The sequence below is a fragment of the Microbacterium sp. KRD172 genome, from assembly GCF_017168295.1.
Taxonomy (GTDB): Bacteria; Actinomycetota; Actinomycetes; order Actinomycetales; family Microbacteriaceae; genus Microbacterium; species Microbacterium profundi.
In genome coordinates, this window is record NZ_JABFAS010000002.1 from 751,683 (window position 1) to 808,421 (window position 56,739).

Sequence of the window (56,739 nt, forward strand, 5' to 3'; positions counted from 1 at the left end):
CATGCGCCGCCACGTCACCGGGCTCGTCCCGGCCGAGTGACCGCAGTGCGGGCGCGGGCGCTACCAGATCCCCGCGCCCGCACTACCGGTTCGACCCACACCCGCTACCGAACAGCTCGGCTAAACAACATTTGTTCGTGTGGTGCGGATACCCACGGTAGGTCGACCTCTCGCAGGCTCGAGCATGGGTAATCCGAAGTCCCGGACCTTGCGGCGTCCGGACTGCGGATCCGCCATGGGTGTGTGATCGGGTTCAGGCTTGTGCGATCTCGTCGAGCCAGCTGGCGAGCTGTCCGACCGCGTCGGTGAGTGTAAGGTCCACCGCGGCGGATTCGGCAGCCCTCGCGAAGCTGGTTCCCCAGTGCGGGTGAGCGGTGACTGTCGCCGGCCAGGCCCGTGGCTGGACCCCAGCGATCGTCGCCTCGGCGGCGCGCGCGGCGAAGACATCCTCGATGGCGCGGCGAATCTCCGCAGGCGACGGAGTGCCCGCGGCGCGGACGAGGTCGCGTAGCAACAGCAGGTCGACGACATCGCGGGCGCGATCGTTGATGTAGACGGGAGGACGGTGCGGGTCGGTGCACGCATGGATCTTCTGCGCGATCTGATAACTCATCGACAGACTTGCGATCCGGTCCGGCGTAGGCAGACCGAACCCCGCCAGGGACGGCGCTGCGAAGGTGTCGGGTGCGGATCCGGCGCCGCCCTCGTCCGGCGCGATCTCGATCTGCACGCGCCGCCAGGTCACCCCACGCAATTGCACAGTGATATGGAACCGGCGAGGCTTCACGACCAGGTAGGGGACGTCGATGATCTCGACGTCGTCACGGACGAGTGTGAGCGGCCCCCACGGCTCGCTGAGTGCACCATCAAGCTCGGCGAGGAACACGTCGATGTCGCCACGGGTGAGGCCGTCGATGTCCTGGGTCGTGCGAGACATTCCGGGGAGTCGGTACTGCAGCATGGTGCCGCCCTTGAGCAGGAACAGCGGCGCCCCGGAATCGTCCACGGCGCGCTGCAGCGCCGCGGAGACGACGGTGGCTGCGACCAGCCACCCCAGTCGCGGGCCGGCCGATCCGAGCTGGCCCTGTGCCTGAGTGATCCATGCGTTGAGTATTCGAGCCGAGGCGGGAGCCCTGTCCTTCGGGTCGAGGTCGCTCATCGCCTGAGCGAGGTTCGCCCGGTCAGGCTCGGCCATCGCGATCCTCCAGTCGCTGGGCCAGCCGTTCTCGCTCCGCCGTGGGAAGCAGGCTGGTGCGCCCGGCCCGTTCGATGGCTTGTCGCAACAGGTATGTCGGCACCCCCGAGGCGATGCCCTGATCGATCGCGGTCGTGACCGTCACGATCGGAATACCTTCCCACCACGTGACCTGGGACGGATCGAGGTCCTCGTAGTGGATGACGTACGTCTCCCCACCTGCTCTACGGAGGCGGCGGTGGCGGCCGACGGTCAGGTGGATGCGGTTCGGGTTGATGTCGCTGATGTCCCAGGCGGCGAGGGCCGTGTCGTGGCTCAGGCAGGCCTCCGGCGCCCCCGTCCACAGCACGGCGAGGTGGTACTGGTCGAACTCGGTCGCCGCGACTTGCGGCACCCGGTAGACACCGTGCGCCACGTGCTCCAGTCGGCCTCGGGCGACCATCGTCGACAACTCCGGATGCGAGGCGCCTTCGGTGAGGGCCTGCGCAGTCGTCACAAAGCCGTGCTGATCCAACGCGATCTCGCGGAGCATCTCCAACTTGGTAACGACAGGCATGTCAATACCTTAGCAAAATACGAAGGTATTGACATCCGAGTCCCTGATGTGTGAGCGATGCGGTGAGCCGATCGCTCGTGACATTCTCGAGGTATGGCGCGAACATGGTTGTCGGTGACGGTTGAGCTGCTCGGTGGTCGGGGCACTGAATTGTGGCCGTGGCCCGGCCGGGTGTTCGCCGTTGGCCCCTCCCACACCTTCCTCCAGTTCGCGAATGCGATCAATGATGCGTTCGCCCGGTGGGATCGGTCGCATGTGTCTATGTTCACCCTCGCCGACGGGCGGATGGTCACCGACGACGAGACCGGCGCGGAGCTGGCGGCGTCGATCGGGGGCCCGCTCACGGTGCCCATCGACATGGCCAGAGTGAAGGTCGCTCGGCTCGTGGAGCCGGGCGCTGAGTTCCAGTTCACCTTCGACCTCGGCGACGGCTGGACGCACCGCTGTGTGGTGGAGGCGGAGAAGGTCGATCCGCTAGAGGTGTTGGGTATCCGCCCCGCCGCTCCGCTGTCGTACTGGGGTTGGGGGAGCATCCCGGATCAGTATGGTCGGCGATGGTCGGTGTGTTTTGTCAAGTGGAAGTCGGCCGTTTGAGCGCGGATTTTCCGGCCACGTGTGCATGGTTTCCGGCCGTGTGAGCGCGGCTGGAATCTGTGGCGTGGGCATGATCAGAACGGGTGCGCGTCGTCCGCGTCGGGTGTCGACTCGCACGTGACGCTGCGTGGCCGGATTCTCGCGCTCAAACAGCAGGAAACCAGCCACTACTCTGGCCGGAAAACCCTGCTCAACCGGCCTGTAAACAGTCGATCACACACAACGCTCCAACACAATCACGAACATGCGGAGCCGCTCGCGTTGTCGGTCATCAACCGCCTCACGTGGCGCGGCGGACCGGGCGATCGAATCCTGGCCGAGGACCTGCTGGCCACTCTGCGCGCCGAGCCCCTGCCGGGGCGGGTGCTGCCGGTCGATCTTGAGATGCTCAGCATCTTGTTGGAAGGGGATCCTGAGCTGTCGACCGGCGCGTACCTCGACCTTCGCACAGGCGAGGTGTGCGGCGGCAACGAGACAGATCCGATGATGGTCGGGGAGGATGCCGCGATCGACGTGGAGGAGGAACCCGACCGTTGGATCTACCTCGCCGGGGTAGGTTCACGAGAAGGCTGGCGAGACATGGCGGCCTTCGCCGAGCGACAGCACGACCAGTCTCTGCGAGAACGACTGGAGCAAGCGATCGAGGGCAAGGGTGCCTTCCGCCGCTTCCGCGACCTCGCCCACGACGAAGGCATCGCCGAGCAGTGGGACCTCTTCTCCTCCGATCGGCAACTGGGTCGTGCCCGTGAGGTGCTCGCCGCCGAGGGCATCCGCGGGCCTCGCAGCATGGCCACCTCCGATGAATGAACTCGAGGAACCGTGCTGGGCTGCGCAGGCCGTCCGCGACTGGGAGGCGGCAGGCGGGCCAGTGGCACTCCCGGCATCCGTGCCTACGAAATGCCCACAATCGAACACGATCGAGCCCGATTGAACGGGATCGAGAGCAGATTCCAGAGGGCTCGAAACGGCGGAATTCCGCGGGAGTCCGACCGAGACGGATCGGGAAGGATCGAACCTCTTTGGGTTCAAATCCCACCGTCACCGCCAAATCGAAGGCCCCGACTTCCCTAGCGAACACGAGGAAGTCGGGGCTTTCGTCATGCGGCGGGAGAGGCAATTGCCGGCATTTTGCCCACGGCCGACCGTCGGGCGAGGTTGCCGTTCGGGAGGGAAGCAGTATTAGGTTATGCTTACCTTGTTTTGCCCCGAGCGTTGCTGCGAGGCACTACACCGAAGCTCTACTCCCGATGGCACTGCTCACCCGCCCGAAAGCATCAACAGCCATGCTCCCGAAGCCGCTCGCTCGTGGTTTTTCCCTTCTCGGTGGTCAACCCGACGCAACCGCGCTCATCGTCGACGGCGCACGCCTGAGTTACGCCGAGCTCTCCGACCGGGTTGCCGAACGCAGAGACCGGCTCGGCGAGACGCGTCGCCTCGTGATGATGTCGGCGGCCAACGCGCTCGAGCCGATCGTCACCTACCTCGCCGCACTCGAGGGAGGGCACCCGGTGCTGCTCGTGGCGAGCGGCGACGATGAGGCGAGCATCGGTCATCGGGAGTCCCTCGCTGCGCGCTTCGATCCGGATGTCATAGCGCACGACTCGACCCGCGACCGGGCGCTCGAGGAGATTCGGCCAGGCAGCCGCCACAGGTTCCACCCCGATCTCGCCTTGCTCGCCAGCACCTCGGGGTCTACGGGGTCGCCGAAGCTCGTCCGCCTGTCGAGCGAGAATCTGCGCAGCAACGCCGCCGCTATCGCTGAGTACCTGCGCCTCGGGCCGGCCGATCGCGCGGCCACGACCCTCCCCCTGCAATACTGCTACGGGCTCTCCGTCGTGAACAGCCACCTGCTCGCCGGCGCGAGCCTGCTGCTCACCGAGCGCTCGGTCTCCGACGAGGCGTTCTGGTCGGAGGCTGCCGCGCACCGGATCACCTCGTTCGCCGGCGTGCCCTACACTTTCGAGCTCCTCGAAGCAGGCGGATTCTCGGAGCGATCCCTGCCCAGCCTCCGCTACCTCACGCAGGCAGGCGGCCGGCTCGCGCCCGAGGCTGTTCGACGCCTCGCCCGCCTCGGCGAGGAGCGCGGGTTCGACTTCTTCGTCATGTACGGCCAGACCGAGGCGACCGCCCGCATGGCCTATCTCCCGCCACAGCTCGCCGAGTCCTCGGCAGGTGCGATCGGCATCCCCATCCCGGGCGGCTCCTTCCGCATCGACTCCGGCGACGGAGCGGATGCCGAGCCCGGAAGCACGGGAGAGCTGGTCTACGAGGGGCCGAACGTGATGCTCGGCTACGCCGAGGCACCGGAGGAATTCGTACTCGGACGCACGGTGCATGAGCTGCGCACGGGCGACGTCGCCCGTCTTCGCGACGATGGACTCTACGAGATCGTCGGCCGGATGAACCGCTTCGTGAAACTCTTCGGCCTCCGTCTCGATCTGGATCGCGTCGAGCACCTCCTCGCCGAGGAGGGGATCGTCGCGCGCGCCGCGAGCGCCGGCGAACGACTGCTGCTGTTCTCGACATCGGAGCGCACGGCTGAGAGCGCGCGAGAGCGCGCCGCCGCCCTTCTCGGCATCCCCGCCCACGTGATCGGTGCGTACGCCGTGAGTGAGTTCCCTCGAACGTCGAGCGGGAAGCCGGACAGTGCAGCGCTCGTGGCATTCGCCGAGCTGCAGGATCGCTCGGTGGCCGAGTCGGCCGCGGCATCCGGACCGCGGCCCCGGAGCAGGCCGACGCCTGACGGAGTGCGTGAGCTGTTCGCGGCGCTGCTTGCTCGACCCGATGTCGGACTCGACGACTCCTTCTCCGGGCTCGGCGGCGACTCGCTCAGCTACATCGAGGTGTCGCTGCGGCTCGAATCGCTGCTCGGCGTGCTCCCGCGCGACTGGCCGGCGCTCACGGTGCGCGAGCTAGCTGCTCTGGCGGCGCCGTCCGGCGATGCTCCCACACCGTCCGGGAACCCGACCACAGGGAAGCCGACCAGGCAGGCGCGGTTCACGCGGCGCCTGGTGCGAATGGAGACGCCGGCCGTGCTCCGGGCGCTCGCGATCGTGCTGATCGTCGGCACGCATGCCGACCTGTTCATGCTGAAGGGCGGTGCCCACCTGCTGCTCGCGGTGGCCGGGTACAACCTGGCGCGTTTTCAGCTGGCACCTGTGCCGGGGTCGACGCGGGTTCACCGGCTGTGCCGCAGCGCCCTGCAGATCGCGGTGCCGGCGGTGCTCTGGATCGCCGCCGTGGCGCTCGTCTCGGGGCAGTACCGTCCGACGACCGCCCTTCTCGTGAACAACCTCGTCCCCGGCGACGGACGGTGGAACGAGCAGTGGCAGTTCTGGTTCCTCGAGGCGGCGATCTGGAGCCTGGTCGGGCTCGCAGCACTGTTCGCCGTGCGGTTCATCGACCGACTCGAGCGACGTGCGCCGTTCGGGTTCGCGATCACGGGCCTGGCGATCGCTCTCGCCGTCCGCTTCGCGATCGCCGGGCTGCACGCCGAGCACGTGGAGCGCTACGCCGCGCCCGTGGTGGTCTGGCTCATCGCTCTGGGCTGGCTGGTCGCTCGCGCAGATACCGTGGGACGCCGCTGGCTGGTGTCCGCTATCGCCGTCGCGAGCACCTTCGGGTTCTTCGGCGACCCCCTGCGCGAGGGTATCGTCGCGATCGGGATCCTGATCCTCGTCTGGCTGCCGACGATCCGGATGCCGCGTCTGCTCGTGTCTGCGGTCGCCACGCTCGCCGGGGCCTCGATGTTCATCTATCTCACGCACTGGCAGGTGTACCCGCCGTTCGAGCAGAGCGCGCCGTGGCTCGGCACGCTCCTCTCGCTCGCCGTCGGCATCGCCGCGTGGCGCGCGTATGCGTTCGCGAGCAGCCGGATCACGCGGATGCGTGTGGCCTGATCGACCGGTCGATCTGATGCCGGAGCCGCGCTAGCCCTCCCGCGGAGAGCCCACGGGATACAGCACGGCGCCACCGTCGACGACCACGTGCGCCCGGCTGCCGACCGTGAATCGTGCGGCTGCCCGTCCGGGCACCCGATGGGTCACCTCGACGGCGCCCAGTCTCAGCGTCAGCTCCGCCACCGCTCCGGTCGTGCGGATATCGAGCACACGGGCATCGCCGTCCGTCGCCGGATCGACGCGCAACTGATCCGGACGCAGCATGGCGACGAACCGGTCAGCGCCGTGGCTGAGGTCGTGCCGCACAGGGAGGCGTCCGAAGGCGCAGTCGACGGCATCTCCCGCGCGCTCCGCCGCCACCACGACGACCTCGCCGAGGAACGCCGCCACGGCCGTGTCGATCGGTGCATCGAAGACTGCGGAGGGCTCGCCCGCCTGCACCAGGGTCCCGCCGGCGAGCACGCCGACCTGTTGGCCGAAGGAGAGCGCCTCCTCCTGGTCGTGCGTGACGAGCACCGCCGTCACGCCGCTACGCTCGAGCACGTCGATCACGGCGCTGCGGGTGTGGGCCCGAAGGCCTGTGTCCAGCGCGCTGAACGGCTCGTCCAGCAGGATCACACCGGGTCGCTGAGCGAGGGCCCGCGCCAGCGCGACCCGCTGCTGCTGCCCGCCGGAGAGCTCATGCGGCATGCGGGCGGTGAGAGCCGGATCCAGCGAGGCGAGCTCCATCAGCTCTTGCACCCGAGCGCCGGTCCGATCGGAGCGAGGCAGGCCGAACGCGATGTTGCGCGCCACTGAGAGATGCGGGAACAGGGCGCCGTCCTGCGCGACATAGCCGATGCCTCTGCGGTGCGCCGGCACCGCCGAACGAGGTCCTGAGAGTTCGCGGCCGTCCAGCGAGATCGTGCCGGCGTCCGGCCGCTCGAACCCGGCGATCAGGCGCAGCAGCGTGCTCTTGCCGCTTCCGGAGGAGCCGACCAGCGCCAGCCGCGTGGAGTCGGCCACGTCGAGCGCGACGTCGCGCAGTACGTCGGTGCCGTCGAATGCCTTGGATATCCCGCTGAGGTGAAGCGTCATCGGAGACTCCGTCCGGTTGCGTGGGCGAACATCAGGGCGACGGCGGGAATCGAGAGCAGCACCAGCACCAGCGCGTAGGGCGCGGCGGCGGGGTAGTCGAGCGAGGATGCCGCAGACCAGAAGCTCGTCGCGACCGTGCGAGTGCCGGTGGGCGCGAGCAGCAGCGTGGCGGTCAGTTCGTTCGCTGCGCCGAGGGCGACGAGGGCGGCACCGGCGCCGATCGAGGGGAGCAGAAGCGGGAGCGTCACGCGAAGTCGTGCCGGCAGCGGCGCGATGCCGAGAGACCGGGCGGCCTCCTCGAGCGACTCGGGAACCTGAGCCAGGCCGGCTCGCAGAGGCACGAGCGCGCGCGGAAGGAAGATCACGACGTAGGCCGCGATCACCGTGAAGACCGTCTGATACAGGGCGGGCGCGATCGCGAGGGTCGTGCCGACGAGGGCGAGGGCGACGATGATCGCCGGCAGGCTGCTCGCCAGGTACGCCGCGCCCTCGAGTGCGCGGGAGAGCCGGCCGGCGTGGCGCACGGACAGCCATGCGATCGGGAGCGCGACGAGAACCGCGCACAGCGCCCCGGCGACGGCGAGGCCGGATGTCTGCGCCGTGGCCGAGGCGAGAGCGCCGAACTCGGCGGCATCGGCTCGGAGCAGCCAGCGCACGACGCTCGCGAGCGGAACGAGGATCGCCGCCGCGAGCAGAGCGATCGAAGCCGTGATCGCGACCCATGCCGCTCTGCCCAGAGGCAGCAAGGCCGGCGGATGTGGCGCGCCGCCGCCCACTCGCGCATAGCGGGAGCGACCGCGGGCGAGGGACTCGGCGCCGAGCAGCACGAGGCACAACACGACCAGCACGATCCCGAGTGCGGCGGCGTTCGGGCCCGCGAAGGTCGCCTGATAGGCCACGACGATGGCGGTGGTGAAGGTGTCGAACCGGAGGAAGGCGAAGGCGCCGTACTCGGAGAGAAGGTGCAGCGCGACGATGAGCGCGCCGCCGAGAATCGCGAGGCGCAGCTGCGGCAGCACGACGCGGATGAAGACCATCCAGGAACCGAGGCCGAGAGCGCGCGCAGACTCTTCGAGCGCCGGATCGAGGCCGCGGATAGCCGCCATCGCCGGAAGGTAGACGAGGGGGAAGTACGCGAGCACGGCGACGAGCAGACCACCCCAGAGCCCGTTGATCGACGGGATGGCGCTGGCCCACCCGTAGCTCGCCACGAAAGCGGGGATCGCGAGCGGTGCAGCGAACGCGACCGCGAACACCCGGCGCGCGGGCAGCGCGGTGCGCTCGACGAGCCACGCGGCACCCACACCGAGCACGACGGCGGCCGGCACGCCGATCACGGCGAGGAGCGCCGTGTTGACGAGTAGCTCTCCGACCTTGGGGCGGATGACGAGGGTCGCGAGTTCTGTCCATCCCATCGCGATCGCGGCGTGCACGACGTAGCCCACCGGGACGAGTGCGCCGGCCGTCAGCACGGCGACGAGCGCGACGAGACCGCCGGGAGCGCGACGCCGAGGGGGTGTGGCGACCGGTGGCAGGGTCGCGCGTGCGCTCAGAGGAGTCCGGCTTCCGTCATGAGATCGATGACCCGGGGGCCGTTGAGCGTCGACGGATCGATCACGGGCGCGTTCAGGCTCTCGAGCGGCGGCAGCTCGGCTTTCGCCGGGATGCCGGACGCGACGGGGTACTCGAAGCTGTAGCCCTCGCCGAGGATCTTCTGGCCCTGTTCACCGGCGATGAAGGCGAGGAACTGCTGTGCTTCCGCGGGGTGCTGGGCATTGTTGAGGACGCCGCCGCCCGACACGCTGACGAAGGCGCCTGGGTCCTGGTTGCCGAAATAGTGCAGCTTGGTGTTGCCGCTGTCCTCCGCCGCGGCATCCTGATCGCGGTACCAGTAATAGTGGTAGATGATGCCGACCGGGACTTCGCCCGCGTTGACCGCCTTCATCGTGACGATGTTGTTGCGGTACTCGGTCGCGTTCTGGGCCATGCCCTCGAGCCAGGCGCTCGCGCCCTCCTCGCCCTGCGTCTCGAGCACCGCCGAGACGATGGCCTGGAAGTCGGCCTTTGCGGGGGCGGCCCCCCAGCGTCCTTCCCACTCGGGTTCTGCGAGGTCGAGGAGAGAAGCGGGCAGCTCGGCTTCGGAGATGAGATCGGGGTTATAGACCAGCACGGTCGATCGGGCGGCGATCCCTGTCCAGTCTCCTGATGCCGGGCGATAGGCCTCCGGCACGAGTGCCAGAGTCTTCTCGTCGACGGGGGCGAACAGGCCCGCTTCCTCGACGAGCGACATCGCGGGCGAGTTCTCGGTGAGGAAGACGTCGGCCTTGGACGCGGCACCCTCCTGCACGAGCTGGTTGCCCAGCTCACTGTCGTCGCCGTTTCGGAGGACGACCTCGATGCCGGTTTCCTCCGTGAACGCCTCCGCCCACTCCTGGGTGAGCTCTTCGTGCTGGGCGTTGTACACCACGAGCGCGTCACCACCGCCCCCTTCCTCCGACGCATCGCCGGCGCATCCGGAGAGGAGCAGAGCCGACCCGGCGAGGACAGCCAGAGAGGCGTGGCGGACAGGCACAGGCATAGGGACAGTCCTTCGATCAGGAATAGAGGTGAGGCAATCCTAAGGCAGACGCAGCCCGCCGCTGAGTTCGGAGTCGTCACGTAGTCGCACAAACCCACCCCGGCGTGGCATCCACACTCAGCACACCGGCGAGTGCGAGCCATTGCGAGCGGACGTCAGGCGTGAGCGGAGGCGCCCTCGGCGGCGGATTCGGGCAGGTTCCCCCGGCGAAGAACGGCGCCCGTCTCGAGGGCTTCGACCCAGGCGTCGGTGGGCGCGACGGCAGCCCAGCTCGAGTTCAGCAGTGCCATCAGCGTCGTGTGCACCGTCTCCGCGCTGGCCGATCCCGCTTCGTTGGCGATGTCGATGGCTCCGGTCGCATCGGAGATGACCTCGACCGTGAGTTCGCGGGTCTCGGCGTCGGCAGCCGTGGCGAGTACGCAGTTGTTCGTCATGTATCCGACGAGGGTGATCGTGTCGACCTGATTCTCGACGAGCCACTCGCGCAGGCCGGTGCCGGGAAAGACTGAGCTGTACTGCTTGACGATCATCTTCCACCCGGTCGAGTCGCGGCCTTCGAGCGACGAGTGCAGACGGAACTCCGGCTTCGTCGGATTGAACACCGGTGCGTCGTCTCCTGCCGTGTGCTGCACCATGACCACCGGGATCCCGACGCGTTCCGCGGCGTCGATCGTGTCGGCGATGCGCTGGATCGACTCCTCGCGCGGCGGATGCTGGATGCGCAGGAGTCCGGTGAAGTACTCCTGCTGGGGGTCGATGACGATGAGGGCGCGGCGTGGAGCGGGCATGATGATCTCCTGGGGTGTGAGCGGGTCTTGTCATCCAGATTCCCTCACTCGAACCCGTGGCACAATTGGCACGTATGCATACTGACGATGAATTCACGCCAAAGCCTGAGTTGCGGATCGCGGTCTACGCCTTCGACGGTGCGACGATGTTCCATCTCTCCGTCCCGCCGATGGTGTTCGGCGAAGTGACCCGCCAGCACCTGGCGGTGTGGGACACGATCCTGTTCAACGAACTGGGTGCGGACATCACCACCGACGAGGGATATCGGATCGGCGGGATCCATGGCCTCGAGGATGCGCTCGGCGCGGACGTGATCGTCATCGCCTCCTGGCACAGCGACCTGAGGGCTCCGAGTGCACAGCTCGCCGAACTGCTGCAGCATGCGCACGGCAATGGCGCATCGGTCGCGGGGCTCTGTCTCGGTGCGTTCCCTGTCGCGGACAGTGGTCTGCTCGATTCCCGGCCGGCCGTGACCCACTGGCGTTCGCTGAACCAGTTCAGTTCCCGGCACCCTGGGACCGATGTCGATCGCACCGTGCTGTACATCGATCACGGTGATGTCATGACGTCTGCCGGCACGGCCGCGGCCATCGACGCATGCCTGCATCTCGTCCGTTCGCGTCTCGGATCGGATGCCGCGAATCAGGTGGCGCGCAACCTCGTCGTCGCGCCCCACCGCAGTGGCGGCCAGGCGCAGTACATCGACCGGCCGGTTCCGCAGGTGAACTCGCTGAGCCCGATATCCGAGGCCCTCGACTGGGCCACGCAGCATCTCGACGAGCGGATCGATGTCGTGGACATGGCGCGTGCTGCCCGGATGAGTCTGCGCAGCTTCATCCGGGCTTTCAAGGAGAACACCGGCAACACACCTGCGGCCTGGTTGCGAGAGCGTCGACTGGACGAGGCGCGACGGCTGCTGGAGCTCACCGATCTCGGCATCGATGCCATCGCATCAAGGTGCGGCTTCGCCAGTCCGGTGACTCTGCGGCAGAACTTCCATGCCGCGTACGCCACGACGCCGTCCGAGTACCGACGCCGCTTCGATGCCCGGCGCAGGGTCGGCTCCGCAGTCTGATCGCCACGAGGATTCTCGTGGCGATCGGGTGGAACCGGAGGGCTTAACGCGCCAGCGCCAGCGCGGTCAGTTCGGCCCGCGTGCTGGCCCCGATCTTGCGCAGCAGATTCGACACGTGGAACTTGACCGTGTTGGCGCTGATCCCGAGTTGGCTGGCGATCGCCTGGTTGCGCTCTCCGGCGGTGACGAGGCGCAGCACGTCGTGCTCGCGCACGGTCAGCAGGGCTCCGGCTGCGAGCGGTTTGGTGTCGGAACGGGGATCCAGAGGGAGGCGGACATCCACCGATGAGCCCCACCCCGGCGTCGCATCGACGCTCAACACGCCGTCGAGTGAGGTGACGCGCTCGGCGATCGGACGCAGCGATTCATCGTGCACGCTCAGGTTGCCGCTCCCGTCGTCCCGGATGCTGACGAGCAGATTCAGTCCGTCGCAGTCCCACTGCACGCGGACGCGGTTCACCTCACCCCCGTCGACCAGCCCGAGGATCGTGTTGCGCACGATCGCCCGCGCGGCATGGGCCACCTCGCTGGGCAGCGCCCTTCCGGTGGCCGGCGGTTCGACGAACTGGATCTCGAGTGAACCGAACCGCTCCAACGGGCGCAGGTCGCTGCGCAACCGCGCGAACGCCCCGACGACCGGTTCGAGTATCGAACTGCGCTGTTCGTCTGCTTCGGTCCTCAGCCGCACCAGCGCCGACGCCGCTGTGTCGATCGCTGACGATCTCGCCGAGCGGTCATCGAGCCGCGGCGACCTGAGGATCGCCAGCAGAGATTCGAGCTCCAGCGCGTGGCGATCGGCCTGGTCCGCGACCGTGCGGTCAAGATCGACCAGGAGTCTGCGTGTTCCGGGGGAAGCATCTTCGCTGTCCATGACGCCAACCTACCCGAGAGCTCCCCACCCGTCTGGGCGGGGAGCTCTCGCAAATGCTCAGAGCGCTGCCACTCCTGCTTCGGCGACCGAGTGGTCCTGCTCACCCGAGCCGCCGCTGACGCCGACGGCGCCGACGACCACGCCATCGCGCACGAGTGGGATGCCGCCGGCGAAGATCGCGACCTTGCCGCCGTTCGTGTTCTGGATGCCGAAGAACTGCTGCGTGGGCTGCGAGTTGTCGCCCAGGTCCTTCGTCGAGATGTCGAAGGCCTTCGAGGTCCAGGCCTTGTTGATCGAGATGTTGACGCTGCCGATCCAGGCGCCGTCCTGCCGCACGTGTGCGACGAGATTGCCGCCGGAATCGACGACGGCGATGTTCATGGGCTGGCCGATCTCGGTGGCCTTCTTCTCGGCGGCGGCGATGACGCGACGTGCGTCTTCGAGGTTGACGGTGGTCATGATTGCTCCTTGATGTATCCGTTGGGGTTCAGGACGTACTTCGTGGCGGCGCCCGCATCGAACTCGGCGTAGCCCTGCGGCGCCTCGTCCAGCGTGATCGCCTTGGCGTTGACCGCGGCGGCGATATGAGCCTTGTCGTGCAGGATCGCCATCATGAGCTGCCGGTTGTACTTCATGACCGGGCACTGTCCGGTGGTGAAGGACAGCGACTTCGCCCAGCCGGTGCCGAGACTGATCGAGAGCGATCCGACTTTGGCTGCCTCGTCGACCGCGCCGGGATCTCCCGTTACGTAAAGACCGGGGATGCCGATGGCGCCGCCCGCTCCCGTCACATCCATGAGCGAGTTGAGCACGGTCGCCGGGGCCTCCTTGGCCTTCGCCCCGTGGCCCTCGCTGCGCGCCTCGAAGCCGACGGCGTCGACCGCAGCATCCACCTCGGGCACACCCAGAAGCTGATCGAGCTGGTCGGGCACCGAACCCTCGCCGACATTGATGGTCTCGCAACCGAAGCTGCGAGCCTGGGCGAGGCGATCCTCGTTCATGTCACCGACGACCACGACGGCAGCACCCAGCAGCTGCGCGCCGACCGCCGCCGCGAGACCGACAGGCCCTGCGCCGGCGATGTAGACGGTCGAGCCCACGCCGACTCCGGCAGTGACAGCGCCGTGGAAGCCGGTGGGAAAGATGTCGGACAGCATCGTCAGATCGAGGATCTTCTCGAGCGCCTGGTCGCGGTCGGGGAAGACCAGCAGGTTCCAGTCCGCATAGGGCACGAGCACGTACTCGGCCTGGCCGCCGACCCACCCGCCCATGTCGACGTAGCCGTATGCGCTGCCCGGTCGATCGGGGTTCACATTCAGGCAGATGCCGGTCTTGCCCTCCTTGCAGTTGCGACAGCGTCCGCACGAGATGTTGAACGGCACCGAGACGATATCGCCGACCTTCACGAACTCCACGTCGGGACCGACCTCGACCACCTCTCCGGTGATCTCATGGCCGAGCACGAGTCCCTCAGGAGCTGTCGTGCGCCCTCGGACCATGTGCTGATCCGACCCGCAGATATTGGTCGCGACTGTGCGGAGGATGACGCCGTGCGGGATCTTGCGACCGACGTTCGCCGGATTCACACCGGGCCCGTCGTGAAGCTCGAAGTCGGGGTAATCCGTGTCGATCACCTTCACGACGCCGGGGCCCTGGTAGGCGACCGCTCTGTTTCCAGACATCTTCGTCCTTCCTCGTGGGCGGAGGATCTCCGCACCTCCAGACTGTCTCAGTCGCGCCGAGGAAGATACCTACTCTCGAACCGTTTACCCCTACCCGATCAGGTAGGTTGAGACCCTCCTGCCTTCCACTCGTCGATCGTCGCGCGGGTGCGTGCGACGGCATCCTCGACCGTCATTCCCTGCGCGACGGCGAGACCGACGAGATACGTCGTCAACGGACCGGCCGGGCGCACGACCCCGTGCGCGGCATCACGGGTGAGGTCGAGCAGCAGACCGACCGGATGCTGGTCGGCAGGGAGCCCGAGCGACTCGGCGAGCGCCGTGACCCAGGCATCGAGATCTTCGGGGGCATCAGACATGGTCGTCCTTTCGCGTGCTTCGATAGTCCTCGATGGCCGCCCAGGTATCAAGGTCGACAGCGGTGCCGTCATCGTCGACCGGGTGCAGGCGCAGACCTTCGAAGAGCGTCCGCATCGACATTCCGACGGTTTCCGGATGCTGCGCGACGGCGCCCCTCAACGCGGAGACGCGGTAGCGGCCGGCGAGCCACTGCATCCGACCATCGGCATCCACGGCGACGACGGCGTCGGAACCGTCGGGGATCGGCACCTTCGCGAGCCGAGCGACGAGCTCTGCCGCACGGGGGAGATCGCAGGCGAGCAGCCACGCCTCGACGGCATCCGAATCATCGAGCGCGATGACACCCGCCGCGACCGCCGCTGCCGGTCCACCGAACGGAGGGTCCTCGCGCACGACGCGGATGCCGGGGCGACTGATCCCGTCGGGCCCGACCGCGATGATCGGCATGCACCCCCGGACCGCGGAATAGACGTGATCGATCAGAGGGATGCCGTCGACCTCGACCGTTGCCTTGTCCACGCCGCCCAGCCGGGCCGACCGACCGCCGCCCAGCACGATCGCTGCCGGGGCAGGACCGTTCATGACAGGACCAGCACCGTCACGGCGTCGCCCTCTTGCACGCGTGCGGTCTCTGCGGGGACGATGGCGAACGCGGTGGCGGCGGCGAGCGAGGTCACCATGTGAGAGCCGCTCCCACCTCGCGTCGCCGGCCGGACGGTCTCGTCGTCGAACACTGCGGGCAGGATCTGGACTCGCCCCTTGGGACTGGCCCACGCAGACCCGGCCGCGCGAACAACGCGAGGCCGGTCGACGGCGGCGAACCCGGCCATCTGCCGCAGCGCGGGGCGGACGAACATCTCGAACGATGCTGCGACACTCACCGGATTCCCGGGAAGGCAGAAGGCGATCAGCCCCGAATCGAGCACGCCGAAGCCCTGAGGCCTGCCCGGCTGCATCGCGACCTGATCGAAGCGCACGGCGTGCTCAGCACCGAGTACCGCCTTGACGACATCGAAGGCCCCGACGCTCGCTCCGCCGGAGAGGATGACGAGGTCGGCATCCACATCGTCGAGCGCACGCCGAAGGGCGGCGTGATCGTCGGACACGATGCGGATGCCCGTGACGACGGCGCCCGCATCCCGCACCGCCGCACTCAGCAGTACCGAGTTCGACTCCGGGATCTGCCCGCGCCGTGGCGTACCGGCCGGGGCGACGAGCTCACTTCCCGTCGAGATGATCGCCACGCGCGGCGCGGGGTGCACAGCGACCTGCTCGAACCCTGACGACGCGATGGCGGAGAGCTGCCACGGGCCCAGCGGCGTTCCGGCGACGACGGCCAGTGATCCGGCAGGCGCATCTTCTCCCAGGCGCCGGATGTGCGCGCCGGGTTCCGGCGCGACGAGCACCGTGATCTGCTCGGGCGCCACGGCACGGATCGCGGTGCCCAGATCCGTGTGCTCCAGTGGCACGACCGCATCCGCGTCGGAAGGGATCGCGGCCCCCGTCATGATGCGCGCTGCGTCGCCCTCCCCGAGCATGGGATCCTCGTCCGACCCGGCAGCCACGTCGGCGACGATCCGCAACGTTGCGCCGGCCACGGCATCCGCCGCGCGGACGGCGTAGCCGTCCATCGCCGAGTTGTCGAAGAGCGGTGTGGGCCAGCGGCTGACCACGTCGGCTGCGAGCACCAGGCCCCGCGCATCTGTGAGGGCGCTCTCCACTGCGGGCAGGCGGCCGGCGGCGTGGAGGATGCGCGCGCGGTGCTCGTCGATCGTGATCATCGAGACCCACGCTAGCGCTCGGATGCACGGGCGGGGGTACGCTCGGAAGCATGGGCCGGATCACGACACGGCGGTCGGTGATGAGGATCGCACTGGACGACGGTACGAGTCGTCGCATCGACACGCTCGCAGTAGAGGAACCGCTCGAGATCCGCGTCGGCGGCACCCCGCTGGCCGTCACGATGCGCACCCCCGGCGCTGATGTCGAACTCGCCGCCGGCTTCCTCGTCTCGGAGGGCGTGATCGGCTCCGGCGCGGAGTTCCACTCCGCGATCCACTGCGGAGGTCCTGGTACCGGCGGGGTCGAGAACACGTACAACGTGCTCGATGTCACGCTCGCTCCCGGCGTGCCGCCGCCCGCGCCCGACGTCGCTCGGGCGTTCTACACGACCAGTGCCTGCGGTGTGTGCGGAAAGGCCAGCATCGACGCGGTGGAGACCGTCTCCCGCTACGACGTCGCAGGCGACGACGTGGTCGTCGATGCCGCGGATCTCGTCACGTACCCGGTACGGCTGCGTGAGAAGCAGGACGTCTTCGAGAAGACCGGCGGACTGCACGCGGCTGCGCTGTTCGATGCGGCGACCGGCGAACTCCTCGTGCTGCGTGAAGACGTCGGCCGGCACAATGCCGTCGACAAGGTGGTCGGCTGGGCGCTGCTGAATGACCGGCTGCCTCTGCGCGGAGCCGCGCTGCAGGTGTCGGGCCGGGCCAGCTTCGAGCTCGTGCAGAAGGCCGTGATGGCGGGCATCCCTGTTCTCGCCGCTGTTTCCGCACCTTCGTCGCTCGCCGCCGAGCTCGCCGAGAAGTCGGGTCTGACACTGGTGGGATTCCTCCGGGGCCGGAGCATGAACGTGTATTCGCATCCGCATCGCGTGCGGGTGGAGCAGGCGGCATCCGAAGATGCGCTCGTGACGGAAGGAGCAGCTCATGACCACTCTCGATAGCGGCGTCGCTTTCGGGCTGATGTCGTCCGAGCCGAGGCAGGGCGGATACGGTCCGGTGACGACGAAGCCGTGGTCGCAGGAGGACTACGAGCACGCCGCGGCCGGTTGGGGAGCGGCGCTGTCGGTCGGCGAGGTGCTGCTGGAATCGAAGCGGCCGGTGAGCGGCGCGTTGGCGATGTTCACGATGAACCACCCGATCAAGGGCTTCGACTGCCCCGGATGCGCGTGGCCAGACGACCAGAAGGGTCTGAAGCTCGACATCTGCGAGAACGGTATGAAGCACGTCACGTGGGAGATGACGCACAAGCGCGTGGGCAGTGGTTTCTTCTCGAAGCACACCGTGAGCGAGCTTTCCACCTGGACCGACTACGAGCTCGAGAACACCGGCCGTCTGACCGAGCCGATGGTCTACGACCCGGAGACCGACCGCTATGCGCCGATCAGCTGGGACGACGCGTTCGCGCTCATCGGTGAGGAGCTGCGGGGGCTGGACAGTCCGGATGAGGCGACGTTCTACACCTCTGGACGGCTCAGCAACGAGGCGTCCTTCCTGTACCAGCTGATGATCCGCGAGTACGGCACGAACAACATGCCGGACTGCTCGAACATGTGCCACGAGGCATCCGGCCGTGCGCTCACAGCCTCGATCGGGTCGGGCAAAGGGACGACGACCGTCGAAGACTGGGAGCAGACCGATGTGCTGTTCCTGCTCGGCGTGAACGCTGCCTCTAATGCACCGCGAATGCTGACGGCGCTGTCGGATGCTGTGAAGAACGGCGCGCAGGTGGTGCACGTCAATCCGCTGATCGAGGCTGCATCCAGGCGCACCACTGTGCCGCACGATTTCGTCGACATGGCGCTGTTCAAGACGCACGAGACCGGAACCCTCGACCTCCAGGTGCGCCCTGGCGGCGACATGGCGCTGATGCGCGCCATCGCGAAGGTCGTGTTCGAGGCGGCCGAAGTCGACCCAGGAGCGCTCGACACCGAGTTCATCGCGCAGTACACCAACGGCATCGATGAGTATCGTGCGGTCGTGGAGGCGACGCCGTGGCCGGAGCTGGTGCAGCAGTCCGGGCTCACTGAGGAGCAGCTCCGCGCAGCCGGGGCCCTCTACCTCGCATCCGGCAAGGCGATCATCAGCTGGTGCCTCGGTATCAGCCAGCAGGAGCACGCGGTCGACATGGTGCGCGAGTTCATGAACGTGCTGCTGCTGCGCGGCAACATCGGCCGGCCGGGTGCTGGACCTGCACCGGTGCGTGGGCACAGCAACGTGCAGGGCAATCGCACCTGCGGCATCAACCACCATTCGCCGGCCTGGCTGCTGGATGCCCTCGACGAGGTCTGCGGGATCACATCGCCGCGCGAGCCGGGACTCGACACCGTCGCCAGCATCCACAAGATGCACGAGGGCGCTGTCAAGGTCTTCGTCAGTCTCGGCGGCAACTTCGTACTCGCGGCGCCGGACACGCACTACACCGCAGAGGCGCTGAGCGGATGCCGGCTGACGGTTCAGGTGAGCACGAAACTCAACCGCAGCCACATCGTGCACGGGAAGAAGGCCCTCATCCTCCCGTGCCTGGGACGCACCGAACGCGACGAACAGGCCGGCGGACTGCAGGGGCAGTCGGTGGAGGATGCCATGAGCATGGTGCACCTCTCGGTCGGTAAGAAGAAGCCCGCCTCCGAGCACCTGCTGTCGGAGCCAGACATCATCGCGCGGATGGCGCGGGCGACCATGCCCGACAGCGCAACCGACTGGGAAGGGTACGCGGACGACTACGACCGCATCCGCGACGTCATGGCGAAGGTGCTGCCCGGATTCGAGGATTTCAACGAGCTCGTGCGTCAGCCGAACGGGTTCCGCATCCCTCAGCCGGCGCGAGAGCTCGATTTCCGCACGGCCTCCGGTAAGGCCGACTTCTCGGCGCCGGCGCTGCACGACGTGCGGCCCGCCTCCGACGACATGCTGGTGCTGCAGACGATGCGCTCGCACGACCAGTGGAACACCACGATCTACAGCAACAACGACCGGTACCGCGGGGTGAAGAACCTGCGCGAGCTCATCTTCATGCACGAGGACGACATGCGCGATCGTCGCATCTGGCAGGGCGACCTGGTCGACATCGTCTCGACGTCGAAGGACGGTACGCAACGCGAACTGCGGCAGTACCGCGCGGTCGCGTACGACACCCCTCGCGGAAGCGCAGCCGGCTACATGCCCGAGATGAACGTACTGGTCGGCAATGCCGACTACAGCGCGCAGAGCGATCAGCCGCTCATGAAGAGCATCCAGGTGCGCGTCACTCGATCTGGAGGTACCCGCCCCAGCCGGAGCCGACGAGGATCCGTGCATTGAATCGACCTGTGCCGTCGCCCGGATACAGATAGAGCTCGCCCGTCGAGGTGCGCGCGATCAGGTCGGCCTTCCGGTCGCCGTTGTAGTCGACGCCGCCGGTGAGCGCCGTCATAGCGCCCCAACCGCTGCCGACCGCGACTCTGGTGCCGAACCGGCCGCCGAGCCCGGGGTAGAAGTAGAGGTTGCCATCGTTCCCGACGGCGATGATGTCGCCGAGCCGATCGCCATTGAACTCGCCGCCGACCATGTAGCGGATCGTGTTCCATCCGTTTCCGACGACCGTATGCGGTCCGGGGAGGGCGCCGGTGCCGTCTCCTCGATAGATCGTGAGAACGCCGTTCGCTGAGGCGCCGAGAACATCTTGTTGGCCGTCGCCGGTGAAATCGGCGCCGGATGTCACGTGCAGCATGCCGTACCACCCCGAACCTGGCGTGCCGTAGGCGCCGAATCCGCCGCTGGTGTTCCCCGCGTAGTACTCGAGCACTCCGTCGCTGCGGGCGACGAGCATGTCGGAGCGGCCGTCGCCGTTGAGATCCGTGCGCGTCAGGTGCCGGTGGATTCCCCATGCGCTGGTGACGACGGATCCCTTGAGGAAGCCGCTGCCCGTGCCCGCGAGGAACTGAAGGTCGCTGTCTGCGGCGACGCCGAGGAGATCGGCCTTCCCATCGCCGTTGTAGTCGCCCGACATCACCGGTGCGGGCGCGGCAGTGCCGAGTCCGGGGAGGACCAGCGGGATCTTGCCGCCCCGTGCGACGGCGGACAGGCAGACGAAGCCCTGGTTGATCGAGGAGTACACGGATCCGTTCCGCCACACCTCGAAATGAAGATGCGCGCCCGTCGAGTTGCCGCTGCTGCCGACGATGCCGATCTGCTGGCCACGCACGACCTGCGTGCCCGGTGCGACAGACCCCGGCGCGACCATGTGGGCGTACCGGGTGACATACCCGGAAGCATGCTGGATGTCGACGTAGTTGCCGTAGCCGTTGCTCCAGGTGCGGGTCTTTATGACTCCGTCGTAGGCGGCGATGACGGGCGTGCCGCCCTGGCCCGAGATGTCGATGCCGTCATGATTGCGATAATCCGAGCGGCATCCGTCGCCCACCTTGGACTGGATGGTGCCCGATGCCGGGTACACCATCTGGCCGTCCGTGGCAGCCGTCGCGGGCGCGCCTGACGTGAGAGAAGGCGCGATCGTCCCGATGAGCACCGCGACCGCGGCCAGCATCGCGAACCGCGCCAGATGCCACCGTGACATTCGCTTCATGTCGAGTTCTCTCCAGCTCGGCCGGCCCCAGGGACACAGCGTCCACCGACGTCACAGTATCAGCGCAGAGGCGCTCGGCCGCGTTGTGGAAAGCTCGCGCGAGTCGGCGCGCCGCCGCAGCGTGGGTAGCATCGAGACGGCGGCTGGTCGACGGCTGCCGACCGAGGCCGAATGGGAGTACGCCGCGCGCGGGGGCATCGAGAGCGCGAAATACCCGTGGGGCGACGACGAGGTGGATGCCGGAGGCTGGCGCGCGAACATCTTCCAGGGTGAGTTCCCGATGCGCAACACCGAGGAGGACGGCTGGGCGACGACGGCTCCGGTGCGCACCTTCACTCCCAACGGCTACGGATTGTGGCAACCCGTCGGCAACGTATGGGAGTGGTGCGCCGACCGCTTCGACGCCTCGTACTACCTCTCCTCGCCGGCATCCGACCCGACCGGTCCTGCCGGTGGCGACGCCAGGGTGCTGCGCGGCGGCAGTTACCTGTGCCACATCTCGTACTGCAACCGCTATCGCAACTCGGCGCGTTCGCAGAACACCCCGGACTCGTCGATGGGCAACGCAGGATTCCGGACGGTGGCACTGTGAGCGGCCGCGGGCGCTTTCCCGCATCGGTGTACGGCCAGGGTGCTGAGCCGGACGCGCGCTTCACGCTCGCGAATGAGCGCACCGAACTCGCCTGGCGGCGCACCTCACTCGCCCTCGGCGCAGGCTCGCTCATCGCTCTGCGTCTGCTCCCGGTGGCGTTCGGTCATCCGGCGTGGGCGTTCGGCGGCGTCGCCGGGCTGGTACTCGCGGCCATGCTCTGGATCTCCGCCCGTCACCGGTATCGCGGCGTGAACCTCGTGCTCGCTCGTGACGGCGATCGTGGGGTGCTTCCCGGCGCCTCGATGATCGCGATTCTTGCCGTGATCGCGTTCGCCATCGGTCTGGTCTCGCTCGCGGTCGTGATCGTGACCGCGCTCAACTCCTGAGCGGTCGAGCGGCGACTGCTGAACGGGTGCGGATGCCGTCGGCATCCGTTCCCGCTGACCGATTAGTTGACTTCACGCTACAGTTGACTTGAGGCAACTATGCGTTTATCGTTGATCCAGATCAACTTTCTTACGCAGGAGCACACACTTTGACTTCCCACACTTCCTCCGCACCGGAGACCAAGCGCTCAGCGCGCGAGGTCTTCACCGCGATCTCCGGCCTCATCGTCGGTATGTTCGTGGCCGTGCTGTCCGGCACCATCGTGTCGACGTCGCTGCCGGTCATCATCGCCGACCTCGGCGGCACCCAGTCCCAGTACACCTGGGTCATCACCGCGAGTCTGCTGGCCACTGCGGTCTCCACGCCCATCTGGGGCAAGCTCGCCGACCTCATGGATCGCAAGATCCTCGTGCAGGTCTCACTCATCCTCTTCACGGTAGGCACGGTGATCGCCGGTTTCTCGACCGACACCAACATGCTCATCGCGGTGCGCGTCATCCAGGGCATCGGCGTCGGTGGCCTGATGTCGCTCGTCATGATCGCCGTCGCCCTCATCATCTCGCCTCGCGAGCGCGGCAAGTACATGGGCGTGGTCGGCGGCATCATGGCGCTCGGCACGATCGGCGGACCGCTTCTCGGCGGTCTCATCACCGACACTCTCGGATGGCGCGCCAACTTCTTCGTCGGCGTCCCGTTCGCGATCGTGGCACTGATCCTCCTGCAGTTCACGCTGCACCTGCCCAAGCCTCAGCGGGGCACGAAGGTGTCGATCGACTACTTCGGCATCGTGCTGCTCGCGGTCGGCGTCTCGACTCTTCTCATCTGGGTGTCGATGGGTGGCAGCCAGTTCGAGTGGGATTCGTCGACGAGCGTGATGCTCGCCGTCATCGGCGGCGTCACCATCCTCGGATTCATCGCGGTCGAGTTCTTCGTGAAGGAACCGATCGTGCCGATGTCGCTGTTCCGCAACCGCACGTTCACGTTGTCGGTCATCGCATCGATCGCCATCGGCGTCTCGATGTTCGCCACGTCGGTCTTCCTCGCGCAGTACTTCCAGCTCGCACGTGGCGCCACGCCGACCGAGTCGGGCCTCATGGCGATCCCGATGATCATCGGCCAGATGGGCGCTTCGATCATCATCGGCCAGTTGGTGAGCCGGTTCGGCAAGTGGAAGGGGTGGATGATCACGGGCTCGGTGCTCGCGGCCATCGGCGTCACCCTGATGGCCACGCTCCGCTATGACACGCCGTTCCCGCTCGTCGCGATCTACATGTTCGTGCTCGGCGCAGGCCTCGGCATGGTCATGCAGAACCTCACGTTGATCGTGCAGAACGACACGCCTCCCACGCAGCTGGGCGCAGCCTCGTCGAACGTCAACTTCTTCCGTACGATCGCCGGAACCATCGGCGTGACGATCATGGGCTCCGTGCTCTCGACGAGCGTCGGCACCTACATCGCGAGCGGGCTGAAGGGGTTCACACCCACGACCCCGGACGAGATCGAGGCGTTGAAGCACCTCGCATCCGGCGACGTCCCCAACATGTCTGAAATGCCCGAGACGATCCGCACCATCGTCGAGTCCGCCTACGGCCATGGCATCGCCGAAGCCTTCATCATCGCCATCCCGCTCGCCGTGCTGTCGATCATCGCGATCGCGTTCATCAAGAACAAGCCGCTGTCGACGAAGAACGCCGCCGAGCAGCTGCGCGATCAGGCCGAGGAATCGGCGATCGAGTTCGCAGAGGCCGAAGTGGGAGCGACGACGTCCACCGGCACCATCCGCATCGGTGCGGCGGATTCGGCTTCGCCGACCACGGGCTCGGTGACCGTGCTCGAGCGTGAAGATCGCGAGAGCGGGCGCTGACATGGCCGCCGTCGACACTGCGGTGCCGAGTGACGTCGACGAGGCGCTCGCGGAGTTCCAGGGGCAGCTGACCCTGATCTTCGCGCGCGCCAGGTCGCTCTGGAAGGAGTCGGCCGCGCGGATGCACCCCGAGCTGCAGCCGTCCGGCTACAGACTCCTGGGCTTCATCGCCCGAGCGGGCAGCGCGAACGCGCATCAGCTCGCCGAGAGCTTCGAGATGGACAAGTCGGTCGTCAGCCGACAGGTGCGGATGCTGGAGGACCTCGGTCTCCTCGAATCGCGCCCCGATGACACCGACGGACGGCAGCGGGTGCTCACGGCCACGCCGGAGGCGAGCGAGGCGCTCGGCGAGCTGAGAGCCGACCATGCGAACCGCATGCGCGAAGCGCTCGCCGCGCTCACCCCGCAGGAGATCCAGTCGGCATCGAAGGTGTTCCGCCTTCTCGCCGAGATCTGAAGTGCGTGAAGGAGACGCCCCGCCGCAGCGCACGCCCTCGAGGCGGGCAGCGGCGGGGCTTCGCCGTAAACTGGCGAGCATGAGTGCGTCGTCCCCTGAACCCGTGGCTTCCGGCGCCGCAGCATCCGATCCCGAGGCGCCCGATGGGGCGCTCGAGGGCAGCGAACTCGATCAGGCGGTCAACCGCGTCGAGCATGAGCTCGGCACACTCTTCGCGCGCATCCGCGTGAGCTGGCGCGAGGCGGCCGTCACTGTGCATCCCGACCTGCAGCCGCTCGGCTACCAGGTGCTGACCTCGATCGCGAGTGGCAAGGCGACGTCGGCCAGCGCCATCATCGAGAGGCTGCAGACCGACAAATCGGCCGTGAGTCGTCAGGTGCGTCAGCTGGAGGAACTCGGCCTCGTCGAGAGCGTCCCCGATCCAGACGACAGGCGTGCGCGCCTGCTGGTCGCGACGGGTCTCGCCCAGGAGCGCATCGCGATCGCGCGCGCTCGCTACGAGGGACGCATCGGCGAGCGGCTGCGCACCTGGTCGCCGGCTGACCTCGACCACTTCGTGGAGCTGCTCGGCGCGCTCGGGCGGTGACGCTCGCGGGTCAGCTGCTCGGCTGATCGGCGGCTTCCCTGGGCTGCGGCACCGGTCGCCGGATGCCGATCCACGAGATCACTCCGCCGAGCGCCATCAGCGCCGCCGTCACCCATGCGGCATTGTGGAATCCGTCGAGGTCGAGCGTGCCGCCGACGATCGTCGACAGCATCGCGACGACGATGAGACCGGCGACGCGGGAGATCGCGTTGTTGACGGCGGAGGCGATGCCAGAGCGGTTCTCGTCGATGGCGCCGAGGACCGCCGAGGTGAGCGGCGCGACCGTGAGGGACAGGCCGAGTCCGAGGAGGATCATCGAGGGGAGCACCTGCCACCAGTAGCTGAACTCCAACGAGACGGTGAGAAGGAGCAGCGCGCCGGCGGCCATCAGCAGGGGGCCGACCGTCATGAACAGCCGCGGACCGAGCTTGCCCGCCCACGAGCCCGCCTGCGAGCTGAGCAGGATCATCAGGACCGTGATCGGCAGGCTCGCAAGCCCAGCCACAGTCGCGGGGAGTCCTGCGCCCTCCTGCAGGTAGACGCCGATGACGAATCCGTTCAAGGAGAGCGCAGCGTAGATGAACAGGGTGGCGAGGTTGCCCCAGGCGAAGTTGCGGGCGTTGAAGAGCGAGAGCGGCATCAGCGGTGCGGGCGAGCGGGGCTGGCGCATCAGGAAGGCGACGAACAGTGCGACGCCCGCGATCCCCGGAATCCAGATCGCGGGTGAGCCCCAGCCGAAGTTCGGCTGCTCGATGAGTGCGAACACCACGGCGCCGAGACCGACCGCGCACAGCATCCCGCTCCACCAGTCGACGCGCGCGCCGCGCGGCTGATCGGGCAGGTGCAGTCGAGCGAGCAGGATCAGCGTGATGCCGATCGGGATGACGTTGATGAGGAAGACGAACCGCCACGACAGCAGGTCGACGAACAACCCGCCCAGGAGCGGACCGGCGATCTGTGCGCCGGTCGTGAAGGCGGTCCACACGCCGATCGCCCGTGACTGCAGTTCGCCGCGCATGGTCGCCATGATGAGGGCGAGCGAGCTCGGTACGAGCAGCGCGCCTGCGGCCCCCTGAAGAGCGCGGGCGATGATGAGCGTGAGCGGCTCGGGCGCCGCGGCCACCGCGACCGAGGCGATGCCGAAGGCGATGAGTCCGATGCGCATGATGCGCACTCGGCCGTACGCGTCGGACAAGGAACCGGCCAACAGGATGAGGGCGCTGAGCGTGATGAGGTATGCGTCGACCACCCACTGCTGGGTCGTGATGCCGCCGCCGAGCTCGTCCTTGATCGCCGGAAGCGCGACGGTCACGACCGTGCCGTCGAGGAACGTCACGAACGATGCGAGGACGGCGACGGTGATGACGAGCCGCTGGAGCGAGGAGAAGGCTGGCACGGTGATGAGACTACGCCCTGGCGGAACGGCCAGGACGTGGGCGAGTGAGATTTCCATCGACGCCCGGACCGTACGGGGTTACGCTGGCGTCAGGCGGGTCTCCTGCCCGCTTCTCGACGGCGAAAGCCCTGACGAAAGCGGTGTGCGATGGATTCGATGATGATGGGTGCCATGTCGGCGGACATGAAGGCGATGCCGGGCATGGAAGCGATGGACATGGCGGTCATGCAGGCGTGCATGGATGCATGTGCGGCCTGCGAGCAGGCGTGCACCGTCTGCTCGACGCAGATGATGGACTGCGCACCGGCATGCATGAACTGCGCGGACATGTGCAACACCATGATGCGTTCGATGATGCGGATGCAGGGGATGACGCCGGCAGCGATGATGTCGATGCTCGACGCCTGCATCGCGATGTGTCAGATGTGCATGGACGCCTGCATGGAGCACGCGGCTCAGAGCGAGGTCTGCAAGATGTGCGCCCAGTCCTGCAAGGCGTGCATGGACGCCTGTATGGACATGAAGAACATGATGATGGCGACCGCCTGACGCCATCATCATCCTGCGGGTCGAAACGCTGCGGGTCGTTGAGCGAGCGGAGCGAGACGAAACGCTGGGGTCGAAACGCTGCGGGTCGTTGAGCGAGCGGAGCGAGACGAAACGCGTTGAGCGAGCGTCAGCGAGTCGAAACGTCAGCGAGTTGCCGCAACGGCGACATTGAACTGCACCCGCCCGACGGCGAGCACGTGGTATCGCGAGTGCAGCGCCACCGGCGTGCCCTCGGGTGCCTCGAGCGCCGCACCCGACGCGTTCCAGAGCGTGTGCTGATCGCCGTCGAGCGTGTGCACGCGCAGTTCGCCGGTCACGGCATCCGCCTGTTCGACGATCCCGTCGACCCAGTCGCTCGGCGTCGCCGACGCGAGGCGCGCCTGGATCAGGTGCAGCGCGTGTCCTGGTGTGAAAGAAGAGCAGACGTCATCGTGGTCGCACATGCACGCTGAGCGCTCCGTCACCTCGAGGGGTGAACGGCGGTGCAGCGGCGTGGACACGATGGTCTCCTGACTCGGTGGACTGATCCCGTAAGAATAGGGCGGACGATCGCCGGGCGGAAAAGGCGCCGACACCTGGAGAAACACTCCGCTCAGCGGGGTCGGTGCGCGGAGAGGGCGTCTGCCATGGCATCGCGCACCGCGGCGACGGATGCACTGTCGCGCGACGAGGAGCGGGTCGCGGCGAAGATCTCGCGCACGGGGGATCCGGGCAGCTCCACCAGTCGTACCGAGGCACGGTCGCCGGTCCACATCAGGTCGGGCAGCACGGCGACGGCATGGCCTGCGGCGACCAGCCGAGCGTGGGCGATGAGATCTGTCGCCTCGAAGCGCACGTCGGGCTCGAACCCCGCGGAGCGGCATTGCTGCACGGCCCACTGCCGCACGACCGTTCCCTCGGGCTCCATGACCCAGGCGCTGTCGCGCAGTTCGGCCAGAGTGGTCGCGGAAGACGACGGCGGTATCGCGAGGCGCACGGGATCCCGGCCGAGCAGAGTGCGGTCGATCCCCTCGCGCAGCGCACGCGTATGGCCGGGGTACTGCTCGGCGACGACGAGGTCGAACGTGCGCGCCTGGAGCTCGAAGAGCGCTTCTTCCGGTGCCATCTGCACCATCTCGAGACGCAGAGCCGGCATCCGCTCCGTGAGGAGGGTGAGCGCGGAGGGGACCAGTGCTTCGGCGGCTGTCGGCATCACCGCGATCCGAACGTGTTCCTCGAGCTGCGAGCTGGATGAGAGTTCGGCGCGAGCGGCCTCGTCGAGCTCCAGGGCGCGCGCTGCATGCGCTGCGAGCAGACGCCCTTGCATCGTGAGTCTGACGCGCCTACCGTCGGGTTCGAGCAGCGGCACCCCGGCGTCGCGTTCGAGTTGGGCGAGCTGCTGGGAAACGGTCGACGGGCTGTAGGCGAGCGCCGCGGCGACGTCGGAGATCGTGCCGCGCAGGGCCAACTCGTGCAGCAGACGCAATCGCCGGAGCTCGAACATGGAGCGCCTCACATTCATCGACAGAACCGAATGTTATCCATCGTAAACGCTTGCTTTTCACGAATGGTGCGGTGGCTCCACACTGAGAGGAGCAGGTGCGGCGAAATCGCTGATGTGGTCGCTGCACGCAGGAGTGAGGAGACCCGATGACCGACGTGACATCCACCCCTACCGGGCGCACCCGGACCGTCCACGCCGAGACCGTCCACGCCGAGACCGGTCACGCCGAGATCGCGGCACTCGCCGACGACGCGATCGCCCTGGTGCAGCGCTGGCTCGTGGAGAGTCGCGAGGTGCCGACAGGCACGTCGGCGGCGCGCCTCGCGGGTGTGCTCAGCGATCCGAACGGCCTCGACTTCACGGTCGGTTTCGTCGACGGCGTCGTGCGCCCCGAAGACCTGAAGGTCGCTGCGCGCAACCTGCGCGACCTGGTGCCGCTGACCCCGAAGTTCCTACCCGCCGCGCTGCGGGGCCTGATCGGCCTCGGCGGGGCGCTCGCTCCCGCGTTCCCCGGAATCGTCGTGCCGATCAGCCGCCGCGTGCTGCGCGGCATGGTGCGGCACCTGATCGTCGACGCGACCGACGCCAAGCTCGGCAAGGCGATCCGCAGCATCCGCTCTGGCGACGGCGTGCAGCTGAACATCAACCTCCTCGGCGAGGCGATCCTCGGCGAGGAGGAGGCCGCCAGGCGCCTGGCCGGAACCCGACGCCTCCTCGAACGCGACGACGTCGACTACGTCTCGATCAAGGTGTCGTCCACGGTCGCACCGCACAGCCCCTGGGCGTTCGACGAGGCCGTCCGTCATGCCGCGAACGCACTCATCCCGCTGTTCCGGATCGCCGCTGCCAGAGGCGGGAAGTTCATCAACCTCGACATGGAGGAGTTCAAAGACCTCGACCTGACGATCGCGGTCTTCACCACGATCCTCGACCGCGATGAGTTCAATGCGCTCGAGGCCGGCATCGTGTTGCAGGCGTATCTGCCGGATGCCCTCGGCGCCATGATCCGTCTGCAGGAGTGGTCTGCCGCCCGGGTGGCGGATGGCGGCGCACCGATCAAGGTACGCGTCGTCAAAGGCGCGAACCTGCCGATGGAACGCGTGGATGCCGAGACCCATGACTGGCCGCTCGCGACCTGGGGCAGCAAGCAGGCGTCGGATGCCTCGTACAAGGCCGTGCTCGACTACGCGCTGCGCCCGAACCACGTGAAGAACGTGCGCATCGGCATCGCCGGTCACAACCTGTTCGACATCGCCCTCGCCTGGCTGCTCGCTAATCGCCGCGAGGTCACCGACGGCATCGAGTTCGAGATGCTGCTGGGCATGGCCACCGCCCAGGCATCCGTCGTACGCCGCACCGTCGGCTCGCTGCTGCTCTATACGCCGGTCGTGCACCCGGCAGAGTTCGACGTCGCGATCGCCTATCTGATCCGCCGGCTCGAAGAAGGCGCGTCGACCGACAACTTCATGTCGGCGGTGTTCGAGCTCGACGACGAACCAGTGCTGTTCGCGCGTGAGCGCGATCGGTTCCTGGCGTCGATCCAGTCGATGCCCACCGACGTCCCCGCGTCCAACCGCACGCAGGACCGCACCGCCGCGCAGCCGGCGGCCGCGCGCGACTCGTTCACGAACACCCCTGACACCGACCCGAGCCTGGCCGCCAACCGCGCCTGGGGCGACGCCATCCGCTCCCGCATGCAGTCGTCCGCGCTCGGTGACGAGACGGTCAGGGCGAACACGCTGGCGGATGCCGATGCGCTGGAGAAGGTCATCGTCACAGCGGCAGCGGCGGGCGCGGCCTGGCGGGCGCTCGGCGCCGCGGGGCGGGCGGAGATCCTGCACCGCGCCGGCGACGTCCTTCAGGCGCGCCGTGCCGAGCTGCTCGAGGTCATGGGATCCGAGTGCGGCAAGGTGCTCGAGCAGGGTGACCCCGAGGTCTCGGAGGCGATCGACTTCGCGCACTACTACGCCGAGAGCGCGAAGCGCATCGAGAACATCGACGGCGCGACGCACAAGCCCGTCGGGCTCACCGTCGTCACGCCGCCGTGGAACTTCCCGGTGGCGATCCCCGCCGGATCCGCGCTGTCCGCGCTCGCCGCGGGTTCACCAGTGATCATCAAGCCCGCACGTCAGGCCCGTCGCTCCGGTGCGGTCATGATCGAGGCGCTGTGGGAAGCCGGTGTTCCGCGTGACGTGCTGCAGTACGTGCAATTTGACCGCTCCCTGAGCCCGTCGAAGGGCCTCGGCACGCAGCTCATCAGCAGCCCCGCCGTCGAGCGCGTGATCCTCACCGGCGGGTACGAGACGGCCGAGCTGTTCCGCAGCTTCCGCCCCGACCTGCCGCTGCTCGCCGAGACGAGCGGCAAGAACGCCATCATCGTCACCCCCAGTGCAGATCTCGACCTCGCCGCGAAGGACGTCGCCTACTCCGCGTTCGGGCACGCAGGTCAGAAGTGCTCCGCGGCATCCCTCGTCATCCTCGTCGGATCGGTCGCGCAGAGCGAACGGTTCCGCCGCCAGCTCGTCGATGCGGTCGGCTCGTACCGCGTGGGCCGGCCGTGGGAGGAGTCGACGCGCATCGGTCCGCTCATCGGCCCGGCCGAGGGCAAGCTGTTGCACGTGCTCACCACGCTCGAGCCGGGCGAGAGCTGGGTCGTCGAGCCCGAGAGGCTCGACGACGACGGTGCGCTGTGGCGTCCGGGCATCCGTGAGGGCGTCGCGGCAGGAAGCCCGTTCCACCTCACCGAGTACTTCGGCCCCGTGCTGGGCGTCATGACGGCAGACTCGCTCGAAGAGGCGACCGCCATGGTGAACGCGATCGATTACGGGCTCACCAGCGGGCTGCACTCGCTCGATGACGACGAGATCGCGCAGTGGCTCGCGAGCGTGCGGGCCGGCAACCTCTACGTCAATCGCGGCACCACCGGCGCCATCGTGCAGCGGCAGCCGTTCGGCGGGTGGAAGAAGGCCGCGGTGGGCGCCGGCACCAAGGCCGGAGGGCCGAGCTACCTGATCGGGCTCTCCGATTGGGAGGACGCCCCGGTCACGGCCGAGGCGCCGAAGGACGCCGTCTCCCGTGCGGCGCTCGACGCCCTGGGAGACCACGAGGCCGCGGCCTGGCTGCAGGGCGCCCTCTCGACCGATGCCGCCGCCTGGCAGGACGAGTTCGGCGTCGTGCGCGACGTGACCGCCCTGACCACCGAGCAGAACGCGCTGCGCTACGACGTCGTGCCCGTCACGATCCGTTTGGAGCAGGCGAGCGACGCCGAGGCCGTGCGAGTGATCGCCGCCGGCGTCCGCGCCGGCGGGCGCGTCAATGTCAGCACGGCATCCGCGCTTCCCGCCTCGATCACGCGATGGGCTGAACGCGCCGGGATCGTCGTCGCCGTCGAAGACTCCTCCGCGTGGGCCGCACGCGCAGTGCGTCTCGCTGAGACCGGCGGCGGGCGTATCCGCCTCGTCGGCGGAGATCTCGCAACCACGGCTGCCGCGACGGGCGGCTCGCCCGCCGTCGCCGTGTACGCGGGGCCCGTGCTCTCCGCAGGCAGGATCGAACTGCTCCCGTTCCTGCGCGAGCAGGCCGTGTCGATCTCGTCGCACCGCTTCGGCACCCCGCACCGTCACGACATCGCTCCGCTCGTGGGGCAGCAGGTGTAAACTCGCCGGGTGCTGTTCTCGATGAGCGCCCTGAGGGCGCGGAAGGCGGTTGCAGGCGCGTCGAGCGCCGGCGGCAGAGGCTGAGTACGAGCCGGAGGCGGAACCCCCGTCACCGGCGACTCGTCATACCCGGTATCCATCTGACGGATGCCGTGACCTTCTCACCTCACATCAGAAAGCAGTTCCTCCCATGCGTCCCATCGACGAGCGCGCCATCCGCGCCTCCTTCATCAACGCCTCCCGCAAAGAGGTCTCCTCCCTCTCGCTTCCCCAGGGTTTCGCTGAGATCGACTTCGACCGGATCGACTACCTCGGCTGGTCCGACCCGAAGTTCCCGCGGCGTGCCTACGTCATCGCCGAGGTCGACGAAACCCTCACCGGGGTGCTCCTGCAGCGCGCCGAGCAGCGCGTGCTCTCACGAGCGCAGTGCTCGTGGTGCGAAGACGTCGCGCTCCGCCACGACGTCCAGCTGTATTCGGCCCGCAAGGCCGGCGCCGCCGGTCGCAAGGGCGACACGATCGGCACACTGGTCTGCGCCGAGTTCGGCTGCTCGCACACCGTGCGGCGGCTGCCGCCGCTCGCCTACGAGGGCTTCGACCGCGAGACGGCACGCGAACTGCGCATCCTGCGTCTGCAGGAGAACGTGACGGGGTTCCTCCGGTCGGTCGCCGGCTGACAAGGCTTCGACTCGCGTTCGCTCGCTCACCCCGTTTCGTCTTCGGGCTTCGCCCTCCGCTCAACGACCCGCACTGGTGACACGGGCGCTTCCGCGGGTCGTTGAGCGAGCGAAGCGAGACGAAATGTGTTGAGCGAGGCGCAGCCGAGTCGAAACGACCCTTACCGCAGCGCGTTGCGCACGGCCAGCACGCCGCTGAGCACCTCCGCATGCGAGGTGCTCAGCGGCGACAGGCCGAGGCGGATGCCGTCGGGAAAACGGAAGTCGGGAATCACGCCGTCGGCCCACAGCGTCTTCATCACCTCGGCGAAGTCCGGATGCCCGATCGTCACGTGGCCGCCGCGCCTGTCGGCGTCGCGCGGACTCAGCAGTCGCACGTCGAGCGGTGCGAGCACATCGTCGAACGCCCGCACGGCGAAGTCGGTGAGGGTCTTCGACTTCTCACGAACGGCGTCCATCGTCGCGGACTCGATCAGGTCGAGCATGCCCTGCATCGCCAGCATCCCCAGCACCGGTGGCGTGCCGCTGATGAACTGCCGGATGCCGTCGGCGGGCGCGTACGCGGACCCCATGGCGAACACGTCTCCGGCGCCCATCCAGCCCTGGATGGGCTGGCGCAGCACGCCGTGATGACGCGCGTTCACGTAGGCGAAGGCGGGCGAGCCCGGTCCGCCGTTCAGGTACTTGTAGGTGCAGCCGACCGCGAGGTCGACGCCGCAGGCATCGAGATCGATCGGGATCACGCCGACAGAATGGCACAGGTCCCACAGCATCAGCGCGCCCGCCTCATGCACGGCATCCGTGATCGTCTTCATCTCGGCCAGCGCACCCGAGCGATAGTCGACGTGACTGAGCACGACGAGCGCGGTCTGCTCCGACACCGCTGCTGCGACGTCCTCGACCTGTACGCCGTGGACTGGATCAGCCGTGAGCCAGCGCACGGTCAGTCCGCGTTCGGCGGCGATGCCCTCTGCCACGAACCGGTCGGTGGGGAAGTTCCCCTCCTCGATGAGGATTTCCAAACGGTTTGGAAGAGCCGCCACGGCGGCACGTATGAGCTTGTAGAGCAGCACGGTCGTGGAGTCGGCGACGACCGTCTGGCCCGCTGCGGCCCCGATCGCGATCCGGCCGATGCGGTCGCCGAGCTCGGTCGGCAGGTCCATCCACTGCTCGTCCCACGAGCGGATGAGGCGCGTGCCCCAGTCGTTCCTCACGAACTCGGCGAGGCGCTCGGGCAGCGATCGCAGCGGCCGGCCGAGAGAGTTGCCGTCGAGGTAGGCGCTGACGCCCGGTGCCTCGACGAAGGCGTCCAGATGAGCCGTGAGCGGGTCATGCGCGTCGAGGCCCTGGGCTTCGGTGAGGAGATCGGTCATGTCAGGCCTCCAGATCAGCGGGAGTGAGCAAACGGGCGAGGAGCGGGTCGGCCGTGTCGGGCGTGGCTCCAGGGTAGAAGAGCGGGTGCGATCCTGCGGTCGTGGGATCGACGGGTGCAAGGCACTGCAGCAGATCGGCGTCGTCGAGGCCGGCTTCCCTCAGCGCGCCGATCTCCCGCGGGTTCAATCCGACAGGCATCGGACCGTTGCCCAGATCGGTGCCGTAGAGCACCGTTCCGCCGGCCGAACGGAAGCGACGGACGTTGTCGATCGCGATGCCGTACGCCTCGTCGGCATGAACCGCGAGAGTGGAGATCCATGCGGCGGACGCAGCCTGTCCACTGATCTCGGCATCGGTGAGCCGCTCCGAGAACGGCGCGTGAGCGAGCCGCTCGGCGCCGAGCCGGACCACTCGCTGCGCCTCTCCAGGACCCTCGGCATGGGCGACGATCGGGATGCGATGGGAAGCAGCGATGGAGACGATCGCCCGCAACAGGGTGTCGGAGAACACCGGACCCGCGGCCCTGTTGCTCGCGACCTTGATGCGCACGGCGCCCGACTCCTTCATCTCGACGATGGCCCGCTCCGCGGCATCCTCGTCCGCGATCTCGCGCACCGAACCGGCCGGCGCCCACGAACGGTCCGACGGATAGCCGCCCCGCGGGGTGAGGAAGGCCCCCGCGAACAGCACCTCGACGCCCTCGACGATCCTCAGTTCCGAGAGCACCGACGGATCACCGCCCAGGTCGACGACGCGGCCGAGAGCCGAGCCGGCGAGCGGCGCGATATCGACGAGCTGCAGGTGCACGTGGTGATCCGTGAAACCGCCGGTGATCACGCCGTCGAGGCGCGCAAGACCGGTGGTGTCCGCTTCGGGGATCACGCGCAGTCCGGATGCGGCGTGGGCGACGACGCCGTCTCGCCATTCCTCGCCGTCGAGGTAGGTGACCGCGACCCGCATCAGCCGCCGATCTCGGTGCGCACCGTGTACAGCTCGGGGAAGAACGTCAGCTCCAGCGCGCGCTGGAGGAAGCCGACCCCGCTCGATCCGCCGGTGCCCGGCTTCATCCCGATCGTGCGGGTGACGGTCTTCAGGTGCCGGAAGCGCCAGAACTGGAAGTTGTCCTCGAGATCGACGAGGTCTTCGCACGCTTCGTAGAGATCCCAGTGGGTGTTCGGGTTCTCGTAGATCTCGCGGATCGCCGGCACGAGCGACGGGTGCGGACGGTACGGCTCGCGCACGTCGCGCTCGAGGATCTCGGTCGGGATCGGCAGCCCGCGCCGGGCCGCGAAGCGCAGGAACTCGTCGTAGAGCGTCGGCCGCTCGAACTCGACCTTCAGCAGCGCGAGGTTGGCCGGATGATCGCGGAACACCGACAGCATCCGCTCGTTCTTGTTGCCGAGGGCGAACTCGACCGCACGGTACTGCACGGACTGGAACCCCGACGAATTGCCCAGCGCCCCGCGGAACTGCGCGTACTCGGTCGGGGTGAGAGTCGCGAGCACCGACCACTGCTGGGTCATGACGTCCTGGATGCGCTTGACGCGCGCGACCCGCTTCAGTGCCTCGCGCAGGTCGTCGCTCGCGAGCAGTGTGCGGGCAGAGCTGATCTCGTGCAGCAGCTGCTTCAGCCAGAGCTCGGTGGTCTGATGCTGGATGATGAACAGCATCTCATCGTGGTGCTCCGGACTGCTGACCGGATGCTGCGCAGACAGCAGCCGATCGAGTTCCAGGTACGACCCGTACGTCATACGACCGGAGAGGTCGGTGACGATCGTATCCTCCAGGGGACGCTCGTTCCCGGTGGGATCGGTGGTGCCGGCCGAGTCAGTCGCGTCTGTTCCCATGATCCCTGAGGATATCCCGAACGATCGTTCAGGCGTCAGTGCCGGGTGCGCATCGGCGCGGTCGGACTCAGGGCTGCGTGGTGTTCGCGTCCAGGAAGTCGATCGTCTTCTGCAGGGCCGTCTGGGCATCCGGCATGTCGAGATGGAACTGGTACTCGTGCGGAAGCTGCGGCTCATGCGGAGCGGGCCAGAACAGCGTCGTCACGTCGACGCCGAGCTCGTTCAGCCGGTCGGCCATCGGGATCGACTGGAGCCAGGTGAGACCGTCGCCGTTGCCTCCGGAGATGTACGTGGTGGGGAAGTCCTCGGTCACCCAGTTCACGGTCGACATCGTCGCGCCGGAAGAGTCCTCGGCCCAGGTCTTGGTGCCGGCGTAGGCCCACATCGACGACTTCAGGCCCCAGCCGATGACGCCGTCGAGCTGCGCAAGCGCCGCGAGGTCGTACACGCCGCAGTTCAGCACGGTGGCGACGACCTGGTCGGCGGACAGCTTCGGCTCGATGTCCATGATCTCGGCATAGTCGGGGCTGGTGATGAGCGTCGCCATCTGACTCGCCAGCTGTCCGCCTGCGGAGTCTCCCGCGAGCACGATCTGTGTTGTATCGACGTTGAGCTCATCGGCGTTCTTGTCGATGTAGCCGAGCGCATCGTTGATCTGACGCACGGCCTTCGGGTAGAAGCCCTCGGGCCCCAGCGTGTAGTTCACGGCGATCGTCGTGTATCCCTCGGCGGCGAGGATGCGCATGTACGGGTCGACGTTCTCCTTCGATCCCGAGACCCAGGCTCCGCCGTGGATCCACACGATCGTGGGCAGGGGGCCGGTGGCGGATGCCGGTGTGAAGACGTCCATCGTCGTGTCGACGCCCTCATCGGCATAGGCGACATCGAGCTTCTCGGTGAGCTTGGTGTCGGGCACGTACTTGTCCATCTCCGCCGCGGTGGCGTCGCCGCCCTGCGTGAAGACGGCCCTGATCACCATGGCTGACGGCCAGGGGGTGATCGCTCCGATGATCGCGACGACGACCGCGATCGCGATGATGATGCCGAGCACCACGCGAGTCTTGAACCAGCGTCCGTGCGCCCGCTTCGGGCGGTCATCGCCGTCGTGGGTGCGGTCTTCGGGCGCGTCGTTTGCAGGCGCGGTCGTGGTCATGGAATCCCCTCCACGGATCAGTGTGGCAGTAGCGAGTGCCACGATGCTCGTCCAGGTCGCACTTTCTGTCGTTCTGGCGCCGGGAAAGCGGCAGAAACTGGACCTGAACCGAGGAGGTCAGCCGTCGAGGCCCTTGAGCAGGCGACTGAGGCCGTAGTCGAACGCCAGGTCGACGTCTCCGCCGAGGCGGAACGCGCCGGCGAGCTCCATCTGCAGGAATCCGGTCATCCACGCCGTGAGAAGGCGCGCGGCGTCCAGCGCGTGGTCTTCGCCGACGCGCGCAGCGCTCGCGCGGAGGACGGGGCCGGCCGCGCGGTCGAGGGATGCCAGGGGAGGGGAAGCCGTGAACATCAGCCGGAACCCCTCTGGATGCGCATGTGCGAATGCGCGGTACGTCGTGGCCAGGCCGGTCAGCAGGTCGTCAGGCCCTCCTGGCTGCGCATCGTCCTGCTCGACGCGTTCGAGTTCGGCCGACAACTCGTCGACCACCGATTCGGCGACCGCGGCGATCAGTGCATCTCGGTCGCGCACCCGCTTGTACAGCGAGGGTGCTCGCACGCCGACGCGATCGGCAACGGCCTGCATCGTCAGGCTACGCAAGATAGCCATCGCAAGATCATCCCACGGATCGGTAGGACACCATGAAGCTCGCACCGCACCTGCACCGCCTGGGCAATGACATCGTCGCCTCCTATCTCGTCGATGCGCCGGACGGCGTCACTCTGATCGACGCGGGGATGCCGGGGCACTGGAGCGACCTGCAGGAAGAGATGGCGAGCCTCGGTCGACCGCTCTCCGACATCAAGGGACTCATCCTCACGCACGGCGACAGCGACCACATCGGCTTCGCCGAGCGATTGCGCGCCCAGCACGGCGTTCCCGTCTTCGTGCATGCTGCCGACGCGGAACGCGCGCGAACAGGGGAGAAGCCGAAGACGCCGATGGGGCCAGCGAAACTCGGGCCGATGCTGGGCTTCTTCGCGTACGGCATCCGCAAGAAGGCCCTGCGGCCGATCTACGTCAAAGAAGCGATGGAGATCGCCGACGGCGACGTGCTCGATCTGCCGGGTGCCCCCGTGATCGTCGGGATGCCGGGACATTCCCCAGGGAGCATCGCGGTGCACATCCCGATGGCGGATGCCCTGTTCGTCGGTGACGCGCTCACCACCAGACACGTGCTCACTGGGCGCGATGGTGCCCAGCCTGCACCGTTCACCGACGAACCCGCAGAGGCGCTGGCATCACTCGACCGGCTCGCAGAGGTGACGGCATCCTGGGTGCTGCCCGGCCATGGCGCGCCATGGCACGGCTCGCCGGCCGACATCGTGTCCGTGGTCCGCAGCGACTGATCAGTCACCGTCGCGAATGAGCTGCGCGCACTTCTCGCCCATCATTATCACCGTGATATTGGGGTTGACCGTGGTGATCTCCGGCATCGCCGAGGCATCCACGACGCGCAGGCGTGAGACGCCCTTGACGCGCAGCTGCGGGTCCAGCGGTGACATCTCATCGTCGGCCGGGCCCATCCGCACGGTGCCCACCGGGTGGTAGACGGTGTTGTGGGTGGCGCGGATGTACGCGGCGAGATCCTCGTCCGTCACAGCATCCGCACCCGGGGCAAGCTCGCGCCCTGCCCACTCCGCCATCGCCGGCTGCGCGATTATCTCGCGAGCTTTGCGGATGCCGTTGATCATCACCTGCATGTCATGACCCTCGGGGTCGGTGAAGTAGCGCGGGTCGACCTTCGGCTTGTCGCGGTAGTCGATCGAGCGCAGCCGCACGGTGCCGCGCGAGCGGGCGTGCGTCACATTCGGCGTCAGGCAGATCATCTCTTCGGCGGTGGGGTAGCCGGCGCGGTAGGTGTGCATGTCGAAGGGCACCGAGCCGTAGTGCATCATCAGATCCGGACGGTCGAGCCCTTCTTCGGTCGGCGTGAAGATGCCGATCTCCCACCATTGCGTCGACTCGCGAGCCATCTGCTTCTTCGACTCCCACTGCACAACGCCCTCGGGGTGGTCTGCAAGGTTCGCGCCGACACCGGGGGAATCCACGCGCACGTCGATCCCGACCTCACGCAGGTGATCGGCGGGGCCGATGCCCGAGAGCATGAGCAGCTGAGGGGTGTTGATCGCTCCGGCCGAGACGATGACCTCACGCGTGGCCGCGATGTGCGACGGACGAGCGAAAGGGTTGTCGACGCTGATCACGCCGGTGCAGGCGCCCGCGTCGTCGAAGGTGAGCTCCTTGACGTGCTGTCCGGTGAGGATTGTCAGGTTCTCGCGATCGAGAATCGGATGCAGGTACGACACCGACGACGACGCACGCGTGCCATCGGCCTGACGATTCACCTGGAAGAAGTTCGCGCCGTTGATGACCGTCTCGCCGGTGTTGAACTGCACTCGGGGAATGCCGGCCTGCTCGCACGCGTCCAGGAGTGCGATGCCGCACGGGTCGACCGCCGGAACGTTCATCAGATGCACCGGGCCGTCCTGGCCGTGCAGCTCGCCCTGCAACTCGTTCGTCTCGAGTTTCTTGTACAACGGGAAGGTGCGGGCGGACTCCCAGCCGGTGGCGCCGTGCACCGAGGCCCAGTCGTCGAGGTCTTCGCGCGGCGCCCAGAAGGCGATGCAGGAGTTGTGTGACGAGCATCCGCCCAGAACCTTTGCACGCGCGTGGCGCATGAACGAGTTGCCGTTCTCCTGCGGCTCGATCGGGTAGTCCCAGTCGAAGCCCGACTCGAGCAGCTCCATCCAGCGGTTCAGCTGCAGCACGACCTGCTCGTCGGTATCGGAGGGGCCCGCTTCCAGCAGCGCGACCGTGATCGATGGGTCTTCGCTGAGCCGGGCGGCGACGGCCGCACCTGCCGACCCGCCACCGACCACAACGTAGTCGAAAGTGTGCGTCGTCTTCATCTTCATCAGCTCCTGATCAGTGCTCGGCGAACCAGCCGGTCACCGCGGGGGTGAGGTTCTGGTAGATGTGCTTGGCCTCCTGATATTCGGCGAGTCCGGTCGGACCGAGCTCTCGTCCGAAGCCGGACTGTTTGAACCCACCCCACTCGGCCTGCGGGAGATAGGGGTGGTAGTCGTTGACCCAGATCGTGCCGTGGCGCAGACGCCTTGCGATGCGCTGAGCGCGACCGGCATCCTGCGACCACACAGCGCCGGCAAGACCATAGATCGTGTCATTCGCGATCTCGATGGCCTCATCCTCGGTGGAGAACGTCTCCACCGTCACAACCGGACCGAAGGCCTCATCGCGCACGACGGACATCCCGCGCTGCACCTGGTCGAGGATCGTCGGCAGGTAGTAGAAGCCGTCCTCCAGATCGCCCTCGGGCGCTTTTCCGCCGGTGCGCAGTCGTGCGCCCTCTGCGACGCCGGCCTGCACGTATGCGTCGACCTTCTCACGATGTGCGGCGGAGATGAGCGGCCCGCTCTCTGCGCTTTCATCGAACGGTCCTCCGAGGCGGATGCCCTCTGCACGTCGCACCAGTTCGTCGACGAAGCGTTCAGCGATCGACTCTTCCACGATCAGCCTCGCCCCAGCGGAGCAGACCTGCCCGGAGTGCAGGAATGCCGCATTCAGCGCATTGTCGACGGCGGCGTCGAAGTCGGCGTCAGCGAAGATCACATTGGGGTTCTTCCCGCCGAGTTCCAGCGCGACCTTCTTCACGGTGGCTGCAGCGTTCGCGGCGAGCAACCTGCCTGTGACCAGGCCGCCGGTGAACGAGACCATGTCTACATCCTCATGCGTCGACAGTGGGCCACCGGCTGTGGCGCCCGCGCCGAGCACGAGGTTGGCGACCCCCGCAGGGAGGCCCAGTTCGTCGAGCACGTCCATCATCAGAATCGCGGTGTGCGGCGTCAGCTCGGCGGGCTTCAGCACGAAGGTGTTGCCCGCAGCCAGCGCCGGCGCGATCTTCCACGCCGCCTGCAGCAACGGGTAGTTCCACGGTGTGATCAGCGCGCAGACGCCGACCGGCTCGTACTCGATGCGGCTGAGGACGTCGGCGTTGCCGGCATCCACGATGCGACCGGCATCCTGCGCGGCCAGCTTTCCGAAGTAGTCGAAGCAGGCGGCGATGTCATCCATGTCGATGCGCGCTTCGACCATGCGCTTGCCGGTGTCGAGTGCCTCAGCACGGGCGAACTCCTCTTTGCGCTCGCGCAGTCGTGCGGCGACGCGCAGCACGAAGTCGCCGCGCTCGGCAGCCGGTGTCGCACTCCACACGCCGCTGTCGAATGCACGACGCGCGGCCTGGATGGCAGCGATCGCGTCGGCTGCGGTGGCCTCGTCGACGACCGCGACTAACGAGCCATCGGCAGGACAGCGGATCTCCCTGGTTCCCCCCTCGATCGCCGAGGTCCAGATGCCGTCGATGAAGAGTGTGGCGGTCATGGTGTCTCCTTCACTGTGGTCTCTTCGGTGCCGTCAGCGGCGGCGTCACCGCTGGACGCAGGATCAAGGAAATCGTCCTGCCAATCGGTGATCACCGGCAGCGCCTCGGTGAAGACGGGCTCGGACACATCGGCGGTGAGGCGCAGATACTCCAGGTGCGACTCGTAGCTGCTCAGCACGTCGGTGATCAGTTGGTCGGTGGTGTAACCGTAGACGTCGTACCCACGCGATCCGATGGCCGAGAACACTTCGAGGCGGAAGTAGTGCCCGGCGCCGCTCACGCTCAGATAGGAGTAGGAGGGCAACTCGTGCGCGACCGGATAGAGCTGGTACGTGAAGTCCTCACCCTCGTTGAAGTGAACAGTGAGTATCGGCGAGGGCATGTCGAGTCCGTCGATGTCGATGGTCTCGATGACGGCGTCGACTCCTGCCGCGCACAACTCCTCCTTCACGTCCTCCAGCGCCGGAGCCGCCACGTCGCCGAGGTAGGTGATCACCTGCGAACGCGTCGGATAGACGGTCGAGCGACGCAACCTCTGACGCCAGTTCGTCTGCGTCGGGCCGAAGCGGCCTGGAATCGTCGCGAGGTAGCCGGCACGGCGCTGCTTCTCTGCGCCGAGTGATCGGTAAAGCGAGATCATCACCAGATACAGCAGCAGTGAGACCGGCAGGCCGATGATGAGCGTCGCCGCCTGCAGTGTCGGAACCCCGCCGACCAGCAGCATGCCGAGGGTCAGGAGTCCGGTGGCGAGCGCCCAGAACACGCGCAGCAGCTTGCCGGCGTCCTGCCTGGGGTCTTCCATCTTCGATGTCAGATTCGCCAGCACAAGGGCGCCGGAGTCGGCGGAAGTCACGTAGAAGAGCAGGCCGGTCAGGAGCGCGACTGCGAGCACTATGGGGGCTGCTGGATACTGCTGCAACAGATCGAAGAATGCCCGTTCCGGGGTGTTGACTGCTGATTCGGCGAATGCTGTATCGCCGCCGAGGATGATCTCGAGAGCGGAGTTGCCGAAGATCGAGACGAAGATCGCGATGAACGCAAAGGGAATCAAGAGCACGCCGACGATGAACTGTCGGAGGGTGCGGCCACGCGAGATCCGCGCCAGGAAGAGCCCGACGAACGGTGCCCAGGCGACCCACCATGCCCAGAAGAACAGCGTCCACCCCTGCATCCAGGCATCAGGACGCTCCCACGCGAACGTCTCCATGAGCAGACTCGGGAACGTGGCGAAGAAGTCGCCGACGTTCATGACGAGACCATCGAGGATGCGCCGGGTCTGTCCGGTGATGGTGATCCACAGCAGCAGGATGATCGCGAGGATGACGTTGGCCTCGGAGAGACGGCGAATGCCTTTCTCCACACCGGATACGGTCGAGATCGTCGCCATCGCCACGGCGAGAACGATCAGTGCGATCTGCATCGAGACGCCATCCGGAGTTCCGAACAGCACGTGCATTCCGTAGCTGAGCTGCACGACGCCGATACCGAGCGTGGTCGCGATACCGAAGACGGTGCCGAGCACAGTGAAGATGTCGACGCTGTGACCGACCCAGCCGTTGGTGAACCTTCCGAAGATCGGAGAGAGCACCGACCGGATCGTCAGCGGCTTGTTGAGACGGTAGGCGAAGTAAGCGAATGCCGCGCCCATCAGCGCATACATCGCCCAGCCGACCGGACCGTAATGGAAGAACGTCCACACGATCGCCTGTCGTGCGGCGGCAATGGTCTCGCCTTCGCCCGTCGGCGGATTCATGTACTGCGCAGCAGGTTCTGAGACGGCGAAGAACATCAGGTCGATGCCGATGCCGGCAGCGAACAGCATCGAGGCCCACGTGAACATGCTGAATTGCGGCTTGGAGTGATCGGGGCCGAGCTTGGTGCGCCCCACAGAGGAGAACGCCAGAATCAGCACGAACACCACCACGATCGCTGCGGTGAGGACGAAGTACCAGCCGAAGTTCGTCGCGATCCAGCCGACCATGACGCCGATCACTTCACCGGCCTGAACCGGAGCGAAGATCGCCCACAGCGCGATGGCCAGAATCGCAGCCGCCGAGCCGATCAGCACTGGCCAACGAGGTGGTGGAACAGTGCTTCGCTTGATCACGGGCAGGGGCGGCGAGGTATCTTCAGGCATCACTTCAGTTTCGTTAGGAATCGCTCAGTCAAAGGCGTCGTCAGTCACGTGCTGCACTGACGATAGCAAAGACCGGAGAAACCGTTCAGGAGAGGCCGGCGAGCACTTCGGCCGTCGTCGACATCGTGATCTGAGGTGGATACAGGCCCATCACCGTGATCGCCGCGGCGTGATTCTCGGCCGATGACCCTGCACAGGCGTCGGCCGCGAGGGTGACACGAGCACCGGCGTCCGCCGCGGCCAGCGCCGTCGAGATCACGCAGCAGTCGGTCGAGACGCCGGCGAGCACGATGGATGCTCCGTGTCCGACGATCTGCTCGATCTCTGCGCCCCATTTTCCGAAGGTCGGCAGGTCGAGGGTGGGCCGGCTCGAGAGACCGGCAGCATCCGCAACCAGGTCGAACAACGGATCGGTCGGCGGCTGATCGGCGAACGGCCACGCGGCGAAGTACTCACCCCATGAGGTGGAGCGGTCGGCCGTCGGCATCCATCTGGTGACGAGCACGCGCTCGCCGAAGGCATCCGCCAGCGCGCGGATGCGCGGCATCGTCTCCGCGAAGAACGGCGACCCCCAGGCCGAGTCGGGCGAGGCGAAGATGTTCTGCGGATCGATGACGACGAGCCACTTTTCGGCCATCGCGTTCATGCTTCCTGCCGCTGGATCTTCGCGGCCCGCGCGAACCAGGCCACGAGGAACGACAGGATCAGTGCGAACAGCACGCCGAGGTTCGCATAGCCCCAGTCTTCGCGCCAGCCGAACATGTCGAGGAAGTACCCCTGCCAGTCGTTCCATGGGGTGTCGGGGATCTGGTTCATGACGAAGCCCCATCCGATCACTGTCGCCACGACCATCGTGATGATCGACGTCCAGTCGTACGCGCCGTAGCGACCAGACGAGTCGAATAGCGCTTCGTCGTCGTAGTCCTTCCGGCGGCGCAGGATGTCGGCGATGAGGATGCCCGCCCACGACGCCATCGGTACGCCGAGGGTGATGAGGAACGACTGGAACGGTCCGATGAAGCTCGTCGCGAAGAAGACGACGAAGATCGTGCCGGCCGTGAGGATGACGCCGTCGACTCCTGCTGCTGCGGGGCGCGGGATGCGGATGCCGAGGCTCAGCAGCGTCAGACCGGAGGAGTAGATGCCGAGGACAGCGCCTGACACCAGGGTGAGGATGGCGACGATGAGGAACGGGAACAGCGCCCACGCGGGCAGCAGCACGGCGAGCGCGCCGATCGGGTCTGAGCCGACAGCGTCCAGCAGAGTTTCATCGGAACCGGCGAGGAGCAGTCCGAAGAAGACCAGGATGATCGGGGCCACAGAGCCGCCGATCGTATTCCACCCGATGATCGCCCCGTCGGATGCCGTTCGCTTCTGATAGCGCGACCAGTCGGCGGCGATGTTGATCCAGCCGAGCCCGAATCCGGTCATCACCATGACCAGCGCGCCGATCGTCTGAGCAACAGTGCCGTCTGGTCGGGAGAACGCCGTGCCCCAGTCGATGTGCTGGAATGTGAGGATCAGGAACAGCACCGTCATCGCACCGGTGAGCCAGGTGAGCACGGACTGCAGCTTCATGATCGTGTGGTAACCGAGCACGGATGCTCCGACGATGAGTGCCGCGACGACGATCGTCGCGATGATCTTCACCGCGGTGTCATCGCCGGTCGTCCAGCCGAGTTCGCTCAGGATCGTCCCCGTGGCGAGCACGGCGGTGATCGCGAGCGACGTCTCCCAGCCGATCGAGGTGAGCCACGAGACGATGCCGGGAAGTTTCTGGCCCTGCACGCCGAAGGCCGCACGCGACAGCACCATGGTCGGTGCGGAGCCACGCTTGCCGGCGACCGCGATCAGACCGCACAGCGCGAACGATACGACGATGCCGATGATGGACACCAGGGTGGCCTGCCACAACGAGATGCCGAACCCGAGCAGGAACGACCCGTACGACATGCCGAACACCGACACGTTCGCCGCGAACCACGGCCAGAACAGGTCGCGCGGTTTCGCCGTGCGTTCGGACTCGGGGATGATCTCGATGCCGGCGCGCTCGATCAATCCCGGCGCTGTCGCAATCTTCTCTGACATGCCCCTATATTGGCACCGAGCGGCCCGTGAGGGGCGCTACCAGGTGTTCCAGGAGGGTTCGTCCGCTCGCTCTCGCTCGCGTTCGCTGTTGAGTGCTTCATCGACGGCTTTGTAGTCGAGGTGTGGGTCTCGCCATTTGGCGTAGGGGTCCCACCAGCCTGGGCCTCGGATCTCGGGTCTGCCGTTTCGGATGCGGATGTGCCAGATGCCTTCGTCGAGGGTGCGGTGATGATGCCAACACAACGGCACCCCGTTGGACGTATGTGTCGGCCCACCACGGGCGTGTTCATCGACGTGATGGATTTCGCACCATTCTGCGGGCACATCACAGCCCGGGATGAGACATTCGCGATCACGGAGCACGATCGCCCGGCGTTGGACCGCGGTGAACAGGCGCGCACTGGTCCCGATCGCGATGATCGCGCCTTTCTCATCGAACAGCACCCGTTGCACCCCGCCCGCGCAGGCGGCGTGGTCGGCGGCGCCGAGGGGCACGTCGTATCCGGCGCCTTCGACCCTGGCCCGCCCGGTGCGGGTGGTGAAGTCTTCCGCGGTGACGGACACGACCAGCGTCGGCGCGGCACCACCCAACGTGGGCATACCCCCGGACGCCGCAGCGACCATCAGTGCGGTCGCGAACGCGTCGTGACGTTTCTGGGCATGCGTGCGTAGGTCCGCGGCGTCCTCGGGCGGCGCGGCTACCTTGTGGGATTCGAGCCCGTCCGCACGATCCGAATCCACCGGCGCACCGTACTCGGTGCTGCTGGAGGAGTACTTCGCATCAAAGTCCGCATCGCTGAGACCCTCCCCGTCGCCGTCGCCGTCGCCTTCAGGTTCGCCGTCGCCGGTGTCGTCGGAGGGCCGGAATCGCACCGTGCTGCTTCCGCCGCGTGCTTTGTCTTCGGCTTTCGGGTTCATCAGACTGTCGATGAGTTTCTGCAACTGTGCGGCGACCTCGGGCAGCAACTCACCGCGCACCGGGACGGACCCGTCGCGGAGCTTCCCGATCGTGAAATGCCTCCGGCGCTTACCCGCACGATCCGACGGCTCCGCACCATCCGGATCCAACCGGGCCACAATATGCGCGGCCAGAGCGGCGAGCTCATCCGTCGTCGGCAACGGCCCCCGCCCAGAGCTCTCATCGCTCAGGTCATGATCCGGACCGTCCAACGGCAGCCCGGACGCGAACCGTGCCAGCACGGCATCGGCCGCCAGGCGATCGGTCACACCGATCCGGGTCGCTTTCTGCAACGGGACCGTGCACGCCAAAAACCCGCCCACCGACAGGTATCCGTCTGCCAACGCCGCCGCCAGTTCTGGGAACTTTCCCGGCAATAGTGTCCCCGAGGTGATGTCCGTCTCTCGGCGCACCGCTCCGGCTGCGGTCACATACCTTCGTGCGGCAGGCCCGTCCACAAGCAGCGTGCGCCGCAGCAACTCGGCGGCATCCCGGCATCCCGCCCGGGTCGAGAACCGGGCATCCCGCTCAACCTGATCCCGCCCCACGACCTGGTCCGTGACCGCGACGATCGCCCCATCCAGGCGGCGCTGCACCCGCCCCAACACCTGTACCACATCCAACAGTTCGGAGTCGTTCGCGAAGCGTACTCCGCCATCCGCACCGTCACCCGCGCAGGAGGAACCCATCGCATCGGCCAACAACCGATCGATGCTCTCCAACTCCTGAACCAGGGATGTCATACCCCCATTCAACCCAGGGCCACCGACATTCAAACCCCAGATCAGGCACTATTCACAACCTGTGGACAACCACCCATAATCATCCATCTGTGGAGGAATAGTCGGGACGTCACAGAGGAGCCGTGAGGGCGAAGGTCTGGCCTGGTGCCTGGTGGCTCAGGCCGCGAAGAACGCCGTCGCAACCTGTGTCAAGGCTTCGAGGTCGGCGACCCCGGCGAGCTCGCGCGCGGAATGCATGGAGAGGATCGGGATGCCGACGTCGACGGTGCGGATGCCGAGACGGGTGGCCGTGATCGGGCCGATCGTCGAGCCGCACGGCACAGCGTTGTTGGAGACGAACTCCTGGGATGCGATGCCAGCGCTCTCGCACCATCCGGCCCAGGCGGCTGAGCCGATAGCATCCGTCGCATAGCGCTGGTTGGCGTTGATCTTCAGGATCGGTCCCGACCCGAGCAGAGGCTGCACCACGGGATCGTGCTTCTGCGCGTAGTTCGGGTGCACCGAGTGTCCGACATCGCTGGAGAGGTGCCAGGATGCCGTGAGCGCGCGGCGCTGTTCGGTGGCATCGGCGCCGAGTCCGGCGTAGATGCGCGCGAGGATGTCCTCGAGGAACGGCCCTGCGGCGCCCGAGCGGGAGGCGGAACCGAGCTCTTCATGGTCGAATGCGGCGAGCACGGCGATGCCGCGGGGCTCTCCGGCCGCCGAGCCCATCGAAGCGCCGGCGAGCGCCACGACGCCGGCGTGCACCGACGCGAGGTCATCCAGCCGTCCGCTCGCGAAGAACGCCTTGTCCTTGCCGAACACGGCTCCGCGCGCCGAGTCGGCGACGACGGCGTCGAACCCGCGGATGTCTGCGGCGTTCACCCCGGCCGAAGCGGCCAGCTCGCCGAGCAGGTCTTCCTCGCTCGGGTCGCCGAGTCCCCACACGGGCTGCGTCTCGTTCTGCTTGTCGAGCGCCAGGCCGTTGTTGACTCCGCGGTCCAGATGCACGGCGAGCTGCGGCAGCCGCAGCAGCGGGCCGGTGTCGGCGAGCACGACGCGGCCGTCGGCGAGTGCGAGTCGCCCGGCCAGGCGCAGCTCGCGGTCGAGCCAGGAGTTCAGCAGCGGTCCGCCGTAGATCTCGACACCGGCCTGCAGCCAGCCACGAGAGCCGGTCGTCGGCTGAGGCTTGAGTTTGAACCCGGGGGAGTCGGTGTGCGCGCCGAAGATCTGCGCCGGGGTGGTGGGGGCTGCACCTGTGGGGACGACCCATGCGATCGCTGCGCCGTCGCGTACGACGACGAAACGGCCGCCGGCCTGCGTCGGCCACGCGTCGCCCTCATCCAGGCGCGCGAATCCGACCGATTCCAGCCGCCGTGCGACCTCTTCCGCGGCGTGGTAGCTGGAGGGAGAGGCTGCGACGAAGTCGGCGAGATCCTCGGCGTGGGTCAGAGCGACCGGAGTGGCGGGCATCCTACGATCGTAGACGCGGGGATGCGTGCTCGCTGGACCCGATCAGCGGAAATTGATGAGCCCGGCGTGCGCCGCGGTGACGAGGATCTGCACCCGATCGCGCACCTGCCATTTCGACATGATGCGTCCGAGGTGGGCTTTGACCGTGCCCTCCGAGACGATGAGCGTGCGCGCGATCTCGGCGTTGGACATGCCCTGTGCGAGCCGATCGAGCACCTCTGCCTCGCGTTCGGTGAGTGTCTCCAGTTCACCGGCTCGCCCTCCCGTCGGGGCGCCGTCGCGGATGTGCTTGACGAGCATCGAGGCGATCTTCGGCGACAGCGAGCTCGCGCCGTTGTACACGTCCCTGACGCCTGCGACGATGCTGTCGGCGTTGGAATCCTTGAGCATGTATCCGGATGCCCCGGCGCTGAGCATCGGGAGCACCGTCTCGCTGCCGTCGAGCGTGGTCACGGCGAGCACGCGGACATCGGTCCAGCGTTCGACGATGGTCGCTGTGGCCTCGATTCCGTCCATCTCCGGCATCTGAACGTCCATCATGATGACGTCAGGTCGGTCCTTCTCCACCGCGGCGATCGCTTCGAGGCCGGTCTCGGCTTCGCCGATGACCTCGATCTCGGGGTCGCGGGACACGAAGTGCGACAACGCCGAGCGCACCAGCGGATCGTCATCGACGATGAGAACTCGGATGTGCGGCATGGGAGAAAGCCTAACGCCGGGTTCGATACCGGTGATTGGTGTGGACCTTTGGCCAAAAAAGACTGATCGGGAGTCTGATGCGCCAGATCAGAGTCGGCGCGATGATCTAGTAGTACCCCCGACAAACGACTAATACTAGGTGGTGAAAACCATGACCTTCTGGGAACAGATGGCACGCATATTCGGTCTCTATCGCTAGGCTAGCTGGCGGATAGGAGATAAGGAAGCTATGGCTTTAGGTCTGTCGATCCGAGACGACCCCGGCTTTCTCCGCCTGACACGAGACGAGGCGCTGGGCGCGCTTGAGCGCATAGCGGTGCTGGTGCTCATCGCCGGCCTCATCGTCGTCGACATCTTCAGTCTTTTCTCGCCGGGCGTGAATCTCCTGGCGACCATTCTCAGCATCGCGACCACGGCGACCTTCGCGCTCTACCTATGGTGGCCATGGGCGGCAACGGCCGTGCTCGCGGTGCTTTTCGCGTTGTCGTTCACTGTGAACACGCAGTTCAACGTTATATTCGCGGCGGCCGTCGCAATCGGCTTGGTGATTCGACTGGGTCGAACTGTGCTCGTGCTCTCCTACGGAGCGCTCTTCCTGGTCGCCGTCGCCGTGATCGCGTACACAGACGGCGGTTCCACGGTCAATGTAGGCACGTATCTCATCCTCGCGGCAGTGGCCGGTGCGATCGGGTTCGCCCTTCGTCTGACCTCGGCCAGAGGCCATCGGCTTGAAGAGCAGCTCGCGATCCAGGCCGAACAGGAGCGTGAGGCAGTTCTCGCCGAGCGCCGCTGGATCGCCGGCGAACTCCACGACAGCATCGCCCACCACCTCACGATCGTCGCTCTGCATGTGCAGATGCTCGATGACCCGCAGACCAGTCGTGGTTCGCAGGAGGCGATCCGTATCGCTGCGCGAAAGGCGATGACCGATCTGCGTTTCGTGATCGAACTCGCAGACGACGCCCCCGGCACCTCGGCTGTGCAGACCGGGGATCTCGCCGAGGCGATCGCAGAGGCTCATGCAGAGATAGAGACAGCGGGGCACTCGGTGAAGACCGACGGAGACCCCCGCGATGCGAGGCTGCCGAGGGTCGCCGAGATCGTTCTCGCGCGGATCATGCGCGAGTCGGCCACGAACGTTCTGAAGCACGCGGGCCCCGGCCCGGTGCGGATCGACCTCGACGTCGATGACGAATCAGCTGTGCTGGCGATCCGCAGCCCGCTCCCCGCGACTCCCAGACGGGATCTGCCCTCGAGTCGCACTGGACTGAACCGGATGGCCGAGCGCGTACTCGGAGCGAGCGGCGAATTCAGCGCGGGTGCCGTCGACGGGCAATGGTGCGTATCCGCCAAAGTGCCCATCGGCTGAGCGCGAAACGCCAGAGTGCGCGGGCTCTCGATCTGGACGAAAGTCCATACGGTATCGACGTTGGTCCCTTATGGCCTGTCCGGTGCGCACGTAGCCTGAGAGCACCCCAGAAATGAGCGTCCCCAGCGCTCGATCGCGGGCGCGGCTCTGTCTTTGAGCCGAGGCCCGCGATCGCTGGTTAACGCGCTTGTCGATCGGTTGTCGACGCACATGCCGATCGCGCCGTCCGATCGCGCCGTCCGATCTCTCCGATCGCGCCGCTCGGGTGCCCGTTCCGCTCGTGTTCATGCGGGCGAAGAGCCGGTAAACGGGAGGCAAACACTTCCGAGAACGGCGCGAAGCGTGCACTGCCGGGTGTCACAGTGGATCCGATCCCCACACCCGGAAAGGCCATCATGACGCGTCATCCCGTGGCCTCCGAAGCTGCCGACCTCGTCGTCGTGGGCTCTGGCATTCTCGGTCTCGGTGCCGCGTACGCGGGCATCCGCCGGGGCCTCAGCGTGATCGTCCTCGATCGCACCGATGCGCCGGTCGGCGCCACGATCCGCAACTTCGGTCACATCTGCATCGGGGCGCAGTCGGGGCTCGCCCGCGAGTTCGCCGACGCGTCGCGCGACATCTGGCTTCGTCTCGCGACGGACGCCGGGTTCTGGCTGCGCGAATCGGGCACGCTGGTCGCCGCACGACAGGCGGACGAGCTCGCGGTCCTGGAAAGAGCCGCATCCGGGCAGGACGCCGACATCCGGATGCTGGACGCAGACGAGCTGCGCCTGCGAGCACCCCTGCGCCGCGACGCCGTGATCGGCGGCGCACTCATCGCGCCCGATCTGCAGACCGACCCGCGCGAGGCCGCCGGGGCGATCGTCCGCCACCTCGCATCCCTTGGTGTCGAGTTCCGATTCCGCACCGCGGCCACCGCGGTGGCATCCGGTCGTGTGCAGACCACGCGCGGCGCGATCGACGCCGGCCTCGTCGTCGTCGCCACCGGTCACGACATCGACCAGTTGCTGCCCGATCTGGCCGAGAGTGCGGGCGTCGTCCGCTGCGCGCTCGACATGATGCGCGTCACGGCTCCTCTGCCGCGCACCCTCGACGCCCCGCTGCTGACCGCCTGGTCGCTGCTGCGTTACGGGCGTTTCGCCGCCTTCCCGGAGACCACGACGCTTCGAGAGCGGCTGCACGCCGAACGCCCGGAGCTCGCCGCTCTCGATCTCAACCAGATGTACACGCAGTTGCCAGACGGCTCGGTCATCCTGGGCGACTCGCATGCCAAGGCGATTCAGCCCGCACCCTTCCAGCCCGAGGCCGCCTTCGACGCGTTCCTCGATGAGGCGTCGGCGCTGTTCGACGTCGAAGAATTCCGGGTCCTGGAGCGCTGGCAGGGTGTCTACGCATCCGCCGCAACCGAGTTCCTCATCGAAGAGCCGGAAACCGGGCTCCACGTGATCGCCGCCACCACGGGGATCGGGATGACGACCGGGCTCGGCCTCGCGGAACGCACTCTTGACACTGCATTCGACCGGGCACCGCTGCCCGTACAAGGAGGAACCCCATGACCGCTATCGAACTCGTCGTCCTCGACATGGCTGGAACGACCGTGCTCGACGACGGTGTGGTGGAGCAGGCGTTCCAGCGCGCGGCCGAGCGCACCGGCGTCGCCGAGCGGATGCCGTGGGCGGATGCCCTGCAGTACGTCCGCGACACCATGGGCATGTCGAAGATCGACGTCTTCACGCACCTGTCCGGTGGCGATGTCGTCGCAGCCACCGCGGCCACCGCGGCGTTCGAGGGCGCGTACTCCGAGATCGTCGCCGAGCAGGGCGTGGCGGAGATCCCCGGCGCGGCCGAGGCGATCGCGCAGATGCGCGATGCGGGCCTCAAGGTCGCACTGACGACGGGCTTCGCTCCGGTCACGCGCGACGCGCTGATCGACGGACTCGGCTGGCGCGGACTGATCGACATCGCTCTGTCGCCGGTCGACGCCGGTCGCGGCCGTCCGGCACCAGACCTCGTGCTCACCGCGTTGCTGCGCACGCAGGCGTCCGCCGTCACCGCCGTGGCGGTCATCGGCGACACCAGCAGCGATGTGCAGTCCGGCCGCCGTGCCGGCGCCGGCTTCGTCGCCGGAGTTCTCAGCGGTGCGCATGATCGCGCGACGCTGGAGCGCGCCGGAGCGGATGCTGTGCTCGACGACGTCACCGCGCTGCTGCCGACGCTTCACGAGCGCGCACTTCTCGGCACCGCCCTCGCGCGGACCTCCTGACATGCGCACGCTGCTGCCGCACGATGAACGGCAGGACGTGACGCTGAGACCCGCGGCGACGGCGAAGGTCTGGCTCGGCGTCGGCCAGGAGCATGAGACCGTCGCGGTGCCGGGCGTAGGCCTCGGGCACGGCGACGTGCTGATCGCCGTCGAGCTGTCGACCATCTGCGGCTCCGATGTGCACACCGTCCAGGGCCATAGGTCGGCGCCGGCGCCGCTGGTGCTCGGTCACGAGAGCGTCGGCCGGGTGATCGCGATCGGCGAAGGCGGTGCGACGGCGGCGGATGGCGCGGCTCTGCGCATCGGCGACCGCGCGGTGTGGTCGGTGACGGTGTCGTGCGGCACCTGCGATCGGTGCACGTCGGGACTGACGCAGAAGTGTCGCACGTTGGTGAAGTACGGTCACGAGCGGATCGGCCCGCGTTGGGAGCTGACCGGCGGCTTCGCGAGCCATGTGCACCTGCGCACGGGAACCACGATCGTGCGCGTGCCTGAGGCGCTTCCGGCCGCTGTGCTGGCGCCGGCCTCGTGCGCCACGGCCACAGCGTGGGCCGCCGTCGTCCGAGGTGCGGCCGGGCGCAGCCTCGAGGGCATGAGGGTGCTCGTCTACGGCGCGGGGCTCGTCGGACTCTCCGCGGCGGCCATCGCCGCCGACGACGGAGCCGATGTCACCATCGTGGACCCGTCCCCGTCCAGGCGGGCGTTCGCGGAGCGATTCGGCGCCGCATCGGCTGTGAAGGCGACAGAGCCGGCGGACATCGTGATCGAAGCATCCGGTCATGCCGTCGCCGACGCGATCGCGGCGGCGGACGTCGGCGGAGCCGTCGTGCTGGTGGGCAGCGTGTTCCCCGCCGATCCGGTTCCGCTGGAAGCCGAGAGCCTTGTGCGGCGGCTGCTCACGGTGACCGGCGTGCACAACTACACCGGTGCCGAGCTCGCGTCGGCGGTCGGATTCCTCGCCGGGCGAGGACGCGCCTATCCGTTCGCGGACGTGGTCGGCGCCGTGCACCAGCTCGATGACGTGGATGCCGCGCTCGCCGCAGCGGCGGCACCGGGCGCGCCGCTGCGCGTGGCGCTCAACCCGCGTTGACCGGCAGCGGGTACAGGCGGCGCAGGATCACCCGCTGCACGAGCGTCCACGCCACCGTGACGGTGAGGTAGAGCCCCGCAGCCAACGGCACGAACACGGCGAACGCCGCAGTGAGATAGTGCAGCGCACTCATCATGCGCAGCATCCCGGGCGATGACAGCGGAGAGTCGTCGACGGGGACCGGCTGGAACACGCGGCGGGTGATCTCGGCCACGACGATCATGATCGCGATCAGGGCGCCGTACACGAGGAGCGTCGGCAGCGAGAACGGGCCGGTCGCCAGCATGCCCACGAGGCTCGTGCCGAGTGACGCGCCGAACAGTTCATGCGCCAGCAGATCATTGGCGTGGCCTGCGATATCGGTGCGCAGGAACAGCGTGTAGAGGATGCCGATCACCGGCGCCTGCAGCAGCACCGGCAGGCACCCGGCGAGCGGCGAGGTGTTCTCGTCCTTGTACAGCTGCATGGTCTCGCGCTGCAGACGCTCGGGGTTCTTCTTGTGGCGCTTCTGGATCTCGCGCAGCTTCGGCGCGAGCCGGGCGCGGGTCTGCTCGGCCCTGGCCTGAGAGATGCCGACGGGGATGAGCAGTGCGCGGATGAGGAGGGTGATGAGAATGACGGCGGCCGCAGCCGCCGCCGTGCCGGCGAACGGCGCGAGCAGATCGGCCAGGCCGGTGAGGACGCCGTATGCGGCGTCGAGGATCGCCGCGATCGGCGGAAAGGCATAGATGTCCAAGAGGGTCCGTTCAGAGTGTGCGGGAATGTCGGCTGCGCCTGCGGCGCATGCATCAAGAGATGCGCCGCGTTCCCGTCACGAACGGACGGTCACACGGCGCGCACGACTCCCGGGGCCCTGGGACGGGGATGACCTGCGGCATCCGGATCGTTCTGAGACAGCAGCACGGAACGGCCGATGGCGCGCAGCGGATGAGGGGCCGAGCCCTCCCCGGTCTGCAGTACGCCGAGGGTGATGGCGACGACGAGCGTCGCGACGGCGAGCAGGGCGACGGCGAGGCTGAGGGCCGCGAGATCCAGCGACGCGAGATCGGGCATGCCTGCGAACCCGAGGGCGGACAGCACGAGCTGCATGAGCTGCTCGATCCAGTCCGTCATGTCATCGAGGATATCAGCGGGCTGCCGGGGCGTAGCCTCGATGGCATGAGTGAACTGCGTGAGATCCTCGGCGTGCGGCATCCGATCCTTCTGGGAGCTTTCGGTGGGTTGTCATCGATCTCGCTGACCGCCGCCGTGAGCGATGCGGGCGGTCTCGGTGCCTATGGGCTCTATGGATACGACGGCGAGCGGATCCGATCGACGGCGGCGGCGCTGCGCGAGGCGACGGATCGGCCGTTCGCCCTCAACATCTGGCTCCCCATGGGTGACGAGGTCGAACCCGGTCCGCAGCACACGGTGTTCGCGCAGGCGCTCGAGCCGTTCTACGAAGCCGTGGGCGTCGACGTTCCCGCACGTCCTGAGCGCTATCTGCCGTCTCTCGATGAGCAGCTCGGAGCGATCTGGGATGCGGCCCCCGCCGTGCTCAGCGTCGTTTTCGGGGTGCCGTCGGCCGAGATCGTCGAAGAGGCTCATCGCCGCGGCATCCGCGTCGTCGGCACCGCGACGACCGTCGAGGAAGCCGTCGCGCTGGACGCCGCCGGAGTCGATGCGATCATCGCGTCGGGGTCGGAGGCGGCCGGCCACCGCGTCTCGTTCCTCCGGCCGGCTGCCGACTCATTGGTCGGTACGTTCGCCCTCGTGCCTCAGGTGGCGGATGCCGTCTCGGTGCCGGTGATCGCGGCAGGAGGCATCGCCGATCGCCGAGGGGTCGCGGCGGCGTTCGCACTCGGCGCCCAGGGCGTGCAGGTCGGCACGGCGTTCCTCCGGACGACGCAGTCCGCGGCGACCGACGCGCACCGGGCGGCGATCAACCAGACGGCGGCTGGTGAGAGCGTGCTGACCAGGGCGATGAGCGGCCGTCTGGCCCGTGGTGCACGCAACCGTGCTGTGCGGGCGATCGAGGCGAGCGGTACGATCGCGCCCTTCCCCATGCAGAACTGGCTGACCGGGAAGTTCCGCGCCGCGGCGGGGGAGCAGAACCTCGGCGAGTTGCAGTCGCTGTGGCTCGGGCAGGCCGCTCCGCTCGCCCGGCTGGACGACGCGACCGCTGTGTTCGATGAGCTGGTTGCGGGGCTGTGATCGGTTGCTCCTGTCGACATGCCGTTGACCGGGGCCACGCTCGCCGAATGGCTCGATGCGCACCCGCTGCCCGCGCGGCTGGTGCGTTCGTCCGAAGAGATCGAAGAGCAGATTCGACAAGCGCGGGAGTCATGGGATTGATCTATCCCGACAGCTGCATTCTCATCTATGCACTGGAAGACCAAGGTGCACGCGGGGATCGCACTCGCGCACGGCTGAGGGGCGTCGGCGAGGTGCTCGTGGCGAGCCCTCTGGTGCTGCATGAATGCCTGGTGAAACCGATGCGCGACGGAGATGCCGA

The 56,739-nt window shown here is 67.4% G+C and carries 51 protein-coding genes and 1 pseudogene (1 of these 52 cut by a window edge); 21 read left to right on the top strand and 31 right to left on the bottom strand.

Annotation, left to right across the window (positions count from 1 at the left end):
- Nucleotides 1-253: 253 nt before the first annotated feature.
- Both J1M43_RS03880 and J1M43_RS03885 read right to left on the bottom strand, forming a co-directional pair.
- Complete coding sequence (locus tag J1M43_RS03880; RefSeq protein WP_033105954.1) at nt 254-1,195, bottom strand: nucleotidyl transferase AbiEii/AbiGii toxin family protein; 942 nt, start codon at nt 1,193-1,195, stop codon at nt 254-256.
- Nucleotides 1,182-1,751, bottom strand: a complete 570-nt coding sequence (locus J1M43_RS03885; RefSeq protein ID WP_033105955.1) for a type IV toxin-antitoxin system AbiEi family antitoxin domain-containing protein — start codon at nt 1,749-1,751, stop codon at nt 1,182-1,184. Before J1M43_RS03885 ends, J1M43_RS03880 begins: the two co-directional genes overlap by 14 nt.
- 114 nt (nt 1,752-1,865) lie before the next feature.
- On the opposite strand from J1M43_RS03885, the gene J1M43_RS03890 reads away from it, so the two are divergent.
- From J1M43_RS03890 to J1M43_RS03900, 3 genes are all read left to right on the top strand, one after another.
- The gene (locus tag J1M43_RS03890) at nt 1,866-2,345 is read left to right on the top strand and encodes a hypothetical protein (protein ID WP_206475911.1); all 480 of its coding nucleotides are present in this window, start codon (nt 1,866-1,868) and stop codon (nt 2,343-2,345) included.
- Between the two features lie 117 nt (nt 2,346-2,462).
- On the top strand, nt 2,463-3,152 hold the full coding sequence (locus J1M43_RS03895; RefSeq protein ID WP_206475913.1) for a UPF0158 family protein: 690 nt from the start codon (nt 2,463-2,465) through the stop codon (nt 3,150-3,152).
- A 476-nt stretch (nt 3,153-3,628) separates the two neighbouring features.
- Nucleotides 3,629-6,244, top strand: coding sequence for an AMP-binding protein (locus tag J1M43_RS03900; protein WP_206475915.1), 2,616 nt, complete (start codon nt 3,629-3,631; stop codon nt 6,242-6,244).
- A gap of 30 nt (nt 6,245-6,274) precedes the next feature.
- On the opposite strand, the gene J1M43_RS03905 is transcribed toward J1M43_RS03900, so the two are convergent.
- The 4 genes from J1M43_RS03905 to J1M43_RS03920 all read right to left on the bottom strand — a co-directional run bounded on the left by J1M43_RS03905 (nt 6,275) and on the right by J1M43_RS03920 (nt 10,687).
- A complete protein-coding gene (locus tag J1M43_RS03905) occupies nt 6,275-7,321 on the bottom strand; it encodes an ABC transporter ATP-binding protein (protein ID WP_033105957.1) in 1,047 nt (348 codons plus the stop codon).
- Nucleotides 7,318-8,793: an iron ABC transporter permease gene (locus tag J1M43_RS03910; RefSeq protein ID WP_033105958.1), complete on the bottom strand. Its 1,476-nt coding sequence runs from the start codon at nt 8,791-8,793 to the stop codon at nt 7,318-7,320. Before J1M43_RS03910 ends, J1M43_RS03905 begins: the two co-directional genes overlap by 4 nt.
- A 77-nt stretch (nt 8,794-8,870) precedes the next feature.
- Nucleotides 8,871-9,899: an iron ABC transporter substrate-binding protein gene (locus J1M43_RS03915; RefSeq protein ID WP_206475917.1), complete on the bottom strand. Its 1,029-nt coding sequence runs from the start codon at nt 9,897-9,899 to the stop codon at nt 8,871-8,873.
- 155 nt (nt 9,900-10,054) lie between these two features.
- A complete protein-coding gene (locus J1M43_RS03920; RefSeq protein ID WP_033105960.1) occupies nt 10,055-10,687 on the bottom strand; it encodes an isochorismatase family protein in 633 nt (210 codons plus the stop codon).
- Between the two features lie 74 nt (nt 10,688-10,761).
- On the opposite strand from J1M43_RS03920, the gene J1M43_RS03925 reads away from it, so the two are divergent.
- Nucleotides 10,762-11,763 (top strand): GlxA family transcriptional regulator, encoded by a 1,002-nt coding sequence (locus J1M43_RS03925; RefSeq protein ID WP_052166868.1) that lies wholly within the window; start codon nt 10,762-10,764, stop codon nt 11,761-11,763.
- A 43-nt stretch (nt 11,764-11,806) separates the two neighbouring features.
- Here J1M43_RS03925 and J1M43_RS03930 read toward each other — a convergent pair whose 3' ends face one another.
- The 6 genes from J1M43_RS03930 to glp all read right to left on the bottom strand — a co-directional run bounded on the left by J1M43_RS03930 (nt 11,807) and on the right by glp (nt 16,457).
- Nucleotides 11,807-12,634, bottom strand: a complete 828-nt coding sequence (locus J1M43_RS03930) for a LuxR C-terminal-related transcriptional regulator (protein ID WP_033105961.1) — start codon at nt 12,632-12,634, stop codon at nt 11,807-11,809.
- 57 nt (nt 12,635-12,691) lie between these two features.
- A complete protein-coding gene (locus J1M43_RS03935) occupies nt 12,692-13,093 on the bottom strand; it encodes a heme-binding protein (protein WP_033105962.1) in 402 nt (133 codons plus the stop codon).
- Nucleotides 13,090-14,316, bottom strand: a complete 1,227-nt coding sequence (fdhA, locus tag J1M43_RS03940) for a formaldehyde dehydrogenase, glutathione-independent (RefSeq protein WP_206475919.1) — start codon at nt 14,314-14,316, stop codon at nt 13,090-13,092. The genes J1M43_RS03935 and fdhA overlap by 4 nt, the downstream gene beginning before the upstream one ends.
- A gap of 98 nt (nt 14,317-14,414) precedes the next feature.
- Entirely contained in the window at nt 14,415-14,675 is a 261-nt protein-coding gene (locus tag J1M43_RS03945) for a DUF6457 domain-containing protein (protein WP_206475921.1), read from the bottom strand.
- Nucleotides 14,668-15,258: a molybdenum cofactor guanylyltransferase gene (locus J1M43_RS03950; RefSeq protein WP_206475923.1), complete on the bottom strand. Its 591-nt coding sequence runs from the start codon at nt 15,256-15,258 to the stop codon at nt 14,668-14,670. The genes J1M43_RS03945 and J1M43_RS03950 overlap by 8 nt, the downstream gene beginning before the upstream one ends.
- Nucleotides 15,255-16,457: a gephyrin-like molybdotransferase Glp gene (gene glp / locus J1M43_RS03955; protein WP_206475925.1), complete on the bottom strand. Its 1,203-nt coding sequence runs from the start codon at nt 16,455-16,457 to the stop codon at nt 15,255-15,257. Before glp ends, J1M43_RS03950 begins: the two co-directional genes overlap by 4 nt.
- A 50-nt stretch (nt 16,458-16,507) precedes the next feature.
- Between glp and fdhD the strand changes: the two genes are divergently transcribed.
- Complete coding sequence (gene fdhD, locus J1M43_RS03960; RefSeq protein WP_033105966.1) at nt 16,508-17,401, top strand: formate dehydrogenase accessory sulfurtransferase FdhD; 894 nt, start codon at nt 16,508-16,510, stop codon at nt 17,399-17,401.
- On the top strand, nt 17,385-19,760 hold the full coding sequence (locus tag J1M43_RS03965) for an FdhF/YdeP family oxidoreductase (RefSeq protein WP_206475927.1): 2,376 nt from the start codon (nt 17,385-17,387) through the stop codon (nt 19,758-19,760). The genes fdhD and J1M43_RS03965 overlap by 17 nt, the downstream gene beginning before the upstream one ends.
- Here the strand turns inward: J1M43_RS03965 and J1M43_RS03970 are convergent.
- Nucleotides 19,705-21,024: a VCBS repeat domain-containing M23 family metallopeptidase gene (locus tag J1M43_RS03970; protein WP_033105968.1), complete on the bottom strand. Its 1,320-nt coding sequence runs from the start codon at nt 21,022-21,024 to the stop codon at nt 19,705-19,707. The genes J1M43_RS03965 and J1M43_RS03970 overlap by 56 nt on opposite strands.
- A 142-nt stretch (nt 21,025-21,166) precedes the next feature.
- Between J1M43_RS03970 and J1M43_RS03975 the strand changes: the two are divergent.
- The 5 genes and pseudogenes from J1M43_RS03975 to J1M43_RS03995 all read left to right on the top strand — a co-directional run.
- Nucleotides 21,167-21,616 (top strand): annotated as a pseudogene (locus J1M43_RS03975) (formylglycine-generating enzyme family protein); the annotation flags it as partial.
- The gene (locus J1M43_RS03980; protein WP_033105969.1) at nt 21,613-22,002 is read left to right on the top strand and encodes a YidH family protein; all 390 of its coding nucleotides are present in this window, start codon (nt 21,613-21,615) and stop codon (nt 22,000-22,002) included. The pseudogene J1M43_RS03975 and the gene J1M43_RS03980, both read left to right, overlap by 4 nt.
- A gap of 149 nt (nt 22,003-22,151) precedes the next feature.
- Nucleotides 22,152-23,867, top strand: coding sequence for an MDR family MFS transporter (locus J1M43_RS03985; protein ID WP_084595735.1), 1,716 nt, complete (start codon nt 22,152-22,154; stop codon nt 23,865-23,867).
- 1 nt (nt 23,868) lies between these two features.
- Nucleotides 23,869-24,324 (top strand): MarR family winged helix-turn-helix transcriptional regulator, encoded by a 456-nt coding sequence (locus tag J1M43_RS03990; protein ID WP_033105970.1) that lies wholly within the window; start codon nt 23,869-23,871, stop codon nt 24,322-24,324.
- 79 nt (nt 24,325-24,403) lie between these two features.
- The gene (locus J1M43_RS03995; protein ID WP_033105971.1) at nt 24,404-24,910 is read left to right on the top strand and encodes a MarR family winged helix-turn-helix transcriptional regulator; all 507 of its coding nucleotides are present in this window, start codon (nt 24,404-24,406) and stop codon (nt 24,908-24,910) included.
- 10 nt (nt 24,911-24,920) lie between these two features.
- On the opposite strand, the gene J1M43_RS04000 is transcribed toward J1M43_RS03995, so the two are convergent.
- On the bottom strand, nt 24,921-26,312 hold the full coding sequence (locus J1M43_RS04000; RefSeq protein ID WP_372959108.1) for an MFS transporter: 1,392 nt from the start codon (nt 26,310-26,312) through the stop codon (nt 24,921-24,923).
- A 141-nt stretch (nt 26,313-26,453) separates the two neighbouring features.
- On the opposite strand from J1M43_RS04000, the gene J1M43_RS04005 reads away from it, so the two are divergent.
- Complete coding sequence (locus J1M43_RS04005; protein ID WP_033105972.1) at nt 26,454-26,855, top strand: hypothetical protein; 402 nt, start codon at nt 26,454-26,456, stop codon at nt 26,853-26,855.
- A 143-nt stretch (nt 26,856-26,998) separates the two neighbouring features.
- On the opposite strand, the gene J1M43_RS04010 is transcribed toward J1M43_RS04005, so the two are convergent.
- Together J1M43_RS04010 and J1M43_RS04015 are read right to left on the bottom strand one after the other, a co-directional pair.
- The gene (locus tag J1M43_RS04010; protein ID WP_033105973.1) at nt 26,999-27,355 is read right to left on the bottom strand and encodes a hypothetical protein; all 357 of its coding nucleotides are present in this window, start codon (nt 27,353-27,355) and stop codon (nt 26,999-27,001) included.
- A gap of 92 nt (nt 27,356-27,447) precedes the next feature.
- A complete protein-coding gene (locus tag J1M43_RS04015) occupies nt 27,448-28,338 on the bottom strand; it encodes a LysR family transcriptional regulator (protein WP_206475929.1) in 891 nt (296 codons plus the stop codon).
- Between the two features lie 146 nt (nt 28,339-28,484).
- Here J1M43_RS04015 and J1M43_RS04020 point away from each other — a divergent pair, with 146 nt between their 5' ends.
- Both J1M43_RS04020 and J1M43_RS04025 read left to right on the top strand, forming a co-directional pair.
- Nucleotides 28,485-31,994: a bifunctional proline dehydrogenase/L-glutamate gamma-semialdehyde dehydrogenase gene (locus tag J1M43_RS04020; RefSeq protein WP_206475931.1), complete on the top strand. Its 3,510-nt coding sequence runs from the start codon at nt 28,485-28,487 to the stop codon at nt 31,992-31,994.
- Between the two features lie 190 nt (nt 31,995-32,184).
- Entirely contained in the window at nt 32,185-32,670 is a 486-nt protein-coding gene (locus tag J1M43_RS04025) for an FBP domain-containing protein (protein WP_033105976.1), read from the top strand.
- 161 nt (nt 32,671-32,831) lie between these two features.
- On the opposite strand, the gene J1M43_RS04030 is transcribed toward J1M43_RS04025, so the two are convergent.
- From J1M43_RS04030 to J1M43_RS04050, 5 genes are all read right to left on the bottom strand, one after another.
- Entirely contained in the window at nt 32,832-34,043 is a 1,212-nt protein-coding gene (locus tag J1M43_RS04030; protein WP_206475933.1) for a kynureninase, read from the bottom strand.
- Nucleotide 34,044: 1 nt separating this feature from the next.
- Entirely contained in the window at nt 34,045-35,004 is a 960-nt protein-coding gene (locus J1M43_RS04035) for a hydrolase (protein WP_206475935.1), read from the bottom strand.
- Complete coding sequence (locus J1M43_RS04040; RefSeq protein ID WP_084595736.1) at nt 35,004-35,891, bottom strand: tryptophan 2,3-dioxygenase; 888 nt, start codon at nt 35,889-35,891, stop codon at nt 35,004-35,006. The genes J1M43_RS04035 and J1M43_RS04040 overlap by 1 nt, the downstream gene beginning before the upstream one ends.
- Before the next feature lie 67 nt (nt 35,892-35,958).
- On the bottom strand, nt 35,959-37,044 hold the full coding sequence (locus tag J1M43_RS04045; protein ID WP_206475937.1) for an alpha/beta hydrolase: 1,086 nt from the start codon (nt 37,042-37,044) through the stop codon (nt 35,959-35,961).
- A 117-nt stretch (nt 37,045-37,161) separates the two neighbouring features.
- Nucleotides 37,162-37,653 carry a TetR/AcrR family transcriptional regulator gene (locus J1M43_RS04050; protein WP_152594853.1) on the bottom strand — a complete coding sequence of 164 codons (492 nt, stop codon included), beginning with the start codon at nt 37,651-37,653 and terminating at the stop codon, nt 37,162-37,164.
- A 32-nt stretch (nt 37,654-37,685) separates the two neighbouring features.
- Here J1M43_RS04050 and J1M43_RS04055 point away from each other — a divergent pair, with 32 nt between their 5' ends.
- Complete coding sequence (locus tag J1M43_RS04055; protein WP_206475939.1) at nt 37,686-38,393, top strand: MBL fold metallo-hydrolase; 708 nt, start codon at nt 37,686-37,688, stop codon at nt 38,391-38,393.
- Here J1M43_RS04055 and J1M43_RS04060 read toward each other — a convergent pair whose 3' ends face one another.
- The 8 genes from J1M43_RS04060 to J1M43_RS04095 form a co-directional block, all read right to left on the bottom strand.
- Nucleotides 38,394-39,956: a GMC family oxidoreductase gene (locus J1M43_RS04060; RefSeq protein ID WP_206477314.1), complete on the bottom strand. Its 1,563-nt coding sequence runs from the start codon at nt 39,954-39,956 to the stop codon at nt 38,394-38,396.
- A gap of 16 nt (nt 39,957-39,972) precedes the next feature.
- Entirely contained in the window at nt 39,973-41,445 is a 1,473-nt protein-coding gene (locus J1M43_RS04065; protein ID WP_206475941.1) for an aldehyde dehydrogenase family protein, read from the bottom strand.
- Entirely contained in the window at nt 41,442-43,583 is a 2,142-nt protein-coding gene (gene betT / locus J1M43_RS04070; RefSeq protein WP_206475943.1) for a choline BCCT transporter BetT, read from the bottom strand. The genes J1M43_RS04065 and betT overlap by 4 nt, the downstream gene beginning before the upstream one ends.
- 85 nt (nt 43,584-43,668) lie before the next feature.
- Nucleotides 43,669-44,220, bottom strand: a complete 552-nt coding sequence (locus J1M43_RS04075) for a cysteine hydrolase family protein (RefSeq protein ID WP_033106559.1) — start codon at nt 44,218-44,220, stop codon at nt 43,669-43,671.
- A 5-nt stretch (nt 44,221-44,225) separates the two neighbouring features.
- Nucleotides 44,226-45,671 carry a cytosine permease gene (locus tag J1M43_RS04080; RefSeq protein ID WP_033105979.1) on the bottom strand — a complete coding sequence of 482 codons (1,446 nt, stop codon included), beginning with the start codon at nt 45,669-45,671 and terminating at the stop codon, nt 44,226-44,228.
- Between the two features lie 36 nt (nt 45,672-45,707).
- The gene (locus J1M43_RS04085; RefSeq protein WP_206475945.1) at nt 45,708-47,372 is read right to left on the bottom strand and encodes an HNH endonuclease signature motif containing protein; all 1,665 of its coding nucleotides are present in this window, start codon (nt 47,370-47,372) and stop codon (nt 45,708-45,710) included.
- Nucleotides 47,373-47,528: 156 nt separating this feature from the next.
- Nucleotides 47,529-48,824: a M18 family aminopeptidase gene (locus J1M43_RS04090; protein ID WP_206475947.1), complete on the bottom strand. Its 1,296-nt coding sequence runs from the start codon at nt 48,822-48,824 to the stop codon at nt 47,529-47,531.
- 42 nt (nt 48,825-48,866) lie between these two features.
- Nucleotides 48,867-49,523 (bottom strand): response regulator transcription factor, encoded by a 657-nt coding sequence (locus J1M43_RS04095; protein WP_206475949.1) that lies wholly within the window; start codon nt 49,521-49,523, stop codon nt 48,867-48,869.
- A gap of 229 nt (nt 49,524-49,752) precedes the next feature.
- On the opposite strand from J1M43_RS04095, the gene J1M43_RS04100 reads away from it, so the two are divergent.
- The 4 genes from J1M43_RS04100 (at nt 49,753) to J1M43_RS04115 (ending at nt 54,245) form a co-directional block, all read left to right on the top strand.
- Nucleotides 49,753-50,892, top strand: a complete 1,140-nt coding sequence (locus J1M43_RS04100) for a sensor histidine kinase (protein ID WP_241245188.1) — start codon at nt 49,753-49,755, stop codon at nt 50,890-50,892.
- Between the two features lie 395 nt (nt 50,893-51,287).
- Nucleotides 51,288-52,448 (top strand): TIGR03364 family FAD-dependent oxidoreductase, encoded by a 1,161-nt coding sequence (locus J1M43_RS04105; protein WP_206475951.1) that lies wholly within the window; start codon nt 51,288-51,290, stop codon nt 52,446-52,448.
- Complete coding sequence (locus J1M43_RS04110) at nt 52,445-53,155, top strand: phosphonatase-like hydrolase (protein WP_206475953.1); 711 nt, start codon at nt 52,445-52,447, stop codon at nt 53,153-53,155. The genes J1M43_RS04105 and J1M43_RS04110 overlap by 4 nt, the downstream gene beginning before the upstream one ends.
- Nucleotide 53,156: 1 nt before the next feature.
- Nucleotides 53,157-54,245: an alcohol dehydrogenase catalytic domain-containing protein gene (locus J1M43_RS04115; RefSeq protein ID WP_206475955.1), complete on the top strand. Its 1,089-nt coding sequence runs from the start codon at nt 53,157-53,159 to the stop codon at nt 54,243-54,245.
- On the opposite strand, the gene J1M43_RS04120 is transcribed toward J1M43_RS04115, so the two are convergent.
- Both J1M43_RS04120 and J1M43_RS04125 read right to left on the bottom strand, forming a co-directional pair.
- Nucleotides 54,232-54,981 (bottom strand): YidC/Oxa1 family membrane protein insertase, encoded by a 750-nt coding sequence (locus J1M43_RS04120; protein ID WP_206475957.1) that lies wholly within the window; start codon nt 54,979-54,981, stop codon nt 54,232-54,234. The two genes, J1M43_RS04115 and J1M43_RS04120, sit on opposite strands and share 14 nt — an antisense overlap.
- 89 nt (nt 54,982-55,070) lie before the next feature.
- On the bottom strand, nt 55,071-55,358 hold the full coding sequence (locus J1M43_RS04125) for a DUF6412 domain-containing protein (RefSeq protein ID WP_033106561.1): 288 nt from the start codon (nt 55,356-55,358) through the stop codon (nt 55,071-55,073).
- 45 nt (nt 55,359-55,403) lie between these two features.
- Between J1M43_RS04125 and J1M43_RS04130 the strand changes: the two genes are divergently transcribed.
- Nucleotides 55,404-56,438, top strand: a complete 1,035-nt coding sequence (locus J1M43_RS04130) for a nitronate monooxygenase family protein (protein ID WP_206475958.1) — start codon at nt 55,404-55,406, stop codon at nt 56,436-56,438.
- Nucleotides 56,439-56,569: 131 nt separating this feature from the next.
- On the top strand, nt 56,570-56,739 hold the start of the coding sequence (locus tag J1M43_RS04135; RefSeq protein ID WP_033105988.1) for a type II toxin-antitoxin system VapC family toxin. The gene runs 226 nt beyond the window's last position; 170 of the gene's 396 nt are visible here — the first part of the coding sequence; its start codon is at nt 56,570-56,572; its stop codon lies off the right edge, out of view.

What these genes read in the sequence shown, in the direction of transcription:
- J1M43_RS04040 (WP_084595736.1), bottom strand. Translation starts at nt 35,891, where the DNA reads ATGGGAACAGACGCGACTGACTCGGCCGGCACCACCGATCCCACCGGG.
- J1M43_RS04085 (WP_206475945.1), bottom strand. Translation starts at nt 47,372, where the DNA reads ATGACATCCCTGGTTCAGGAGTTGGAGAGCATCGATCGGTTGTTGGCC.
- J1M43_RS03945 (WP_206475921.1), bottom strand. Translation starts at nt 14,675, where the DNA reads ATGTCTGATGCCCCCGAAGATCTCGATGCCTGGGTCACGGCGCTCGCC.
- J1M43_RS04105 (WP_206475951.1), top strand. Translation starts at nt 51,288, where the DNA reads ATGACGCGTCATCCCGTGGCCTCCGAAGCTGCCGACCTCGTCGTCGTG.
- J1M43_RS03900 (WP_206475915.1), top strand. Translation starts at nt 3,629, where the DNA reads ATGCTCCCGAAGCCGCTCGCTCGTGGTTTTTCCCTTCTCGGTGGTCAA.
- J1M43_RS04025 (WP_033105976.1), top strand. Translation starts at nt 32,185, where the DNA reads ATGCGTCCCATCGACGAGCGCGCCATCCGCGCCTCCTTCATCAACGCC.
- J1M43_RS03970 (WP_033105968.1), bottom strand. Translation starts at nt 21,024, where the DNA reads ATGAAGCGAATGTCACGGTGGCATCTGGCGCGGTTCGCGATGCTGGCC.
- fdhD (WP_033105966.1), top strand. Translation starts at nt 16,508, where the DNA reads ATGGGCCGGATCACGACACGGCGGTCGGTGATGAGGATCGCACTGGAC.
- J1M43_RS04065 (WP_206475941.1), bottom strand. Translation starts at nt 41,445, where the DNA reads ATGACCGCCACACTCTTCATCGACGGCATCTGGACCTCGGCGATCGAG.
- J1M43_RS04060 (WP_206477314.1), bottom strand. Translation starts at nt 39,956, where the DNA reads ATGAAGACGACGCACACTTTCGACTACGTTGTGGTCGGTGGCGGGTCG.
- J1M43_RS03885 (WP_033105955.1), bottom strand. Translation starts at nt 1,751, where the DNA reads ATGCCTGTCGTTACCAAGTTGGAGATGCTCCGCGAGATCGCGTTGGAT.
- J1M43_RS04030 (WP_206475933.1), bottom strand. Translation starts at nt 34,043, where the DNA reads ATGACCGATCTCCTCACCGAAGCCCAGGGCCTCGACGCGCATGACCCG.
- J1M43_RS03925 (WP_052166868.1), top strand. Translation starts at nt 10,762, where the DNA reads ATGCATACTGACGATGAATTCACGCCAAAGCCTGAGTTGCGGATCGCG.
- J1M43_RS03990 (WP_033105970.1), top strand. Translation starts at nt 23,869, where the DNA reads ATGGCCGCCGTCGACACTGCGGTGCCGAGTGACGTCGACGAGGCGCTC.
- J1M43_RS03995 (WP_033105971.1), top strand. Translation starts at nt 24,404, where the DNA reads ATGAGTGCGTCGTCCCCTGAACCCGTGGCTTCCGGCGCCGCAGCATCC.
- J1M43_RS04080 (WP_033105979.1), bottom strand. Translation starts at nt 45,671, where the DNA reads ATGTCAGAGAAGATTGCGACAGCGCCGGGATTGATCGAGCGCGCCGGC.
- J1M43_RS04055 (WP_206475939.1), top strand. Translation starts at nt 37,686, where the DNA reads ATGAAGCTCGCACCGCACCTGCACCGCCTGGGCAATGACATCGTCGCC.
- J1M43_RS04125 (WP_033106561.1), bottom strand. Translation starts at nt 55,358, where the DNA reads ATGACGGACTGGATCGAGCAGCTCATGCAGCTCGTGCTGTCCGCCCTC.
- J1M43_RS04090 (WP_206475947.1), bottom strand. Translation starts at nt 48,824, where the DNA reads ATGCCCGCCACTCCGGTCGCTCTGACCCACGCCGAGGATCTCGCCGAC.
- J1M43_RS04015 (WP_206475929.1), bottom strand. Translation starts at nt 28,338, where the DNA reads ATGTTCGAGCTCCGGCGATTGCGTCTGCTGCACGAGTTGGCCCTGCGC.
- J1M43_RS03915 (WP_206475917.1), bottom strand. Translation starts at nt 9,899, where the DNA reads ATGCCTGTGCCTGTCCGCCACGCCTCTCTGGCTGTCCTCGCCGGGTCG.
- J1M43_RS03935 (WP_033105962.1), bottom strand. Translation starts at nt 13,093, where the DNA reads ATGACCACCGTCAACCTCGAAGACGCACGTCGCGTCATCGCCGCCGCC.
- J1M43_RS04035 (WP_206475935.1), bottom strand. Translation starts at nt 35,004, where the DNA reads ATGCGGGTCGCGGTCACCTACCTCGACGGCGAGGAATGGCGAGACGGC.
- glp (WP_206475925.1), bottom strand. Translation starts at nt 16,457, where the DNA reads ATGATCACGATCGACGAGCACCGCGCGCGCATCCTCCACGCCGCCGGC.
- J1M43_RS04020 (WP_206475931.1), top strand. Translation starts at nt 28,485, where the DNA reads ATGACCGACGTGACATCCACCCCTACCGGGCGCACCCGGACCGTCCAC.
- J1M43_RS03920 (WP_033105960.1), bottom strand. Translation starts at nt 10,687, where the DNA reads ATGCCCGCTCCACGCCGCGCCCTCATCGTCATCGACCCCCAGCAGGAG.
- J1M43_RS04100 (WP_241245188.1), top strand. Translation starts at nt 49,753, where the DNA reads ATGGCTTTAGGTCTGTCGATCCGAGACGACCCCGGCTTTCTCCGCCTG.
- J1M43_RS03950 (WP_206475923.1), bottom strand. Translation starts at nt 15,258, where the DNA reads ATGAACGGTCCTGCCCCGGCAGCGATCGTGCTGGGCGGCGGTCGGTCG.
- J1M43_RS03930 (WP_033105961.1), bottom strand. Translation starts at nt 12,634, where the DNA reads ATGGACAGCGAAGATGCTTCCCCCGGAACACGCAGACTCCTGGTCGAT.
- J1M43_RS04045 (WP_206475937.1), bottom strand. Translation starts at nt 37,044, where the DNA reads ATGACCACGACCGCGCCTGCAAACGACGCGCCCGAAGACCGCACCCAC.
- J1M43_RS03965 (WP_206475927.1), top strand. Translation starts at nt 17,385, where the DNA reads ATGACCACTCTCGATAGCGGCGTCGCTTTCGGGCTGATGTCGTCCGAG.
- betT (WP_206475943.1), bottom strand. Translation starts at nt 43,583, where the DNA reads ATGCCTGAAGATACCTCGCCGCCCCTGCCCGTGATCAAGCGAAGCACT.
- J1M43_RS03880 (WP_033105954.1), bottom strand. Translation starts at nt 1,195, where the DNA reads ATGGCCGAGCCTGACCGGGCGAACCTCGCTCAGGCGATGAGCGACCTC.
- J1M43_RS04075 (WP_033106559.1), bottom strand. Translation starts at nt 44,220, where the DNA reads ATGGCCGAAAAGTGGCTCGTCGTCATCGATCCGCAGAACATCTTCGCC.
- fdhA (WP_206475919.1), bottom strand. Translation starts at nt 14,316, where the DNA reads ATGTCTGGAAACAGAGCGGTCGCCTACCAGGGCCCCGGCGTCGTGAAG.
- J1M43_RS04130 (WP_206475958.1), top strand. Translation starts at nt 55,404, where the DNA reads ATGAGTGAACTGCGTGAGATCCTCGGCGTGCGGCATCCGATCCTTCTG.
- J1M43_RS04050 (WP_152594853.1), bottom strand. Translation starts at nt 37,653, where the DNA reads ATGGCTATCTTGCGTAGCCTGACGATGCAGGCCGTTGCCGATCGCGTC.
- J1M43_RS04095 (WP_206475949.1), bottom strand. Translation starts at nt 49,523, where the DNA reads ATGCCGCACATCCGAGTTCTCATCGTCGATGACGATCCGCTGGTGCGC.
- J1M43_RS04115 (WP_206475955.1), top strand. Translation starts at nt 53,157, where the DNA reads ATGCGCACGCTGCTGCCGCACGATGAACGGCAGGACGTGACGCTGAGA.
- J1M43_RS03905 (WP_033105957.1), bottom strand. Translation starts at nt 7,321, where the DNA reads ATGACGCTTCACCTCAGCGGGATATCCAAGGCATTCGACGGCACCGAC.
- J1M43_RS04110 (WP_206475953.1), top strand. Translation starts at nt 52,445, where the DNA reads ATGACCGCTATCGAACTCGTCGTCCTCGACATGGCTGGAACGACCGTG.
- J1M43_RS04005 (WP_033105972.1), top strand. Translation starts at nt 26,454, where the DNA reads ATGGATTCGATGATGATGGGTGCCATGTCGGCGGACATGAAGGCGATG.